Consider the following 55,778-nt stretch of genomic DNA (forward strand, 5'->3'; position numbering starts at 1 on the left):
GCAAGCAATTGAGTTGGACGAGATTTGACCAGTGATATGCGTTTGTATAAATGTGGTGATATCCTTCCTCGGAAAAGACTAATGTAGACTTCTCAAGGGAGTTGTAGTTTTTTCTGTTTTCAGGGAGGAAACCGTGAACATGGTATACGGGTAGTTCTTCAGGGTCGTATGCCTCACTTTCGGTGTAAATGCTACGATGAGAAATGCCCGATGTTGTTAGCTGTCTCTCCAGTAGATCGTCGAAGTTATAATTTACTACGGATTTAACTTTGGCTCCTGTGCGTCTAGGCATGCACATTGTGGCGATTTCTTGGATGAGCGGTGAGCTGATGTTAAAGCTTTTATTTCTGAGTTCATAAAGGCTTTCGGTGATTGCATTTACAAAGTTGTCAGTTGCAGGGGTTTTTCCAGTAAGCCCCTTTCTAATATATCTCGCACCCATAAGTGGGGAGGATTCAGAGACTTTGTTTAGGCGATCAACCATTTCTGGGATTTCAGATATGTTTATTGTTTTGTCAGTGTCAAATTCTTGAGTTAGATAGGATATGAAGAGTGAGTTGAGCAGATTTCCCCAACCTGGCATTCCTGCACTGCTTGAAACTCCGGCGCCTAAAAATAATGAAAGCTGCCCTCTGTCGAAACTGTCTTTCAGATTCTGTACAATAGTGTCTCGTTTTTTGCGCCAGTCTTGCTCTATGGGATTTACTGCGGCCTCTAATCTCAGGGTGAATAAGTTATTGCTTATTTCGTTAGCTTTTGCTGGGTGCTTTGTTACTAATTTATTTAATTCATCTGGCCCCCAAAAAACTATGCGGCAAGTGCTTTTGGAGTTGGGGATCCCAACTCGCTGGATAGAAGCCTTTACTTGATCCGGGATGCTGGTTGCAGATATTATTATTAGTGTCTTGGGGCGAGCGTCGAAGGGTATTGATTCGACTTGTGTTATAAATTTTGATAAGAATGATGATGATTTGTAAAGTAGTCCTTTAGCGTCGTATTTTACTTCAAAGCAGACTTTTCCCCGGTAGTCATCAAAACCATTGGGCGCAATGGCATCGAAAAATGTCAGGGTGTTTCCTATCTCAAGCTCTTTGTTTTGAGTTGATAAGTGATATTTTAATAAGTTTAGTACAAAAGTTTCAAACGAATAGCCTCTTCTTGTGCCTTGTTCGTCAATATTCTTTAGTATACTTTCAATACGCATGTTTCATCCTTGGCGTGAACCTCAAGCGCGTATCTTAGCACGGTGGTGGCTGATGGCTATCTCGTGATAGCTGCTGTAGCCAAGCCGTGAACTATTTGATCTGTTGGCTCTGAGGGGCACGCTGTTCATATTGCAGCCTAGGAAAGACGCTGATTATCCTTGGGCTTTCTACGGAGGTGAAAATGATGTATCTACTCACCCCCCCCCCAGCGAGCTCAAGGTTTTGAGGCGTGCATTGCATCTCACATGTGAACAGACAGCCGTATGTGACAAGCTTCCACCGATTGTCGATGGGTTTTCGCCTCAGATTTGACATCTGAGGGTTGGCTAGGATCTTGCGGAAAATTTTGATAGCGACTTGTAAAAGCTATAGAGGCATAATGCCGCCTTTAATCAAGGCTTTGCTCGCCGTCGCATGATATTCTGGTCTTAACCTTTAAAGTCACACTAGAAGGCAGTATAAGTAAAGATAAAGGTGGTGTTTAATTTATGAAGCCATTAAGGCGGTCAATTCAAAGTAGTCTTCACAATTTTGAGCCACCGGAAAGCGATCAGGAATTTGAAGATATTTGTCGAGATCTTTTCGAGTTAATCTTAAAAAGTCGTGCTGTGGGAATACATAATAAGATAAGTCCTGGGTATATAACCTACAAGGGTGCTAGTGGTGATAAGCAGTTTGGCTTTGATGTAAGGTGCAAAACGAGCCTAGCTGTGGCCCAGTGCAAGTTAGTCAAAGACTTATATCCAGGCGATTTGGATGATGAGCTAATCAAGTTAAAAAAGTACAAGGGAGTCGTTTCACATTATTTTTTCTTGATATCAAACGATAGAGTAAAGGCTTCACTTCAAGATTGGGTAGATGACAGGAATAAAGAAACAGAAGAACAGGTAGGTAAGGATAAGCGCTTTCCAGTTGAGCCCGGCGTGCGTCTCCCATGGTTTCACATTATGGGGTGGACTGAGATCAAGAACTATCTATTAGAAAGCACATTGCTATCGCTAAAGTGGGGTGCGCTTCAAGGGGCTGTCAATAAATTTTATTATTTACCAGGCTTTGATGCTGAAAAGCTCGAGAGTGCAATTGATAATATTCGGCATGGAAGGGTTGGTCAGCCATGTTCTATGTCAATTTCAGGCGGAAGAAGTTTAACGGATCGACTAGAAGTGGCTGATATCTCAAGGATTGGGCTAGAGTCTAAAATTCATATTTCCACACTTGATGGTATCTGTGAGTTTGTTGGGTTGTACGATGAGAATCTTCGCATTGCGAAGACGCATCGAGTCGCATTGCAGAAACTCGACTCTGAGGATCTCATAGTTTTCGAGGAGGGATTGAGTGAGCTTAATACTCTTGCCTATCACTCTGCGAGAATATGCGCCCTGCAATATCTGAAGCAGGCATATCATGCGGCTCGCGCCCTAAAAGATATGTTGATGTTAGATGAAGATCATTTTAGTGCGGAGGTTATGGTGGAAGATCACGATATTGGAGTTTCAGAAATATCGACAGGATACTTGCTTTTTAACTTCGATGCCCCTGATGAAATTCATCCGCCTTGGTACATTAACCCACAGTCCGCTCAAGAGTCAGCATCAAGACTGGTTAATGAAATACAGAAGTTTCGCTCACTCACTGTAGGGTGAATGTGGGCGCTTGCAAGCCTCCGTCCTGGTGTTTCCGTAGCATCCGAGCTACTTACCATCCTTGGTGAGCTCGACGACCAAGAGCGAAGTGGCGCGTCCTTTAGCGATAAGCCACTCGAACTCACTGAGGTTCGTAATTCCGTCTCAGTGAGGCATCCTCACTCCTGTATCGACATCATTTTTTAGCAGACTATTCCGCAGCCTTGGAGGGAGCGTTTCCATCGGGCAAGCATCGGGTCGACTAGGTTGCTTGATGGGCCAAACGCCTCGGACTGGGACAAATTCCTGTCTAAGTGGGAAGCTGAGATGCGGCATTTGGAAGCCCACACGGCATGGACTCGTCAGGGCAATCGGTAAAAGTCATATAAGAAACCAGCCGGCTCTAATGTTTTGCCAAAGGTACATCGGAAGACATTAACCAGGTACTCACAGGAGATGAGGGAATGAAGCTATTTCTGGACTGCGAGTGCACCCCGCTCGACAGAGACACGAAGCTAATCTCGCTGGCATTGGTGTCCGAAGCCGACCACGAATACTACGTCGAGCTCATAGACACGTACCTGACGAAGGAATGAAGCGACTTTGTGATTCATAATGTCCTGCCTGAGCTTAACCTACCTGCACCTGGGCAAACCCTGATCGAAGCTCAAGCATCACTGCTCGCTTTCTTGAGCAATCTTGAAGGCCCTTTCGAGATTTGCTCGGACGCTCCGGATTGGGACTGGGATCTCTTCTGCCAGTTGGCCTACGTAAATCACCGCTGGCCAGCCAACGTTAAACGACTTACTGCTGATTCACATCGAGGTGCGGAGGATGGCTGATGATCTGAGTAGGAATGTCGCAGTTCATGTACCTCCGGCGCAGCTGGTATAAAGCGCAATTGCAATACCCAGGCAGGTCAAGAAAACACCTCAACCAGAGATTTCATCTTGTCAAATAACTCATCAAAAGTGACGATAACTACACTCGAGTTAGCTCGAAACAACTCAAATGAGGCGCGCTGACTAGCATCAAGGCCTTCAGCTGCCAAATTTCCTACTATCACAAAGCATTGAGGGTCAAAAACTTCAATCTGGTGCACCCCGGCATGTCTTACCGCGTAATAATTTCTAGATAGCTCATTGCGATACCCTAAAACTTGAATCGTAGACCCCACCACATCCTCGGAAACAGCAAAGACGTTCGACCGATATTCTCTGCCGAGTAGCCTAGTTGCAGGAGTTTTTATCTCAACTAAAACAACATTCTTAGTGCTCTCCTTTCCATATATGAAATCTATGATTTTACCCCCGGAGTTGTCTAAGCCCTTGCCTCCTACATAGGCTTTATCAGCGATCTGGACTAGGCATTCTGGGACTATCTGAGCTAATAGCTGAGGATTTTTCTTAAAAAGTTTATGCCAAAACTCCTCGTCACTGACCGTTGAGCTTGCCTCCCAAATAGCTAGGGCCTGATGAAAAACTGAGGTGCCGCCAGTAGGTTTCAAGGTTGTATTTACAGAGTCTTTTGGAAAGCCAGTATCCTGACTAAGCTCATGATCCGAACGAAATTTTTTTAAAACTTCAGCAGAATAAAGCTGCGGATCAAAATCTACAATCCTATGATGCTGCGGACACAGGACAATTATATTGTCTTGAGAGTAGATGATATCGGCTTTAGCTTTTTCATCATATCTGGCACTCCCCGGTGCCAACGATCTTATATGGCAAAATTCTAAAGAAGGTATGCCAAGGTTATTCGTGAGAGGGGTCGCACAGCCGGGGAATGAACATCGATATCCAGCCCTCAATAGTAATTTCTTTTTGATATTAGCTGCTGAATCCTGTCGCCATTCCATTTAGCACGTCCTTAGAAGCAAGTATGAAAAATTCAAAAAAGAAATCCTAATTAAATATCAAGAGTTAAAGCTAAAAATCTCACTGAGCATACATCTATAAAGGGGAACAGTGCCATCCCCTCATTGGCATGCTGCCGAGTTGTACCAATATATTCAGGAGATGACTTCCGATGAGGCCAGCATGTGGCAAGGGATGGGAATCAAAAATGAGGTGGGACTGATTACTAGAGCCAATAGCGTGTGAGGCTGAAGCGGATATAAACCGGAAGCAGGTGATTACGCGGCCCAGTATGCAAGGCAGGCGGAGCGCGGCATGAAGTCCGAAGGGCCGAGACGCAGGCTTTGCCAAGGCTCGGTTTACGACAGCCATTCCCCGCAGGCGCACTCACGAGAAATGCCCTTGTGAGGCGCGGTGGCAAGCGACTGGGTTGAGCGGGGGAAATCCGATGCGTATTACAGGCGATGACGATACAGCGCATTGCGATCTTCAAATGCCCACCCGACTCTCAACAGTGTCTTTCAGCGCATGCAGTAAGAGCTTGGTACGTCCATTGATGTTGTCAAACCCACCAACCTGGAACTCGTGGTGGCCTACACATTACTGAGTATAGGCACTTAGCTAGATCATCATAGGAGGACAGACGCTAGGGCCAGCGTACTAGCTGAAGCTCCTTGATTCGTATCGCCATCGCAATATCCGAAACCCCAAATTGAACCGAAAGTGGAATCAAATTACGGTTGTTGAACCGGGCACACCTTGCCAACGAAATCTCTCGATCAAGCGAATCCCTTTCTGCGTTCAAAAGCGACCATGGATCTGAAGGGTTGAGGTGGTAACAGGTGGTATCAGTGAAGGGGAAGGGGCCCTTCATCTGAAATTGAGCAGCAAAAGCATCTAGTAGAAGTCGGGCTGGTATCAAAAAACACGCCGCAAAGTAATCAGCCTCCCTTTCCTTGGGAGGGCGACTTTGTCCTCGTGCCGATCCGTCCAAAGGCTTATCACGATGCATCACCTCATCTTCATGAAGCACAAAGTGACCGACCTCATGAGCGCCGGTGAACCGGATCACATTTAGTGGGAATTCGGTGGAAACTGCTATGCGTCGAATCGAGCGATTCATTAAACCAGCAGCCTTGAAGCGCTCTCCCTCTCGCCCGAACAGTGGAGAGCCCAGGTCTGGAAGGAGCTGGTAATCAAGTCCTAAAATATGGGCCGCGACCTCAGGTGCCAGCATCTGAAATGGCGTCAGGTGTCGGTTTGGCCATAAGCGTTCTTGATTGTCCCAAATTTCTTTATGAAGACGATGGGCTGTTTGCTGGATGCTTTCACGATTCATAGCTTTTTACACCATATGATGTGCTGCTCTTGCAGACTAATCACCATATGTAGTGTTGTCAACGACCTGTAATGCCAAGGTGATGTCGGGCTAAAGACATGAGTGGGCTGCCGGTGCTCGTGCGCTGGATACTCCAGCCCAGAACCCATCTCGGTGCTTGTTCTGTTGCGATCCAGACTACCGGCTACCCTAGCTCAAGGTTTGCGTACGCAGCCACGCTTCCACTTTTTGCCATCGGCCAACCTTGGAAAGCTGTGACCTTGCTGTATCTAGAATCTCAAGCAGTCGCTGTCTTTCCGCACGAGATGGGAACCAATCATCAATCTCGACGCTGCAGAGGTTGGACTCGCTCAGTGCCCATCTCACAACCATGTCCGCAGCAGCTCTGCAGTGATCCGCCATGTACAGCCGCCGTTCTTCAACAGACCATCCACGCTTTGCTAGCTCATCGGTCACGTCGATGATGCCAAGGTCACCAAAGTAGGCTGCGGTGTCAGGATAATGGATGCCTGCCAATGACACTTTGGTCTCGCCGGATTCCCGATCAAAATAGGAAAGGAAATGCCACCCACCCGTGGTGCTTCCTGGATGGGGGAAATTGATGGCGGCTTTGCCTGTTATGTAGTGCTTGCGCGCGACACGTTTGAGGTCAAGGTCGAAGAGCGGCTGGGCCATGTAATTAATATCCGAAAATGAGATTGGGTACTTCAGAGGCGTGACAATAGCTCTTCTAAAGCGCTCTCAAAACGTGCTCAAGCGTCTGATGTTGGGCCGCTGACGCTGCTAGTGGTGCAGTCACCTGCGGTACTGGCACGGGCTGTCGAAGAAAGGTCTCCACATCTCTACTTCGGTCAAATCTGTGTTCTTGGAGTTTCGCGTGGGGGATCTGCTGCTGGCCTGATTTCACCTGTCGGACGCAGTCGAAATCGCAGCCCTGTGGACGATCTGTGCATTCTTTGAAGGTCTAGGAGGCCAAAATTGTAACAAGTCAGAAGATTGGTGCAAAAAAAGGCTTCCGCACCAGTTGCTAAAATACTATCTTAATCACTTTGTGCCATTACGGTGTTTCGTTGAATTTCGTTGTCTTGAGGATTTCATGGACGAAAATTTTGAATATGATGCGATATTGATCGACACATCGATCTTTGATGCCAATGGTCTCAGGCTGGAAAAAGGGTTGCTGAGCAAACTTAGCCAGTTCAAAAGAAGTCCAATTGAGATTATATTTCCCGACGTGATACGGGGGGAAGTGAAGGCTCACTTGGCGAAAAAAATCAAAGAATCTAGAAGCGCATTAGAAAAAGCGATCAATGATGCTGGCGATCATCTGTTCTTGAAGGAGGACAGGCTGGCGAAAGCAAAAGAACTGATCGCAGAAAGCCTTGATGTTGATGCGCTGGCGGAGATGCGAATTGCAGATTTTATTGAAGCGGTTGGTGGTACAGATTTTGAGTGTGGGAAAAATTTAGAAATCTCAGCGCTACTTGAGAAGTATTTCAAAAATCTTGCACCATTTGCCGAGAGTGGAAAGAAAAAAAATGAATTCCCAGACGCTATAACGCTGCTTGCTGTTGATAATTGGGCTGCTGCCAATAATAAGCGCGTACTGGCGATTTCACAGGATGGGGATTGGAAAGCCTACTGTGAGGCCTCTAAGTATATGGAGTGCAGTGAGAGCCTTTCTGATGTGCTCACAGCCTACAACAAAGCGAATCCCGTGTACGGACTGATTGGCAAGCTAGAGAATGCCATCGAAGCCAATGCCGCTCAAGATTTTATCAAGGAAGTGGAGAGTAGGCTCGACTCTGTCCTAGATGATTTCACTCCCAATCAAGACGCTGACTCTGCTTTCTATTGGGAGCCTGAAGGATGCTCTGGCCGTTTCAATCGATTTGAACTATCTACTCCGCAGCTCCGCCTTATTGAGCACGGAAATGGTTTTATAGTTTTGGAGTTGGATGCTGAAATTACAGTAGATGTAGAAGGGGAGTTCTCCCTCTCTGTTCATGATTCCATAGATGGTGACAATGTGCCCATTGACTCATGTACAGTAGAGGTTGAGGAAACCTTTAATTCGAAAATATTGGTGACTTTGGCTGCTGAGTTCGGAGATGGGTCTGAAAACCTGGAGATCAGTGATTTGGAAGTGGAAGATGTCGAGGTTGTGAGCGTCCCCAAAACGATCCACTTTGGTACGTTGGAACCGTTTCAGGACGAATACGACTGATTATCCGCTGAGTAGAATTGGAGACCCCCATGCCAGTCCGGCGTTAGGGGTTCTCCAGCGCATTCAAGCTGTAGAAAAAGCAAATGGGGAAGTTGAATGCCAACACTCGGAGTATCTAGGGAGTGAGGATGGACATCAGCACTGCTAGGACGCTGACTCTTTAGGAACGGCCTGGTTCACGACTGTCGACACATTGCGGCGCGTCCAGCATCTGATCCTGTGACTCACGAGGCTCTAAGCATCCGCTCAAGCGTTTGATGTTCCCTCGTCGGCAGCAGCGCTATTGGATCAGGCCACGCCGGACTCCCGATCAAAATAGGAAAGGAAATGCCATCCACCGGTGGTGCTTCTGGGATTTGGAAAGTTGATGGGGGCTTTGCCTGTTATCTGGTTTTCTCGGGAGACGCGTTTGAGGTCAAAGTCGAAGAGTGGCTTGTTCATGGGCAAGCTTGCCTCCACGGTTAGCTTTGTTAAGCCTGGCGTTGGGCGCTGTTCACTAACCGTAAAGGGGCGATAGGTACGTTCAACATGAACTGATTCTTCACCATCTCCGTGCTCAAGCCGGCAGCAGCGAGCACGCGATTCCACGTCGCGTAGTCCAGTAAGTCGATTGCGCGCTGAACGAGGAGGGGGGACTCCATCGGAATCAACTCGTCAAACTCTTCGCTTTTTGTAAACCCTTTACGCGCTAGGTAGGTAAAGCCACTCTTCGCTTGATCGGCAGTTAGCAGATCCAATGCACGAGCCCGATAGATTAATGCCTTGAAGCTCACCTTCCAGCGAAGCTTTAGCTCCTTGAGCGCTGGCCAGTTCAGGTACTTCCCTCTCATGGTCGGAAACTCCGCAGCGAAGCTTGCTCGTGGCATCAGGAGTGCGCTGGCGAACTGGTTGGCTTGTTCCTCAGTCTCACGACACCCTGTCTCGATTCCTTGGTGCATGACTAGATGGCCTAGCTCATGGGCCAAGTCAAACCGTTGCCTTCCAGGGTTGGCCTTGGATGTATTGCGAACGATTAAAGGACGCTTGTTAAAAAGAGAAAAAGCATCAATTCGGTCATCAGCGTCTGCGAGGTTGACCACCAGAACGCCAATCTTCTCTGCGAGCTTTGTCACACTTGATAGCGGGCCTAAGCCTAATCCTTGTTCCCTGCGAAATCGCTCTGCTACCAATTCAATCTTCCCTGCACCGGAGACAGGTTCATCAAGGGCAGCGAAGTCCATGACAGGAAATGCGACCTCTTTGTCCAGCTCATCAACCAGCAACTCGAACATTTCAACTTGAGCGGCGATGGTTTTTTTGAGAGTAAGGGTCGAAGTTCGAACGCTCCGGAAATGGCATTGCTCTAGCTCGACGCCACTTTTTCGGGGGGCAAAGAAAAAGCTTTCCCTAACACTAAGGACTTCGCAAAGCCGCTCCAGTTGATTAGGGGAGGGTATCGCGTTGACCTCAAGTTTGTGCGCGTACTGCCTGGTAACGCCAAGTAGCTCACCAATCTCAGCAAGGGATCGCCCCGCCGCACACCTAGCGAGGCGGAGCTTGTCGGGCGAAAATTCATCACCCAGAGGCAGGAAGCCTGTCGTGTTATTCATCTTTCGAGTCAGTATCTTTCATTTCAGTCTGTGCGACGTCTTTGTCGCGACGGGTTGGCAGCGAGTCAACAATCTCTACGACCGGCGACAGCGTGGTCGTGCGAACCGAGACCAAAGGCTCGTAGTTGTGAACCCATTTGCAGATCACGTTCCGGTTCGTGTCGAAACCCAGGATCGAAACTGTCAGGGTCGGCCCATCTGGGTTGCGGTCACTGTCTACGTATACCCGCCAGGTGAGGTTTCCATCGTTGGCTGGCCCGAGAAGGCTGTCGTGATATCGCTCAACTTGGTTTTTTTGTAAGCGGTGCCCTTTCTTACGAAGATCAGGGTCATCAGTCACGAACTGCATCAAAACTCCATCGACGCTGACAGTGTAATCCAAAGTTTTGTTGACTAGACGAAACCAAGGGAGGTCACCCTCACGTTGGAGGCGTATGAAGCGACCATGGATGCGTCCATAAGGAAACACCCCTCGCGTCCAATTGGTGTCATCGTCTGTTGAAGTAGCCTCTAGTGCCTTATACGCAGCGTCCAAGAGGTTGTTGAAAACGACATCGAGATGGGCTCGGCTGAGCTTTGGCTCAAGCTCGCTTGGATGCTGGAATTCTGGCATTTGACTCTCCGAAAAGCGTGCAAATTCTAAGTAGTGTCAACCGGCATTTTTGTGCATTTTTTATCGATTGTCAACCAGCTGGGTGTAGGCGTTACTGTGATCGCTCTGCCCGTGATTGGGCGCGTTTATCAGTACAGTCAGGACTTGATTGAGGGCGACTCGGTCACTCTGGATAGTCCCGATGGACGAGCTGATGGCACTGAGCTATGTTCGCTTGCAAGATTAAGCGCGAGACCGCGCGATGGCTCAGGAAAGGAATCGGCGCGATGATTTACCAATGCAATGGATGCAATAGGACTACCTTCGAGACAGCGTGCCCATGGTGCATGGGCTCCCAGGTGTCGCCATCATCAGAGATCACGTTGCGCCACCTTACGCCACTGGATCCTTCCTTTTATCCCGATTTTCAATACAGATCCAAAGGCTTGATTCAAGACTTTTTCGGGAAGAAGAAAGAGCAAGCCCAGCTCAACGATCTTCTGAACAACGTATTGAGAAAATACTCCGAGCTAAAGCAGCCGTACTTCACGAACTTCATTCACACCACCCGTGAACGCGCAGGTAGCAGCGATGACGCAGGCGTACCCGGCCCACGGTTGGATGGTGTGTACAGCGAGAGGGAATTGTTCAGGGAAGTCTTGATTCGCAAAGGCTTTGACGAGCTTGAAGGGCTTCCATCTCTTCTGGACAAGCTGTTACAGACCACCGCCTTCAACTCTGCCTACCTGGGCTTCTCCAGAGAGTTGACGCGACACATTCGAACTGAACTTGCCGACACCTTACGTTCTTGGATTGAAGAGGCAGGAACGACCTTCAGGTCTGACTTGGCCTTGTTCTATTACTACCTGTGGGAAAATGACGTAGCTTTCCCCAATGTTCAATTCAATCCCCAGGCGGCTTCGACATCTGGTGTGCCACTCCTCCCGCTACCGGTTTTTCGGAATGGCCTGAGCCTGTGCGAAGAGATTTATTTCGATATTCTCGTCGAGCGGCTGGGATCTCAGCTAGAGCATTTTAATCCGAATCAGTTCATCACTATGTACCTGGTGGATGCCATGGATGGGTTTCAGTTTGAAGCCTTCTTGGTTGAGATCTTCCAGACCATTGGCTATGACGTCAAAGAGACCAAGAAGACGGCTGATCAAGGCGCCGACCTTTTCGTTACCCGATTCGGTAAAAACATGGTCATCCAGGCTAAGAACTACTCTGGCTCTGTAGGAAACGCGGCTGTGCAGCAAGCCATCTCTGCTAAAGCGTTCTACGGGTGCGACGAGGCTATGGTGGTCACGAACTCCTATTACACAAAGTCTGCAAAAGAATTGGCCGGCACGGCGGGCGTGCGGCTGATCGACCGGGATGGGCTTCAGAGTTATCTGGATGATTACAACCAGAAGCTCATTGAGGCCTTCCAGGCCGAGGAAGAAAGCGCCTAATCTTTTCCATAAGCCTAGAAGGAATTATCCATGGCTCGAAATGTGTTCTTCAGTTTCCACTTCGCTAACGACTTCTGGCGTACTCAGCAGGTACGCAATATCGGCGCTTTGGAAGGGCAAAAGCTCTATACCGCCAATGAATGGGAGGAGGTCAAAAAAAAGGGTGACGCGGCGATTAGGAAATGGATCGACGATAGCCTGGTCGGAAAATCATGTGTAGTTGTCCTCGTGGGCTCAGAAACCGCTACCCGGCCTTGGGTATTGGAGGAGGTCATCAAGGGGTGGAACGCAGGAAAAGGCGTTGTCGCCATTCGGATCAACCGTCTTTTAGATAACCATCAGAATACCTCCGTCGCTGGCTCTAACCCCTTCGATGCCGTCACGCTAAAAAATGGCACGGTGAGGCTATCCGGCTATGCGAAGCTGATGACTCCAGCGGGGAACGATAGCAAAGAGGTTTATGCTTCCATCCAGGCCAATATCGAAAGCTGGATCGAGGACGCCATTACTATTCGTAAAAATTACAAACCTTAAAACCTCACTACTCGTCCGTATGGGTGGTTTAGCTTGCCAATTGCACATATAAGAGCCCGATATGACCAAAGTGGCCATGAATCGTTTTCTCACCGAGTATCCTGACGCTTTGAATGATGGGCTCGGAGCTGTATTTATAGGCGCTGGTGTCTCCATGGCTGCAGGCTACCCTTCGTGGTCGGGCCTACTGAGTGACATCGCCGATGAGCTGGAAATCAATTCAAGAAATGTACACGACCTCGCCGCTCTTGCTCAGTGGAGCATCCAGGAAAGCGGTGGTGCTACTCGTGTTCGCAATGTCATCAGAAAAGAGATTGGCCCAGACAAGCCTATTCCTGAAACTTTGGATATCCTCGCCCGACTGCCTGTCAGGCATATTTGGACGACTAACTATGATCGGCTCGTGGAGCGCGCCTTTGCGGCCATTAGCCGCCCGCTCAACTCTATTTCCGCCCCAAAAGATCTTGCTCTAAGAACCACCCCTGGCGCGGCATTGCTCTACAAAATGCACGGTTCGGTGGATCGTCTCGACGATATTGTGATATCCACAGATGACTACGAGCTTTTCCGATCCCGGCGTGGCCAATACCTCCCGCTATTCCAAGCACATCTGACCAGCATGTCGATGCTGTTCATCGGCATCAGTTTCACTGACCCAAATGTTAGACATGTGCTTTCGTTGATCAGAGAAAGTTTCACTGAGTCGCCCCCAGAACACTTTGCCATCGTCAGAGCGCCGAAAAGATCAGATTTCAAAACTAAGGATGAGTTCTCAGCAAGGCTCGCTCAGCATAATCTTTGGACTAAAGACCTGAAGCGCTATGGTCTGCTTGCAGTAGAGATTGATAACTATGACGAGGTGCCCGCTCTCCTTCGGCAGATCGAAAGGCGGGTAGCCGCGCGCAGGATTTGGGTAAGCGGTAGCTGGCCACTTGAACACGGGGGCACTGAACCGGCGAATATTTATGCCTTGGCCGAAGAAGTTGGCCGCAAGGTAGGTGAGACCAATAGATATCTGGTCACGGGTGCTGGCTTATTGGTCGGCTCTGCTTCTCTGTCTGGCTTTCTTGCTGCTTTGCGCAACGGTGGAGGTTGGGATTTAGATCGCCGACTGATCGCTAGACCGTTTCCTCAGCCACTTAAGGGAGGAGTTCCCAAGGATAAGGAGTGGGCTGCCCTTCGTCAGGAGTTAGCCCGCCAGGCGGGTATTGCGATTTTCATTGGTGGTGCAAAGTTAGTTAATGGCCTCCCCATACCTGCAGAGGGAGTTGAACGAGAGTTCGAGTTTGCAAAGGCCGCTGGCGTTTTCGTTCTGCCTATTGGTGCTACAGGCGGGGCTGCCGAAAAAATATGTAACCAGCTTCAAGGTTCAGCACTTTCCTACAAGGGGAGCTCACCGATGCGACCTACCGATAAGGAGCTAAAAGCTCTGGCAGATACTAATGCTTTAGCTACCGCAGAAGGCCGGACATCCTTGGTGAATCTAGTATTTCAGATCATTGATAGGGTCGCCCGTGTTGGTTGATATCATTATTTCAGGAAAGAAGTATGGCTCGTAATGTCACAACGGAGGAGCTAAGAAATATCTCCGCTAACAGCTCTCAAGCTACTCGCGATCACGTATTCAAATCTTTAGCAGCCACGGCATCGATGAGTACGTTTCTATCGCACTCCAGTAAAGATAAGGAAGTTCTACCTGGCGCGATTCAGGTACTTCAGAATCATGGGGCTTCTGTGTACATCGATGAAATCGACCACGAAATGCCACCTTACACATCCGAGGAAACAGCAGCTTTACTCAAACAACGTATTGCGCAGACGAAAAGATTCGTGCTCCTTACTACTAAAAACAGCAAGGAGAGCCGGTGGGTGCCTTGGGAGTTAGGCATCGCTGATGGAGCGAAGGGGCTCTCAAAAATTGCAATATTTCCAGCCTCGGATTCTGCATACGATGATAGCTGGGTCAGCTGGGAGTACCTGGGCCTGTATCAAAGAGTCGTGTGGGGCTTATTGCAAGGACATCCGCAAGAGCTTTGGATGGTGCTCGATACAAAAGCAAATACGGCTGTCCCGTTGAAAGACTGGCTAGCGGGGTACTGACCGAACCTCGTTGGCATGGTGTGCCCAAGTAGATTGTGCCTGGATGAGTGCTGGCGAGAAACGCGCAGAAGATCAAAATCAAATAGCCGCACGTTGCGCACTAGCGACCTCAGACATTGGAGCCCCTAGAGTCGTGCTAAGCCACAAAGCCTCACAACGCGAGGCTGAGCGGAAAAAGCACAACTACGCACACGTCCATTAGGTGAGCGTCGGACGGAAGAAGCGTGGCGGACGGCGTCGGTGCAGCCGCTCATCGAAGAGAATACATCCCAAGCCGCTGAGTAATGCGAGACCTCCACCTATACCCAATGCGACCAGCCCCAGACCGAAGGTCGCAGGCACCTGCCATCCAAATGTTGAATTCAACCATTGAGGCATCAGCCCAAAAACTCCAAAGGCGATCAACGCGCCGACTAACAAGCCCACCTTCATGGCGTTATCTCTCTCTTTCGCAGTAGAGCCGCGAATTACTTCCGCCCTACAGCCAAGACAGACATGGTTTTCCAGCCCGACGAATGACTTACAAAATGGGCAAATCCAGCCATCCTCCTGCTCTTCATCATCGGCTGGCAATTGCCTTGGTCGGCCTTCAACTTCATCGTTGGCTTCCTGCTCTGCGTCATGCTTCCAACTGAGCAACCGATGTACTGAATACCGCTTGGGGTCTACATCAATCATCCGGGCACAATTTTGACACAGCCAAATACCATTTCTTATTGAGCTTCGCTCGTCCGGTGTCATTGACTCATCAAACCGGGGGCCGCCATAAGCAGCGGCTGTAATGTGAGCGCCGACGCCGATCCGAGTTGCCTTTTCAGGGTTGAAATTGGGGCCAGTTGTTAACTTTCTGCAGTCAGGCGCGGAGCATCTGTTTCCGGCTCGTTCTTGGAGGGTGCGAATCACCTCACGCTTGAACTCATCTCTACCGTTCGAGGACGTCAAATGTCTGTCTCTTAAAAGGGGCATTCCAGCCATGCACAGCTGGATTTACCTCAGGTACATTAGGTGCGAAGCCTTTGGCTCCGAAGTGGCAACAACCTCTGCATGCGGCTAATACCTGGGCGCTGAGTGCCGAAGGCAAGCCTCTTTAGAGGTCATGTGGAAACCACAATAGTGGCGCATAGGCATTACTGCAAGGCAGCCTACGACGCTACCTCTGGCATGAGGCGCACTCGTTCATAAGCCGCTGTAGTATCAGATGCCGCTGGAGTGAATCTTTGCTCCTGACTCGACGTCAGGCTGTTGAGGGTGGAGGTTACATTGTTGCTGGCTTGGAGCTTGGTAACCCTCCGCAGGGGCAAGCTGAGCAGGCAGCCCTTGGGCGGAACGCGTCAGACTGCGAGTAGCTTGGTTCACGACGCAGACCTGCAAGGAGCGTCACCTTTTAGTTTAATCAAGCACTGTGAGGGCCATCGGAGCGAACGTAAGCGCCTGATCGCCGGCCCTGAAGGACATCGCAATCATCACCTCGTTACCTTTTACAAGAGCGATGTCACAGGTGCTCGAGACTGTTTCGCTGATGGCGGAAACTTGACTAATCAACGTAAGCATGTACGAGGCTACCAGCTGTCTCACCTGATCAATAGGATAAGAATCGAGTGCTGCAGTCACCACACTCTGTAGCTCGGCTTGCAACTCTTGCGCCTGCTCCAAGGAAAAACCGCCAGGGAAGCACATCACTCTTCCCTCGGTTAGCCCGCATAAGGATTCGGCGCTGTGATGCTGGTGGAAGTAGACGAACCGAGTAATCGCCTGATCATTTACCACAGTCGGATATGTGAACATCCACGAGGTCTCGGCTAGATCTGCATGAAGGCGAGGGCTTTCGGCATGGAACTCTGAGAACGAGTCGCGGGTATGCAGGATCAAGTCCAAGACATCATCAGGGCTATTGAAACCGTGGTCTCTAACATACGATTTGACGGGGTCTAGCATCGCCACTGAGCCTGCACCAGTGATGACGCCAACTTTAGTCCTAACAATCTTTTCCTCGTTGTCACCGTGAGGGATTTTCACGCCGTCTTGGGTGATTTGGGTGACACGCTTGTCAGCCGCGATGATGACCTCATCACCTAGATGAGCAACCAGGATACAGGTCATGAATTCCCTCTCTGTTCATGTGAGCCAGGCCGGCGAAGCCGAAGGCGTGGATGTTGAGGCTTCTCGGGTCAGACATGGCTTGGTTCACTACAGCCAACCCAGCAAGGCGTTCACCATTGGATATGGGTTTCAGAGCGCATTCAGCAGGTTCTAAAGCGTTTGGTGCTCCCACACAGATAGCAGCGCAATGGGATTTGTGCCAAACCGATCTCCGGAGTTGAATGACCAGCGGCGTTCATCCGGGCTCACACACGCTTCGCAGTAGTCGAGCTCATCACAGTCGTTGAAGATCATAATGCTCTACCTGATAGCTACATTGGTGTCCTCGATGCATTGATGTAGTCTGAACAGCCCAGAGGGAGTCCAATTTGATGATCGAACAGCTCTTCAAAGCGCTACATCACTACAACGAAGCATACCGCGAACTGATCAACGAAAAAGCGATGCGACACACGCCTGATCACGGCGACTTCGAGGTCTTTATTCAATCTGCGCTCAAGCTTACAAAGCCTGAAGACTGGGGCTTCATTTGCTCATCGATGGACATTATCAACGACAGCCTTTTAGGCATTGAGCATTTTTGCAAGTATGGCCTTGATGGCCCCACGAAGTATGACGACTTCGGGGAAAAATACATCCGCTTGTATGGCGTATTGAACGCCACGTACATCCAGCAACAAGCCCTTCTCAACCTACACCGGATTGCAAACGTCATGAACCTTCGTGACATTGAGAGCAAAGTGGCAAACCTTCAGGTACGTGAAGTCAGGAATAAACTTGGCGCGCATAGTGTCGATTATGCTAATCGCGAGGCCGGAAACACTGAAAGCTTTGTTCCAGTTAGATTTACCCTTTCAGGTATGCGCTGTGATTACTACAACAATACAACCCTGCAACATACCGAAGTAGATCTAAAAGTCATTCTTGGTGAACATGTAGAGCTAATGAATGATATGTATGATGCCATATATCGAAAGTCGGTTGGCACAATATATAAAACTAACAAAGACAAAAGAGAAGAGTTGCTAGAGAAAATTGACGATGCCAAGGTACTACGAAATGGCGGCATCGTCATGAGAACACCTGACGGGAAAAGAATATTTATCACAGCATTCGAATCAGATAAGCAGGATTAAATCTCACAAGCCCTTTGAGGTGATAGAGGTAAATCTGTCCAGCACCAGGTTTACCTCTCTATCATATGATGTGTCGTCTGTTGCCTCGAGAAAGCCAATCATGATTGCCAGGGTAGGTGACACACAAAAATTAGCTGCACGAATCACCTCATCTTTTGTAGCTGGCCCAAACCTATAACCACTCCAGGTATTACTTTCTTTGTCGGAGACTATATAGCGTTTTAGCGAAGAGGCTGAATAGTGCATGGCATCGTCAGAAAGATGCTTGTACATAAGGTAATTACTAGAGAGTGAAGACAATTCGGCAATATATTTCCACTTCAAGTGCTTCCCCTTGTCTCCAGATATCCGCTCATCCATCGCTGCTTCAACGTCGGCAGTTAAAGAGTAGCTGCCTTCTTTCAATGCTACAGCCTGACCCCGCTTTGCAGCTACGTTGTCGTGTTTTAGTAATGGGATAAATGTATCAGGATTGTCTACCAAGGCGCCGATACAAAATGAGTTTTCATAAAGACACCTAGCCATGATCCTTGCTTCTACTACCATGCCTCTTTCAAGGTTCATAATAGCTGACTGAAAATTGCTCAGTGACCTCAGGGCAGAGAACATTGTGAGCACCTTCACATCCATGGTATTGCCATGATGCCTTTCAAATCCTGAAATAACTATTTTCTGCAGGAGCTGGTTGATATCCCTGAGCAGAGAAAACCACTCTGGATTTTCTCCAGTAACATGATCAATCGTTTCCTGTATGTCGCGAGTCAAAAATCCATAGATGCTAAATCCGGTATCCCCTGTCGCTTCGGTGCTCAAATCGATCTCCCTGCCTGGTGATTTCATAATCAGCTAGGTTAGCAAAAGCTGAGGAAGGCGTGGCCTGTATTCAAGCATTACTAGGCAGATGCTCCCTTCTTCCTGCGGATCAAGCGCAATGTCGGAACCTAGCCACCCAGTTGAGCCGGGGGTGGGGTCGTATTAACAGTGGTGGTAGGTGATCAGGATGATCGGGATTGGTTGAGTTGTAGGTACGGTAGGTGGAACGATGCCTACAGTGATGTTGACGGCCAGAAGAATGATGTTGAGAAGATCGATGATAAAGGTGAAGACTTTGGACATTATGTTTTCTCATAGTTGTCCTTTATTTAGTGTCGTCATCACCAAGCTGGCCATTCAATTGAGCCTTTTTTTGAAAATAAATTAAACTCCATCCAAATTGACTCAAAAGAATTTTGGTAAAGCCCTCGACGCTACGAATTTGTTATACACATCCTGTGCTATCGTGTAATTTATAATGTGCCAACCGTGTGCAGTGGGATAAATAAAGCTTTTAATCTCAATCGGGGTAAAGGTAAAGTTTTCAGGCAGTCGTAGCTTTTTCTTTGCAGAGGAATCTGCGGAATTACACTGTTCGCAAATTATTACCGGGGCGAATCTTGCGGCTGCAGCTCCTTGAAAGGTATACATCCCTCCATAGGCATCACTGGCATGATCATGATGTGTATGAAGGCCAACAACCCAACCTTCAAACCGTGATGGGCTTTTAGGAAACCTCATAGTCCAGCGAAGCAACTGGAATCTAGTCCGGTTGCAACACGGGCACTGCCAATCCTCGGTTAAAGACTTATATTTCTGCTTGCAGTGACCGCCATCAAATTCCAAATACTCAATTTGTGTTGGAAGCTTTCTGTCTCGATTACGGAGAATAGTAGCTTCGCGATCTTTGTTGCGTACCTTGCTACCATCGCAAGCTATGCAAAACTGGTTTATCAGGAAGTCTAGATGACAGCTGCAAGTAGCGTCGAAAGAACTCATTTCGCCTCCTTTGACCACATAGCCCGATTGCTATGTGGTCAAATTGTAGATCAGCTTGGCATATCGTTCTGGGGGCCTTCATCTCGCGTCTCCACACGTCATCCGGCGACAATACTACCTCACCTAGCGCTGCCATGGATCATGCCGGGACTTCTCTGACAATGTCCCCCTTGATCACGTATTGGTTTTTCACGTACTCACCATCATCACCAGGGGCTTTATCGACAACGATCATGCCGTGCGTAGCGAGGATCGATAAGCCGTCTCTTAGAGAAGTCCACTGCACAGCAGCCCTATTTCTCAAGTTCTCGACATTGATGCTCGAGATCCTCGCTTGATTCGGTCGGACGATCAGTAGCACGGCGTAGATCTTAAGCGCCGCAAGCGCCTTCTCCCCTCGGCGAGAGATCTTCGGAAGGTTCTTAACAACCTCTTTGTTTGGGATTTTGTAGTAGTAGCCGTCCTTTTCTGCCTCGAAATGTGGGCATGCCAGCGTGTACTCGGACTTGAGCTTGCCTCCACCAGGCTTGTGTCGAATCCACCCCCGCGCTTCCACGTCAACCAAGGCCTGGCGAACCATTGGCCGGCTTAATCCTGTGCGCTCCATCAGCTCGCTGACAGAGGAGACGACTGTGTATGTCTTCGCCGTAGGGGTCATTGTCGCCAGCGCGAAGACGACACGAAGCATCGCCTGAGACCGACCTGCATGAGCCCCTCCTCGAAGGAGCGCAATTTCATCAGACCACCATGCCGGCACTTTCGACCAGGGCCTCATTCCTTGTCCTTCTTTTTCACTGATTCCAGCACTGATAGAGCTTTCCAAGCTACGCCGAATGCTGCGAATGCCAGCAAGGCGATAACTCCCGAAGGCCCGCTACTTACAATCTCTTTAGCTAATTCCAACATGGTTGCTAACCCTGCTTACTCTACGTTGACTCCTTTGTACTTCAAGGCGCAGGGTCGCTTCTAGAGAGGCCTATAGTTTCGAGTTACAGAAAATACGTTGTATATCATGTGGTTAAAAGATTATTTAGAGCTTTTCAGGGGGCAATGAGAGGTATACGAATTACCCCTAATTTACTCCTCATTACCCCCTTGAGCGACCCGTGAATGCCAAAACTGGTATTACTATGTCACTCCAAATCACTCTCGATCATCGCGCCGTCCTTGCTCAAAACTTTTAGCAATGGCGTTGAGTTCCTCCTGCAGAGTGATCGGCGTGGACGTCTCATACAGAGCCAAAAACGCTTCCTGAGCATCCATGACTCGTTTGATTTTGCGCTGCTGTTCGGTCTCGCGTCTTTTTTTCAGAAAATCAAACATCTTCAGTACCTCGTCATGTGAGAGGTAATCATAGGCCGTAGAAAATGGGCCTTTTTGGGCGGGTTTCCCAAAATAAAAGAAGATCTTGGGCATCTATACATCGATGCGATGATTCGGCCATCAAGTACGCCTTGGATCTGTGACATCGCTTTCGTCGGCATAGAGTTGATCGCGAATCCATGCGATCAATGCCTCTCGTCCACCAGGGTAACCATCATGCGCCTCCCAAGATGGCATCGCGCAGCACTTGGCAAACCTCCCTTGCTGTGAGTGCAGGCATAGGCTCGTCAGGACAATCGGTTAAAATCATAAGAGAAACCAGTCGGCTTTGATCGTTTTACCAAAGGTACACCGCAGGCATGAACCAGGTACTCACAGGGGAGGAGGGGATGAAGCTATTTTTGGACTGTGAGTTCACACAGCTGAACCGAGATACGAAGCTGATTTCCCTGGCACTCGTGTCCGAAGCCGGCCATGAATACTACGTCGAACTCACAGACACCTACCTAGTCGGAGACTGCAGCGACTTCGTGATCCAGAACGTCCTGCCTCAGCTCAACCTGGCTGCGCACGGGCAAACCTTGGTCGAAGCCCAAACCTCATTGCTCGCTTTCCTGAGCCACCTAGAAGTCCCGTTAGAGATTTGCTCGGACGCTCCTGAATGGGATTGGGATTTTTTCTGCCAACTGGCTTACGTAAATCACCGTTGGCCAGCTAACGTTGCCAATCGGCCAACCAACCTGATCGTGCTATTTAGGCACCTCGAAGCGGATGATATCGACAACGTGACGCTCCCGGAACTTCCCCATCACGCGCTGCTGGATGCTCGCCTCTTAGCCGACCTTTATCGTCGGCTGACTGCCGTTTCCCATCGAGGCACTGAACGTGGCTGATGATCTTCGTACGCGTGAGTCTGTCAGGCGCAAAGCGCTCTGGACACTTTCGCACCTGGTGCCGGGCGATCCACAAGCAGCCGCTATTTTAAATGTGCTTGATGACATTGAAGACCAAGAGCGCGTCGACTTACACCATAGTAATCCACACCTCGATATTGATGCTGTCCGCAAAGCAGTCCTTATTGAGCGCCACAGTTCCGGTATCAACATTGTTGACGAGGCCAGGATTCCACAGCCGTGGCGTGAGCGTTTTCTACAAGCGAGCATCGGCTCGACGCGCCTGATCGATGCCCCATACGCCCGTGATTGGGAAAAATTCCTGGCTCAATGGCAGGTTGAAATGCAGCACTTGGCTGCCCACAAGATTGCAAGACGAGCGCGTCAGCGTTAAGCATCGGGCGCACCTTCGATTGTCCACCTTTGATGGCGCTGACTATACTGCTGTCACTAACTACCTGAGGTCTTACATGTCCCGTCTCGCTGAATTCCGCGCGCTTGAACAGCAGCTTGCTGCCCAATTGGCAGAGCTTGAAACACTGAAAAACGATGATGGCCTGAAGCGTGAGATCGAGTTCGAGAAGAAGCTCCGCGATCTTCTGGGCGAGTATGGCTACAGCCTGCGCAACATCGTCGCGATTCTCGATCCGCAATCTTCTAGCCGCCGCGCTCCCGCAGTCGCTGAGATCAAGGGTGTCCGCAAGGCTCGCGCCGTCAAGGTTTACAAGAACCCTCACTCAGGTGAAGTGATTGAGACCAAGGGTGGCAATCACAAAGTGCTGAAGGAATGGAAAGCCGAACATGGCTCCGATACGGTCGAGAGCTGGCTGGCCCAGTAAAATCTGTTGGGTACAAATGGAGGGCTCTGCGGGGCCCTTCTTTATGGGGATAGGAAATGCTTCGTTCAGCAGCGCTTGAGTTGGCAACGAGCTTTAGGTTGGCAGTCGAGATGGTCGTACAGACCGACGATGTCCCCATGCACATTCAAGGTTTCCCACGCGGATGCTGCGGAATCATTTCTGAGCTCATGGGCGACTATTTGAACACCGTAGGACTTGGCGAATTCTTCTATGTTTGCGGGATGAAGGACGGCGCTTCACATGCTTGGCTTGAAGTCGATGGACTGATCGTCGACATCACCGGAGATCAATTCCCTGACCGATCTAGTATCTATGCCGACACACCAGACGCTTGGTACGGCGAGTGGGAGGAGGACATTAAGCACTTGGCAGTTCATGAACCCTCCGCATTCTTCTATGGTGAAGAGCGCCGATTCCTAGAACGCGTGCTAGAACACATCAACAGAAATGAGGCAGCTGGCGCTGGCTTACCAAAGTAAGCTGACGCTCGCATGTCTGCCTGGGCTATACGTGGCCAGTTATCGCGGAGATATGGATGTTTAGTATCTTGAAGGATCGCAGGGAACTCTGGCTGTTTTGCGGTGCTTGGATTGCGTTCGGCCTACTGCTAATCGTGAAGATAAAACTCGATGTGCCGGCTGGCATGAATGAATGGCCCCGACTGATTACGGCGCTTCAGTCTGATGCCTTCGAAGATATCGCGGGCGATTTGCTGACGGGGGTAATATCAGCGTATTTCTTTTACCTAATTATTGAGTTAATACCGAGACGAAGAGCCGAGAAAAAAACTCAGGCAATACTCAGCACGTTGGTGTCATCTTTAGTTGAAACCTTCCTTCACGACCGAGTGATGGCTCACGCAGAGCCACTCGGTAAATTTCATGCGTTAGATGTCGAAGAAGTCGCACAGTCCAAGACTCTGCTAAATGGCAAGCCCGATTTGAGACAGTTCCTATCTTTAGCCTTCATCGCCAAGTGGGGATATCCAAAATTTTCAAACTCATTGCAGTTGGCCGTTTCACTCGGTGTTGATCATGCTCGAGTTTGGATGGATTTAACTGATTGCGTGGCTAGGATTAAAGACCACGGTGAGCGCGCTGATCGAACACAGCTACTCGGAAAAATGGTAGATCTGATCAATCTGGTGGGTAAGCCAGAGATTGATGAGAATGTTGAGGATGAAGCGCTTATTTGGCAGTACATGATGCGAGATGATATGAAAAAGTTTCTTGTCCTCGCGGAAGATTGGCAGGGTATATGTCACTGAGCTTGCCGAGTCACGGCTCAGGTTAAGGGCGTTGCGTCATCGTCCGGCAGCTGGCATTCGGCATCAACGGGCGTGCTTCACCGGAGCCAGGGATTACGAGAGCCTTTTCCCGTTAGGGCACGCACAACTATCGCAGTAGCGGAGCGCACAGCCGACTAGATTGAGTGGAGAAATCAGATGGGCACGACGGACGATGAAGACACTGTCTATTGCGACATTCAAATGCCTTTGGCGCAGGGCAGAGAGCTTCTGCAGTTGGTGAGCACACTCAGGGAGTCGAAAGCCTACCCGACCCTAGATGGAGTCTTTGAACGCATGCAGGATAGCTCAGCACCTCAATCGATATCATTGAGAACCCACCGAACTGGGGGCCATGGCGTCAGTGAATAGACCTCCATTGAGCATCATTTTTAAATTTCTGAACCCGTGCGAATGGGCTGTGGCTGCAAGCAGGTTGCCTGCTCACTACCGTTATTTTTGAACCAGGTCTTTGTATAACTCTCGCGCCGCAAGGATCTGATCCCTGAGCTCCTCGGGGTCAATGCGCATGCCACCGCGAGGCGTTACCTGAAGCGTCTTTAGGCGGTTCGCAGCTTTAATGAATTCCCGTTCTTCTGCCTGAACCCACGCGGGGCGCTTGTCTTTCCAAAAGAGCCAACCCATTTGCCCGGCCTCATCTTTGATCGGATGCTCAGCAGTATGTGGGAGCGATAGCCAATGTCCAAGCAAGAAGGGGAGTCGGATTGCTCGGCAAGCGGAGCGCGCAGACCATGATGGTCGAAGAGCGTAAGGATGGAAGCCCGAAGGGCCGAGACACTGCGTAGCGGGGCTCGGTTTACGACAGCCGCCCCCGGAGGGGGGCGCCCGGCTATTGGACAAGATCGTATGTCCTGCGCAATGCCATCTCGTCATCAGAAGACACCCTCACATGAGTAAAGATCATCGACAGAAAGCGTTTCCTTTCGCCGTTGCCGAGCTCAGACCAAATTCTTGACTGCCCTTGTGCATCAGGAACAGCCTGCCGGTCGAGGAGATACTCCTCCAGGCTATGAAGGCGTTGCTGGCCATCAATCAAAATTTCACTGTTTTCGGCCAATGCCCTGTTACCGATTACTGGCTCGTACCAGTCATTCGTCAGGTAGCTCCCCAGATCCCCGCCTGACCATACTGCAGAGATGAAACGAGACTTCTGACCGAGGTTCCACTCCAGTCCGCGCGCCCAGTTTGGAACGGGCATGCCCATAACGAATCGCGCTGCCCATGGAAAATGCTCACGAGCGGACGAGGGGTCTACGAGATACTTTTCCCAGTGGCCCACTAAGACCTCGAGGGGACAATGACTGACGGTCGTGGGCAGAAGACGCTGCGGCATATAGATGCGCCTGTTTGATATTCCGCCGTCGGCGTAGCGTTTAAAAAAGGAAGTCATGGTTTTCCTGGGTAGCTCAGGTTGGTCGAGTATTCGGTTAAGTACGGGCGCAACGCCATGCATCCATCGTTGCAATGATCAGAAGATCTCGATCCGTGGAGATATCGATCTGGCCGCTATCGGCCAATGCATGTGCACAGACCTCGGCATAGGCTGCCGCCTTGTCGAATTCGGCTGTGCAGGTTGACGATTCGATGTAGCTGATCAGCCGCTCCCATGTGCGCCGCTGGCGGTTGCCGAGAATCGTGCAGGGGAACGAAAAGGCACCGCTCAGGCGCTGTGCGAAGTCATGTGTAGAGAGGGTCAAAGCCGTGGCTCAAAAAGGGTACTTACCCATCACAAACGGTTGGTTTCGAAAAACCTTGAGCCTTGTGCGATTTTTTTGAAGAGATACAAGTTTGCCCAAATGCGGCAGCTGGGACTGATGTGTTATTGGACTGTCACTTCAGGCAAGCGGAGCGCGCAGGCACGAAGATGGAAGCCCGGAGGGGCAAGATAGCCATTGAAAATGGCTGGCTTGATTCACGACAGCTGGCCCGTAGGGCGTGCCAAATGGCGGTCTGCATGAATAAGTTCTCTGACTGAATTTTGCATGCCGTCAGCATTACTCAAACACCTTGCTCCAGTCCCGTTTGATCAACTCGCTACAGGCATCTGGTGCGCGCCCGAATACACGCCCAGAGACCTCTGTCATCCTCGCCAATCATCACTTATTGGTGTAATTCTCCAATTTGTTGAAAGTGTCTCTGGAGAGCCAGGCCGGCAACCTCTCCAGTGACTCCGTTAATCCCGCTACGCAAAATTGAGAGTCTTGTTCCGGTCGCTCATTTCTTGGCAGCCTTCCGGTTTTTTTCCTTATGAGTGGCAATGTTGGTAACGTTACTTAATGCCGAGAGGTCTTTATCCAACTCATCAATCTGCGAGATAAGCATCAGCTCCCTGGCTAAGCTCTCGTGGTAGAGATCTTTAAATAGCTTTTCTGCACCCTTGTTGGGCTTGGCACTGTTTTCTTTTTTCTGCTCGGCTGCAGCAGCTTTGATCTTCGGAATAAGTTCATCGAAACAATCCCGTTTCTTTTTGATTGAGCCTTTCTTGCGCCCCGCCTCCAAGGCAACAGAATCATTGCTGATTTTTGTGCCCGGTGAAACCCTATCAGGCACATTGTCGATCAACCGCTGAAGAGCTGCTTCGTAATGCTTAATGATGTCGGAAATCATGCCGCAACCTTTGAGATTTTATTTTTGAAGAACAGGAGCATGTTGAGTTTTGTTTGCTCAGTGTTGTGGGCAAATGTGCCCTCAGCGGTGCTCTCGATGATTTTTGCTTGAATAAGAATGGTTTGGTCGAGCTTTTTTTCTTTAATGCAGGCGCTATTACAATCTACGCAGGTAACGTAGTTATGGTGCGCTCGCTCTTTGCACTCCCCGATCTTAAAGCACCCCCCCAGGATCGTCTCTTTATAAGAAAGGAGTCCTTTTTTAACCTTGGTTAGGGTTTCTTGGAAGTTTGTAACGATGTTAGTGGTATATTCTTTTTTGACGTTGCGTTCATACCAGGTGCCAGCAGCACCGTATAATCTAGATTTTTCCATTATAACGTCTTTAAGGAAAAGGCTAGCTTCGGCATTAACCGTCTGGGCTTGGAAGAATTCGGCCAAGTCAGGATTTTGCTCGGAGAAAAGGAACTTGGCAGTAGTGAAGCCTTTTGTGTAATAGATGGACATCTGCAGGAGGGTGTGATGAAGCATCCGCTTCAACGAAGGCAGCGATACCAAGCCGCTCTGTGCTGCATATACGGCCATTGATCGCCTGAACTGATGGGTCGTCAGGTTCCAGTTCTGTCCTACTTGGAAATCTGGGTTGGCAGCCCAATTTCTGAGTGGGTCGAGCATTACGAGTTCCTCGTAATCACTATCTGTAATTATTACCTTGGGGAAGGTCTCCTCCATACGGTTGGGGTTTAGAGCTCCTTGATATAGCTCAGTGTCTTTTTGTTTTTTTTCATATTCATTGGCTACCGGGAGATATGATACTGAAAGGAACAGCCGGTTTTCGGTGTTAATACAAGCTGGCATGTATGTTTTTATAAGTCGAGTTATGCTTAGAGCGCATTGATAAGGGAGTAGAATTGACTTGGACGTAATCCATTTGGCAGGACGCGGCTCTTTTGTTAGCTTGATTGTCAGCCCCGACACGGTATAAGTATTAGGCCCGATTTTTTTTATGCACCCCTCTTTTAATAAGTAGGCTTCGCGCTCTCGCATTGCGGTGAATACATGAATCAGCATCTTGGCGGCATAGTTACACCTGCTGATGAAATTGCTTACATTTGAAAGCTGCCTCATTTCATACTTGTCACGAATTTCAGATAGGCCACATTCTTCCATTGCTACCTTAAATTGAACGTTAGGTTTGTTCGGGTCTCCAGACTTTCGTTTGAACCGACCGTAGAACCGGTTTAATCCTACGCGGCGGTTCAGTTCAGCGAGGTTCGACTCGTTGGCTTGATACTCTTGAAGCAAAGAGGTGTAGTGGGAGATCTTCTCGAACAAAATACGCCCAGGAATAACGGGATATTGCTCGGACTCGTCCTCTGAATCGCGAATTGCACGGTCGAGTATTTTGGTTACAGTTGTAGATACGGAGAATATATCCTCGGAAATCACCTTGTTGATGATCATCTGAAGAGTTCTAAGAGTAGTGTAGGATTTTACTTTGGAAAGAAATGACTCGAAGTGGATAGGATGTTCTAGCAGTTCAGATAGCGTGATGCCTTTTTTCGTGGCGTGATTGCAGAGCATGCGAAGATCAGTTAAGAATGAGCGTACCGTATCGATACTAGGATAGGAGCCGGTTCTGGAGGAGGGTCGATTGATCCAAACTGCTACAATCTTTTGCGCATGCTCCAGATTTTTAATCTCAAGTTCGGTAGTTTGCCTGAACTTGCGGTAGCTGATGTAAGCCTTTCGGTTCTGGTGGCTTCTTAGTGTCGGCGTCTGCCATTCGATATCCCCGACAATGCTCAGAATATTTCCATGTATGTCCCTGCTAATCACGGTTGCTGGTGTGATCAGGCAAGCGGGGATACCCATGTATGCATCGAGGTCGTGCTGGAGTGGTACGGTGGAAGAGAGTTTCATTGAATGGCTCCGAAATGGACTAATTGATTAAGTAAAGCTGCCCAGTATTCAGAGAGATCTTCATGGTCGAATACTGAGGCCTGGATGGTCGAGACTCTATCGTCCAGCTCTGGAGATATGTTACTAATGCTTGTCAAGATTGATTCAATTCGTGCAGCAGTGGGGCCATTTAATTTGTTGAATTCTTCAGCCGTAGTGGATTGCTGGCGGATCTCGTTCAAAAAATATTTTAGGCTCAAAAGCTTCTTAAGATCATTGTCCGTAGCGTGCACGACGAAGTTATTGCAAAAAAGACATGTTATAAAGTTGTTGCAAGCAGGTTGGCTAATCTCCGAATCAATCTCCGCGACAGGTATGGCATGGCCGGGTTTAACGCAGTGGCCAGAAGGGATGCTTTGTTGACGCTTTCGAGTTGCAGCCTTGATGGCCTTCGATAGCAGATTGTAGAACGCGCTGATTTCTTTGGTGGCTACGTCATCTTCAGCTGATGAGTATGCCTTGGCGATAGTGCCAATTCGGCTTTGTAGAAGTTGACTTGTCACAACAAGCCCGTATTCTTTGAGTAGATAGTTGGACTTGTAATGGCGCAGTTGACGGTAGCCGATTTTCGGAAACTCTTTGTCGATAAATAACCGCATCGCAGACACCAGCTTTGACAGGCAGCCCCTCTGTAAGGGTCTGACCCGATCTTCTGGCATCACTGGGACATGCAGGAAGAGGTATTTAGAAGGATAGTTGCTGGTGATTAGTGCTCTCAGGTCAAGGTACTCTTCAAATTGCTTGATAAATTGCGTAGCTATGGTAAAGCTCTGGCGCTTATTTCCTGCCCGCCATTTCACAGTCCTGAATCCTTGTTGGGCTGGCACAACGTCGTATTTGCCAGTGTGCCACTCAAGGTCAGCGATTTGCTTTTCATTAATTGCGGTGTTTGCCTCGAATAAGAGAAGAAAGCAGTCGTGTGCCCATTTGGCGAGTCGGTGTCTGTGTTGGGTCAAAACGGTAGGGTTTCTATTCTCTATCTCGAGCGATTCTAGACCTTTTCTGTATCGCTTTTTACGAACCTTTGGTTGGTTTGGAATCAACGTGCCAGTGTTATAGTCCCAGACTTCATTTGTCCCCCACAGGGGGGCGAAATTTCTGGGTTGGCAGAAATTTTCGTGAGGCACTATCCAATGCATTTTGCCAAACAATTTAATTTGAAATGGGTATCTCCGGAGGTTTGTCAGTGAATTTGTTATTCCGCTAAAGATTTCAGAAGAAATCGCCAGGGCATGCGATAACTCATCCTCCTTGGGAACTTTTGTCTCATTCTTGGGAGGGGCTTTAGTGTTGACGTAAACTCTGGGAAGCGCCTGCTTGAAATGTCTCTCTGTGTCGGGAAAAAGTGACTTTATGATGCTGAATGCATAGACCTGCTTCCCGGCTGCCGTTGTGTCTGCGCACTTTCCAGATGCCCACTGGTTGTAGACAATATTGGAATATGATGAGTAGCATTCGTAATAAAATTGATCACTCTTTAAGAGGTTTTGATAACCATTACTGTATGCCCATTCGAAATGTTGGTTCAGTTGGCGAGATCTGGCCATTAATGTCATAGGCCTGATTTCTCCAGTTTTGACTTCGTCAATTATGGCTCTGGCCCATCCATCAAGCGCTTTAGCTTTATCAAGGCAAAAGTCGTTCGAGTCACAGCTATAAAGTGAACTTCCGCTGATCCGATGTCTCTGTGTAAAGCAGTGTGATCCCACATGGAAAATCTCTTCGTCAACTGCTAAGAAGGCAACGTTTTGAATCCCTGATGTGTCGATGATTCTGTGAATTTCGATCATGGACGTATTAATAATGTCAATGAGCACGATGTTTGGGTTATTGCGTAGTATTGAGCGGACTTTATGAGAAAACATAGCTTTCCGCCAAGGACTGAAGATGGAGTTCGAAGTCGCTCTGCGCCTGTAGTGCGATATTTTTCATTTCGCGGTAGCGGAAGTAGCGTTGCGTTGTAGTAATGTCGCTATGCCCCATTCTTCCTTGTACGTGAGTTAATACAGCATAAATCCGGTCGGCATCACCGTTGGGAATTCCTTTCATTTTTTGGTCAATTTCATTCATACAGAAGCACGCTCTTAGATTATGGAATCTAAATTTGAATGGTGTCTCTGTTTGGTTTATTAAAGACTGTAATTTTTTTGAGGCAAATTGACGGACTGAATATCCTTCCTGGATTGGGCTGCCTTGACCCCTCTCAATATCCTTTTTAGAGATGTAGTATGGGTTGCCATGTTGAGTTAGAAATACATACTGCTCGCCATCATTTTTAATTGAAGCCTTGGCTGCTCGTCTCTTATGTCTCTCCGAGTTTATGTAAGCGTAAAGAAGGGCGTTTAACCAAGCTGGAATATATATGGTCATGGATTTTTCTAGTTTGTTATCAACCAGTGTCCCACGACCAATCTTTACGGCGGTTTCGTTGGTTTTTACGTTTTCGGGATTCATAATGTTGGAGCGGCGTATGGTGTAAGTTGTGCTAAGTCTTGAGCCTGTAAATATAGAAAGAAGGAAGGTCAAAAACATTTCGGTATTACCGCTCACCACCAATGCTTGGATCAGTGCAGTTTGCTGCTCTTGGCTATACGGATAGAGCTTTCCTTCATCAACGACATACTCACCGGTTGACTCTTCGGTAGTTTTTTTGATTCTTAGATCAGTAGTAACTACTGGCTTGTTTCGATAGAATCCCCTCTTGTCCTGATAGGGGATTTTACGGACAACTTCTTGCCACAAGGCTTCGGTGGGGTGGTAGTCATACCGACCTTGCATCCAGCGATAAAAGTTAACGACTGCAGAAATTCGTCCGTTTGCAGTGCTGGCTGCAATTTCATTCAGGTTGACCTTAAGGCTTAACTCTGCCTTGTAATGGTATGTCGGGCGCGCACCTATTCGTTTGGGCGTCGCAAGATAATCTACGCCGTCTTGTGCAAGCGTATTCATATAGTCGACAAGACCCTTGGCATAGCCTTTCAATGTTTGATCTGATGGCGCGTCAAAATCAGTCGCCCTTGCCAGTATGTAAAGCGATCCGTGTTTCCAGATGGAGCCGTCGGGGTTAAGGATTACCGGGACGTTCCTGGCTTCTGCAGCTCCACCACTACCCTTGAACGGTGTGATGAAATACTTACCCACCAAGGTAGCTTTGAGCTCCCAGCCATCCTCATCCTCATCCTCAGCGATGTTCGACTTTCTGAACAACGACACGAGCGGCAAAGTCACATACCGGTATTTTCTAACTGGCACTTTTCTCGGGGTTTTATTGACGATTGACGACATGCTCAATAACGCGATCATGAAATAGGTGGGGTGATTTAAGTTTTCATTGTCAGGCTCTGTCAAGCGGCATTTAGAGTATGCGGAAAGTACACTCTTAGTTGTGCGATTATTTATACTTAATCATTTATTGAGAAATTGACAAGTTGGTTGGTTGTACGCGCCTGACTACTGCCTTTGTCGAGTTATCTGCCAGGCCTTGAGCCATGCGGGCCCCGTGAGCGAGGGCGGTATTCATACAAAAAATTTTTTGTGCGGATAGATATTATTAAACATTTGGATAAACCCATTTCTGGATTTTTTTTCCGTGCTTGAAATTAATCGTACCTCTGACGAACGGTTGATGGCCTACCTCATGTTGAACGTTACTGCCCTGGTGCTTGGGGGGGATTTGTAAGCCCTGATGGCAGGTTCAGGTTTCTGGTCACTTCACGCCTGAAGCTGGTAGCCACCTACGCGCAGCTCAACTGGTGTCTATGGCTAGCTACAATGGCGGCGGAGCGTTTATTACGGGACTGGCTGGTTTAGGTTCGCTTGTGCTCGCATCAGTTGCGACTCTCAAAGCGGGGATGACGGCTTCAGCAGCATGGTAGGCGGCGGGAGCCTAGTGCAGCTTTTCGCTCGTCAGCACGCTCCATGCTACCGATCATGAGCAATGCAGCATGGTTGAGTATCGTTGATCTCTTACCTCTTACCTCTTACCTCGCATCTGCCTGAAGCAGTAGCTTTATTCCAAGCGGCATTGTGAAGCCCACCGGTCTAAGGGAGTCTGCTACCAGACTATTAGCTGAGGCTATCGGTAGGCTGAGACTGGTTGGCTACCCTCCTTAAGTAATTAGAAGCACCTGTGGGGTTGCGGACTGGGTGGAACAGGCGGTGTTTAGTAGGCGTTGGCCGCACCGAAGCCGCTGCTGACAATCTGGGTGAGTGAGGACTTGAAACTGGAAGTGAGGGCAGCACTCTGCTGATGGCATTGAAAAGGAGGGATGCTACCAGGCTCTGTTCTGCTAGGAAGGGATGCGAAGAAGGGGAGGGAGTAGGAGAGAGTCTAGTGAAATGGCATGTCCATTTTTTTGATTATCTACGGGTCATAGTCAGTTTTTCATAACTCACGGGTGATTCTGCACTTTGACCGTGTGCAACGTGATGTCGACCACATCACCGTCAGCGCCCACTTGTGGCATCTCGATCCAGTCACCGACCCGCAGCATGTCATTGCTGGTCAACTGCACGCTGGCGACGAACGACAGCAGCGTGTCTTTGTAGACCAACAGAATCACCGCCGACATCGCGCCCAGACCCGACAACAGCAACAGCGGCGAACGGTCGATCAACGTGGCGACGATGATAATTGCACCGAGCACGTACAAGACCATTTTCGTCAGTTGCACGTAGCCTTTGATCGAGCGGGTGCGGGCGTGTTCGGTGCGGGCGTAGATGTCCAGCAGGGCGCTGAGCAGGGCGCTGACCGCCAGCAGCAGGAACAGAATGGTGAACGCCAGCGCGACGTTGCCGAGGAAGATCAGGCTGGTCTTGCTCAGTTCCGGCACCAGGTACAGGCCGAACTGGATCACCAGCGACGGCGTCATCTGCGCCAGCCGATGAAAGACCTTGTTGTGCCGCAAGTCGTTGACCCAATGCAACGCCGGTTGCCGGCCGAGCATTTTGGTCACGTGCAGAATGAGGTAGCGCGCCACTCGTCCGAGGACGAGCGCAATCACCAGCAACACCATCAGCGCCAGGCTGGAATGCAGGAGCGGGTGCTGATCGAGGGCACCCCAAAGGTCTTGGACGTTGAGCCAGAGCTGTTTGATATCCATGGGCAAAAACGATTCTTCTGTAGGACGCGACGGGGCGATTAGAGCATTTAAGACGGTCTGTATTACGTTTGGGGACAAATCAGGCAACAAAAAAGCCACTGATTGCAGCCGTTTGTATAAAGAAACTCGGCCTCGGCGCTCGAAACCGTTACCCTATGCAGCTGTTTTTTTGTATTTCTTCGAGGTAGCACCCGTGTTTTCCCAATTCGCCCTGCACGAACGCCTGCTCAAAGCCGTGGCCGAGCTTAAATTTGTCGAGCCAACGCCTGTGCAAGCAGCGGCTATTCCGCTGGCGCTCCAAGGGCGTGACCTGCGGGTGACAGCGCAAACCGGTAGCGGCAAAACCGCGGCCTTCGTTTTGCCGATCCTCAACCGCTTGATCGGCCCGGCGAAAGTCCGCGTCAGCATCAAGACCCTGATCCTGCTGCCGACCCGCGAGCTGGCCCAGCAGACCATCAAGGAAGTCGAGCGCTTCGCTCAGTACACGTTCATCAAGTCCGGCCTGATCACCGGCGGTGAAGACTTCAAGGTCCAGGCCGCCATGCTGCGCAAGGTGCCGGACATCCTGATTGGTACGCCGGGCCGGATGATCGAGCAACTGAACGCCGGCAACCTCGACCTGAAAGAAGTCGAAGTGCTGGTCCTCGACGAAGCCGACCGCATGCTCGACATGGGCTTTGCCGAAGACGTCCAGCGTCTGGTGGCAGAGTGCACCAACCGTCAGCAGACCATGCTGTTCTCCGCCACCACCGGTGGTTCGGGCCTGCGCGAGATGGTCGCCAAGGTGCTGAACGACCCTGAGCACTTGCAGCTCAACAACGTCAGCGACCTGAACGCGACCACCCGTCAGCAGATCATCACCGCTGACCACAACCAGCATAAAGAACAGATCGTGAACTGGCTGCTGGCCAACGAGACCTATCAGAAGGCCATCGTGTTCACCAACACCCGGGCCATGGCCGACCGTATCTACGGCCGTCTGGTGGCGCAGGAATACAAAGCGTTCGTGCTGCACGGTGACAAGGACCAGAAAGACCGCAAACTGGCCATTGACCGCCTGAAGCAGGGCGGCGTGAAGATCCTGGTCGCCACCGACGTCGCGGCTCGCGGCCTCGATGTGGACGGCCTGGACCTGGTGATCAACTTCGACATGCCGCGCAGCGGCGACGAATACGTTCACCGCATCGGCCGTACTGGCCGTGCCGGCAACGATGGCCTGGCTATCTCGCTGATCTGCCACGGCGACTGGAACCTGATGTCGAGCGTCGAGCGCTACCTCAAGCAGAGCTTCGAGCGTCGCACCATCAAGGAAGTCAAAGGCACCTACGGCGGACCGAAAAAGGTCAAGGCCTCGGGCAAAGCCGTTGGCGTGAAGAAGAAAAAGGTCGACGCCAAGGGCGACAAGAAGAAAACCGGCGCCAAGGCCCCGACCAAGCGCAAGATCGCCAACCGCCCGAAGACCGACGCCCTGTCGCTGGTCAGCAAGGACGGCATGGCGCCTCTGAAGCGCCGCAAGCCGGAAGCGCCAGCTGCTGAATAAGGCGCTGTAGCGATCCCATAAAAAAACCGGACTGATGTCCGGTTTTTTTATGCCCTGGATATGCGCCAACCCCTGTAGGAGCTGGCTTGCCAGCGAAGCGGTCTCCTCGACACACCGCGCGCACCAACCCCTGTAGGAGCTGGCTTGCCAGCGAAGCGGTCTCCCTGACACGCCGCGCACACCAACCCCTGTAGGAGCTGGCTTGCCAGCGAAGCGGTCTCCCTGACACAACGCGCGCACCAACCCCTGTAGGAGCTGGCTTGCCAGCGAAGCGGTCTCCCTGACACACCGCGCGCACCAACCCCTGTAGGAGCTGGCTTGCCAGCGAAGCGGTCTCCTTGACACACCGCGTGCGCCAATCGCCAGCAAGCCGGCTCCTACGGGGGCGGTTACCTAATGATGGAAATCGACCCAAACGCCAACGCCGCCAATAACATCACCCCCACCGTCCCGACCGTCCACTTCAACGTCATGCGCTGGTTGTCGCCATAATCCAGATCCAGCAACCCACACAGCAGATACGTGGACGCCACCAGCGGACTGAGCAAATGCACCGGCTGGCCGATCAGCCCGGCGATCGCCATTTCCTTGCCGCTGATGCCATAGTGGCTGGCGGTTTCAGCGAGGATCGGCAGCACGCCGAAGTAGAACGCGTCGTTGGTCAGCACGTAGGTGAACGGCATGCTGATGAACGCGGTGATGATCGACATCGAACTGCCGGCCCATTCCGGAATCACGTGGATCAGGCTCTCGGAGATGGCTTTGGTCATGCCGGTGCCGCCCATGATGCCAACGAAAACCCCCGCCGCGAAGATCAGCAAGGTCTCCGCCATGACGTTATCGGCGTGGCGCGCGATCACTGCTTTCTGCTCTTTCAGGTTCGGGAAGTTCACCACCAGGCCAATACCGAAGGCGAGCATGAACAGCACCGCAGGCGGCATCACCGCCAGCATCATCAGCGCGATCAGGGCAACGGTCAGCGCGGCGTTGAACAAAAAACGCCAGTCGTTCAGGCGAAACTCGGTGAAGTGTTCCAGGCCTTCATTGCCGTCAAGTTGAACCACCCCCAAGCGGCGGCGCTCCAGGCGACCCAGGTACAGCGCGACAAAAAGCACCCACGCCAACCCGATGGCCATCAGCGGCAACATCGCCACGAAGAGCTCGGTGATGTCCACTTTCATGGCGCTGGCCGCCCGGGAAAACGGCCCGGCCCACGGCAGAATGTTCATTACGCCAATGGCCAGTAGCAACACGGTGGCCATGACTTGCAGGCGCACGCCGGTGCGGCGATACAACGGCAACAGCGCCGCGCAGGTGATGATGTAAGTGGTGGCGCCGTCGCCGTCCAGGCCGACGCAAATCCCGAGAATCGCCGTGCCCAGCACGATTTTCTGCGGGTCGCCTTTCACCGCTTTGAGGATCAGCTTGACCAGCGGATTGAACAACCCGGCATCGGTCATCATGCAGAAGTACAGGATCGCAAAAGTCAGCATCACCCCGGTCGGGGCCAGCATCTTCAGGCCATCAAACATCATCGGCCCGAGCGTCGTGGTGTAACCGGCCAGGCAGGCAAAGGCGACCGGAACCAGCAATAGCGCAACCAGCGGTGACAGGCGTTTGCTCATGACCAGGTACATGAAGCACGTGATCATTGAATAGCTGAGTAGGGTCAGCATGGTTTCCCTCGTTTTTATAGGTTTTGTCCGGGTGTGACGGCGGGCGAATGTCGCACTCTGTCATCTGTTTCGTTCTGTTAGGCAGAACATCATTCCTTTTGATGGAACAACTTTCCAATCAATTTTTTGCGCTGTCAAGTTTTGTCCGTTCGTTGACAAGCCACCGAAACCCGGCAGATACTAAAAACAGAACAATATTCTGTCAGATAGAACGCATGTCGAGATGCCCGAAAACACGGGCTCTCGTGGCGTCTCAGGAGGGCTGGTGATGGGTCATTTGAACCAAATCGATATTCTGGTCAGTGAAGTCGGGCCACGTGACGGCCTGCAAAGCGTCGCGGCAACCATGCCGACTGAGCTGAAACTGAAATGGATCGCTGCCCTGGCGAATGCCGGGCTGCGCGAGATCGAAGTAGGCTCTTTCGTTTCACCGAAACTGCTGCCGCAAATGGCCGATGCAGCTCAAGTGGTGGTTTATGCGCGGACTTTGCCGAACCTTTTCGTGACCGCGCTGGTGCCCAATCTCAAAGGTGCCGAAGCGGCATTCAAGGCTGGCGTGCAGAAAATCACCCTGCCGATTTCGGTGAGCGAACCCCATTCCCTGGTCAACATTCGCAAGACGCATGTCGAGGTCTATCAGGAGGTTCGTGCCGTCGTTGCGTTGCGCAACGAGCAGTACCCACACATCGAAATCGAGGCCGGGTTATCGACGGTATTCGGCTGCACGATCCAGGGTGAAGTGCCGGATGACGACACCCTGCGCATGGCCACGATCATGGCCGAACTGGGCGTCGACGAAGTGGGCCTGGCGGACACCGTCGGCTACGCCAATCCGACCCAGGTCCGGCGCTTGTTCACGCGGTTGCGTCAGGAGCTGCCGGGCGTTGCCGGCAGTGCACATTTCCACAATACCCGCGGCCAGGGCCTGGCCAATGTGCTGGCGGCGCTGGACGCAGGCGTAACCACCCTCGACGCGTCCCAAGGCGGAATTGGCGGTTGTCCTTACGCACCGGGAGCGTCGGGCAACATCGTCACCGAAGACCTGGTTTACCTGCTCGAGTCCATGGGCCTGCGCACCGGCATCGACATCGACCGGCTGGTGGCGGCGCGCGAGTGGTTGCGCCAGGGCCTGCCGGGTGAACCGCTGTACGGCTTCATCCCCGATGCGGGTGTGGGCAAGAATTTTCACTATGCAAAGAAGGCGGTATGAACATGAACCTCAGCCAACAACAAAAGCCTTTGCCGCTGGCCGGGATTCGGGTCATCGAGTTCGTCCACATGGTCATGGGGCCGACGTGCGGTCTGGTACTGGCTGACCTGGGGGCTGAGGTCATCAAGGTCGAGCCTGCCCCGCAAGGCGATAATACGCGGCGCTTGATGGGCTCCGGCGCGGGTTACTGGACCACCTACAACCGCAACAAGAAAAGCTTCGCCGTCGACCTGAAAAATCCGCAAGGCATTGCTGCGGTCAAGAAACTGATCGCTACCGCCGACGTGGTCACCGAGAACTTTCGTCCGGGGACGATGGAAAAACTCGGTCTGGGTTACAACGACGTCAAGGCGATCAAACCGGACATTATTTACAGCTCCATGAAAGGTTTCCTGCCCGGCCCTTACGAACATTGCACGGCGCTCGACGAAGTGGTGCAGATGATGACGGGCCTGGCCTACATGACCGGGCCGGTTGGCCAGCCGTTGCGCGCCGGGGCATCGGTCAACGACGTCATGGGCGGAATGTTCAGCGCGATTTCGATACTCGCGGCACTGCTGCAACGCACCCAGAGTGCACAGGGTCAATTCGTGCAGACCGGCCTGTTCGAAAACTCGGCGTTCCTCGTGGCCCAGCACATGATGCAAAGCGTGGTCACCGGCACACCGGCGGCGCCAATGCCCAGCCGAGTCTCGGCGTGGGCGATCTACGATGTGTTCAGCTGCGCCGATGAAGAGCAGATATTCCTCGGCGTGGTCAGCGACAGTCAGTGGAAAAGCTTCTGTGAGGTATTCGGCTTCGATGCGTTTGGCAACGATCCGCAACTGGCCGGCAACAATCAGCGAGTGGCGGCACGCAAGTTGATCCTGCCGACAGTGCGCGAGTGCCTGGCGGGCATGAGCAAAGTGCAGGTGATGGCGCTGTGCGAAAAGGCGGGTCTGCCGTTTTCACCGATCCAGCGACCTCAGGACATGTTCGAGGACAGACACCTGAACGAGTCCGGAGGCATGGCCAACGTGACATTGCCTGACGGCCAGTCGGTGAAGGTGCCGATGCTGCCATTCGAAATGGATGGTCAGCGCTTTGGTACTCGACTGAATGTGCCGGTGTTGGGCAGTCACTCCGATGAACTGTTGGCCGAACTGGGTTACACCACGGCCGATATCGATGCGCTGCACGGCGCCGGGGTCATCAAGTCTTCGGCATGAGCGTGCGCTCAGGGTGGTCGCCCGTTCGCTCAACGGTTAAGGTAGCCGCTGCGCAGCCCTGTGCTGGCGCCGTCCTGAAGCTTTGTCACGAGCGAACATGAGCAAACAATCACCCTCAGAAGATGAATCTTCCCAGCCTGCTGCCGAAGGTGGCGTGGCGGCCGTGGATCGCGCGTTTGCGATCCTCGCGGCGTTTGATGTCGGCAACAACAGCCTGCCGCTGGCGGAAATTGCCCGGCGTACGGGGCTGTATAAAAGCACCATCCTGCGCTTGATGAGCTCGCTGGAGCGCGCCGGTTTCATCCGTCGCCTCGGCGATGGCCAGTACGCCGTCGGCCCTGAGCCGTTGCGCCTGGCACAGGTCTATCAGACCTCATTCCGCCTGCGGGATGTTATCCACCCGCTGCTGGAGTCCCTGTCGGAAGCGAGTGGCGAAACGTCTTCGTTTTATGTGCGGGAAAACGACAGCCGCGTGGTGTTGTTTCGCGTCGAGCCTAAGCGGGCGGTGAGGGTGGCGCTGCATGAAGGTGCACGATTCCCGGTCAATGCCGGTGCTTCCGGAAAAGTCCTGCGGGCGTTCAGCGCAGTGTCCGACCCGAGTCTGGGCGCGATTCGCGAGCAATTCTGGGCGACGTCCTTCGGGGAGCGGGACCCAGAGACGGCTTCTGTTTCCGTGCCGGTATTCAACGCCGCTTTCGAATTGACCGGCGCGTTGACCCTCTCCGGTCCGGCCGAGCGATTCAGCCACGAAAAAGTGCTGGCGGCGTGCGGGTTGTTGCTCGATGCCGCGGCCAAGGCGACTGTTGCGTTGGGCGGGGATAATCGGGAACTGCTCAAGGCAATTGAGCGGATTGCTGTAGTAGAAGACTGACCTTCTTCAAATCAAAAGATCGCAGCCTCGTTTCACTCGACAGCTCCTACAGGTTTACGCCAGTGTTTGTAGGAGCTGTCGAGTGAAACGAGGCTGCGATCTTTTTGCCGTTAACCCTCGGTTTTTTTCTCCGCCGAATCCAGCTCCTTCAACCGCTGATCAATCAACTGGCACTTGTCCGGTAAATCCGCGCTGGCCGTGCCCAGATCCATCTTCTGCAACTCATCGTTGATCTCCTTGGCCTTGGCCGGATTCTGCTGGGTGAGCTTGGTGACTTCCTTGGCCAGTTGTTCGCGCTTGGCGGTGGCTTCCTCGGGTGTACAGGCCCAGACGGGAAGGGCGCAGGCGAGGGTGGCGGCGAGGGTGAGCTTCAGCAGGGGTTTCATGGGGGTAGGCCTCATTTCCGGTTAAGGCGGGTTATCCGGTTGAGGGGTGGAACAGGAAAAAAGTTCAGCGCCGGGGGATCGGTGTTGACTGTTAGTCAGCCTTCGCGAGCCTGCTCGCGAAGGTCGCGACTCGGTCTCTGCCGTCTATCCCCCATGGCAGCAGCTGGACGGGGCCTTTTCTTCATAACGGTCATGGTGCCGCACCCATTCCATGATTTCCTCTTCATTACGCCCCTTGGGCATAAGGTCAAGGTAGTTATAGGCACCGACCAACATGTCGAGGCCTCGGGCATAGGTGGAGTAGGTGTGGAAAATCTCACCGGCTTCGTTGCGATAAAACACGCTGAGGCCAGGGAGTTCTTCTTCGGAGCCGTCGGTTTTTTCGTAATTGTAGGTAGCCGTACCGGCGGTAACATCCTCTGCTCGCGCCGAGACGCCAAAGTCGTAGTTGAAGTCGCAGCCTTCTGACGACACCCAGTCGAATTTCCAGCCCATGCGCCGTTTGAAAGCCTGGAATTCGGCAAACGGTGCGTGCGAAACCGCAACTACCGCCACGTCGTGGTGGGCCAGATGCTGGTTGGCGCCGTCGATGTGGTCTGACAGGAACGAGCAACCGGGGCACCCTTCGTCCCAGCCGTCGGCGAACATGAAGTGATAGATGGCCAACTGGCTGCGACCGCCGAACAGGTCGGCCAGCTTCAGTTCGCCGTTGGGGCCCTGGAAGTGGTAGTCCTTTTCGATTTTCACCCAGGGCAAGGCGCGACGTTCGGCGCTGAGTTTGTCGCGTTCCCGGGTGAAGGCTTTTTCGTGGGCCAGGTGTTGTTTACGGGCGGCGAGCCATTCTTCTCGGGACACGACGGGATGATTCTGAATGTTCATCGGGTTTCTCCTGCAAAGTGCTGGGAGGTGACTTACACAGCCTAGTCGTTTGGCCTACGCCAAATTCGACATGCCGCCGGTCGGTGCTGTTCAAAACCTCGGCTGAACGGCTGCTCGCGGCACCGGTCACAACCTATGAAGGCCATCTCTTTCACGGGCTTTGGAGGTTGAACCAGGATGACGACTTATAACTGGGATTTGATAGAGCGCTTGCTACACGAAGTGCAGAACGGTGCCAGCAGCTTCACGCCGCGGCCTTATGCCGAGCAATACGTGGCGCAGAAGACTTCGGAAGGCGAGCAGACCGAAAATCTGGACCATCTGAAAGCGGTGGCCGGTGAGTATGAAAAGTTACTGCTGGCACGCGGGTATATCGAGCCTCGTCCCGAGGAGCAGGGTGGCACTGGCTCTAATTACATTTTGACGCCTCGTGGCTCCAGTTTGTTGAGCCTGATTGATAGCAGCATTCCGGGTAATGACCATCCGCGGCAGGTATTGGATGAGCAGGAAGATGCGCTGGATGAGGTGACATTTGACCAGCTGGCGTCGAAGGCGCAGATCGCCTGATGCCGTAAAAAGCTTCGCGGGCAAGCCTCGCTCCTACAGATCACCGCGGATTGTAGGAGCGAGGCTTGCCCGCGAATTTTTGTGTCCGATACTTATCCTTGCTTCGCCGCTTTCAAACACTTCAAATCGTTGAAGTCCTTGCGCACCCCTTCGATTTTTTTCAGCAGTCGCTGACGCTGTTCCGGTGTGCTTTCTGCCATCAAATCCACAAACAATCCTCGCGCCTGGGCTTCGGTGTTGGCGTAGGCCTGACGGTAAGCAGGTGTCCATAAACTCTCGCGATTGACCAGAAGCGTCTCGATTCGTTGTGGGAATTCGGGACTATGGCGATGGGCAACCGCTGCACTGAACTGCTTTTGCCAATGGGCGCGATTGGCAATCCATTGGGTGTTCTGGTCACCCAAGGCGTTCGACCACGCAGCAATTCGAAGTCGCTGGGCTGCGCTGAGCGGGCCAAGCCAGTCAGTCAGACGCTTTTCCATACGCTCGCCACGCTCCTTGATCTGCTGATCCAACGACGGTTTGACGTAGTCCTCCTGGCGTTTGCGCTGGTCCTTGGCGAAGGCGTCGTTCATCTCCGCGACTTGCTTGTCATCCAGTCCCTGTAACAGCTCGATGGCCGACGGGGTGATTTCTCGCGCAGTCTGGGCGATGGCGGCCTTGGCTTCCTGAGTGCGGGTTTGCAACGCGGCATCGGTGACCTGGTTGGTCTCGACCATGACCTGCAAGCGGTCCAGCCAGTCGAGGTAGCCCGGCAATTGCGTGGTGCAATGCCAGCTCAGGTGCTCCTTGAGGCGCTCGTTGAACCAGCCTTTCTGCTCGCCGTTCATGTCCAGGTAATCGCTGAGCGTCCACGGAATGATCACATCGAGGTTGCGATAGGCCAGGCCCACGCGGCTGCACGCGCCGAGCGCAAGACTGAGGGTGATGATGACGGCGAGACATTTCAACCAGCGCGACATGGGCGAGTCCTTGCGAAAGCGTAGGTTCTCATGTGAACGCAGGATGAACCCGGCAGTTCAGCCGATCAATAAAAGGCGCGTTCGGCCTTGAGGGTCACCAGCCCGTCGCACTGGCTGTTGTGCCCGGAGTAGGCTGAGCAGTCGCTGCCGCTGAGGCTGGAACCACTGTAGATCAGGTCCAGGTCGACGCCCATGAATGGTCGGGAAAATTTCACCGACCAATCGGTGAAACTGCCTACATAGCCGCCGTCGACGGACACCGGTGTGTTGAGTTGGTGGGTGGTGTATTTCATGCTGATCCCGATGCCGAACGGCTGATTGCCACCGAGATCGGCGAACACGGTGCTGTTCTGTTTGTCGGGGTCATTGCTGAAGGCGGCGCCGAAACGGCTGCCCAAAAAGGTCAGGCCACCGAAAAGCTCCTGGCTGTCGAGAGTCTCTACCTTCGGGTAGCTGTAACGGATCATGCCGACTTCGTACCCAAGGGTATTATCGAAAGGCTGTTTAAAGCCCATGTAGGAGTCGACTTCAAGGTTGGCGCCCGGCGTTAAACCCATGCTCGGTGCCCACTGGCCCACGTAGAAGCCGCTTTCATGGCTGAGGTCGAGGCCACCGTGGAACGAGCCGGTGCTGGAAGGCTTGACCAGCCCTTGGGCCATGCTGCGGCTGGGGGTAGTGCCGAGTTTGAGATCGAAGTCGCCCAATTCACGCTGGAAGATTTGCGCATTGGCGATCGAGAACGACAGCAGAGTGCCGAGCAATACAAGAGAGGGTTTGAGCATGCGTCACTCCATTGACAGCGAGGCGCAGGTTGCAAAACCTGCCAAACGCTTGATCTAGACGTGTGCAAGCATACCGGCGAATGCTCGGCATCGAGGGCCGTTCGTCGATTTTTGAATTATTGATGTGTTTGGCGGGGTGTTTCGGGAGGGTTCCAGCCCAAGCGCTTCGAAGCTCAAAGCGCTTATGGACCAGTTAACGCAGGGGTGTTACTTCTTGCCTAGCGTGATCTGCTTGGACGGGCCGAATGTCTGGCCGCTGACGCCTTTGGCAATTTGCTGGATCTCGCCACCGGACTTGAGGAACGCAGCAATCTGGTTGTTGATCGATTCGCTGGTTTCAACGGCTGGAGCTGGCTTTGCTTTGCTGTTGGATGCTTTTACACGCATGGCGGCCATTAACCTGTAGAAAATTAACTTGGCCAGGCATCGTACATGAAATACTTGACAATTGCTTGGTAAATATCCCCCTGAAATAACCGCTGCCTTCACTTGATTACTCACCGATCATTGTTCGAATTATCCGGCTAAGCTGCTGTTTTAAATAAGAACATCGGTCAGGAAAAAGCATCCTGGCGTGGTGGGGGCGGGGCAGGGTAGCGGGATCGGTCTGACGAGTGGCCGCCAGCCCGTGGATAAAACCCAGGAAAATTAAGGCCTTCAGCGGATTTTCCTGCGCCACCGGGCCGGCCACCGAACACTGTCGGCAAAACCGGGTAGAATGCCGCCCACGCAATGAGGGTATTGGAAATGGCTTTAGTCGGGCGCTACAACAGTTTGCAAGTGGTTAAACACACTAACTTCGGTTTATATCTGGACGGTGGCGCGGATGGCGAAATCCTTCTGCCTAATCGTTATATTCCCAAAGATATTCCCAGCGAAGATGAAGATTGGCTCAACGTTTTTGTTTATCTGGACAGCGATGACAAACTCATCGCAACTACCGAAAAGCCGAAAGTTCAGGTCGGTGAATTCGCCAGTTTGAAAGTCGTTGAAGTCAACAGCATCGGCGTGTTCCTGGATTGGGGTCTGCCGAAGGATCTGTTGCTGCCGTACTCCGAAGAAAAACGCCAGATGACCGCTGGCGAATACGTGGTGGTGCACGTCTACCTCGACAAGCACACCCGCCGCATCACCGCGACCGCACGCCTGGACCGCTACCTGGACAAGACCCCGGCCAGCTACACCCCTGGCCAGGAAGTTGATTTGCTGGTTGCCGAAGCCACCGATATGGGCTTCAAGGCAATCATCAACAATAAGCACTGGGGCTTGATCCACAAGAATGAAATCTTCAAGTTCATGCGCGCCGGTAAAGAAGAGAAGGGCTTTATCAAAGAAGTCCGTACCGACGGCAAGATCAGCCTGAGCCTGCAACCGGTCGGCGAAGAAGCCGCCACCAGCCTGAACTCGAAGATCCTCGCCAAGTTGCGCGACAACAACGGCAGCCTGCCGGTCAGCGACAAGAGCGACCCAACGGTGATCAGCAGCATGTTTGGCGTCAGCAAGGGCAACTTCAAGAAGGCTATCGGTGCGTTGTACAAAAATGGCCAGATCGTCATTCATGCCGATCGCATCGAACTGAGCTAACGCCGACCCCTGTAGGAGCTGCGGCAGGCTGCGATCTTTTGATCTTGATCTTCTGAACATCAAAAGATCGCAGCCTGCGGCAGCTCCTGCAGACGATCCGTGTCCACGGGCGGATGACGCTGGTGGCAATTTAAAGGTCTCCCTCGGGCTCTTTTTTCTGTCCATTTGGTTAATAATCGACAGCCTGATTTTTTCGCCCCGGCCCCCGTGCCGGGGCTTTGCTTTTACTGTCGAGTCACTGCCATGGATTGTGTTGTCGAGGTGTTCCGGTGAGCGTCACCCGGCGTAGCGCCGACGGGTTCGCCCTGCAAGTGATGATCGGGTTGTGCCTGATCTGGGGCGTGCAGCAGGTGATGATCAAATGGGCTGCGCCGGACATCGCGCCGGTCATGCAGGCCGCCGGGCGCTCGGGCATTTCCGCGTTGCTTGTAGCAATGCTCATCTGCTGGAAGGGTGGTTGGGATCAGGTCGGCACTACCTGGCGCGGTGGCCTGCTGGCCGGTGCGTTGTTTGGCCTGGAATTCTTCTTCATTTCCGAAGGCTTGCAACTGACCACGGCGGCGCACATGTCGGTGTTCCTCTATACCGCGCCGATCTTCACTGCATTGGGTGTTCATTGGCTGTTGCCGAGCGAACGATTGAGGCCCGTGCAGTGGCTGGGTATTTTCCTTGCCTTCGTCGGGATCGCCTTCGCGTTTGCCGGAGGGGTTTCCTGGGATAACCTCGATCACCGCATGTTGATAGGCGACGCGTTGGGCGTCCTGGCCGGGGCTTCCTGGGGCGCGACCACCGTAGTGGTGCGCGCTTCACGTCTGTCGGAAGCGCCGGTGACCCTGACCCTGTTCTATCAATTAATCGTCGGGTTCGTCGGCTTGCTGCTGATCGCGATCCTCAGTGGCCAGGTCACACACGTCAGCCTGACCACTGTCGCGGTGGCCAGCGTGCTGTTTCAGGGCTTGGTGGTGTCGTTCTTCAGCTATTTGACGTGGTTCTGGTTGCTACGGCGCTATCTGGCGGCGAACCTGGCGGTGTTCTCGTTCATGACGCCGCTGTTCGGCGTCACGTTTGGCGTGGTGCTGTTGGGCGAAGAGTTGAGCGTCAACTTCGTGATCGGGGCGGTGCTGGTGCTGCTGGGCATCACGTTTGTCAGCGCCGAGCAGTGGGTGCGCCGTCGCTTGCGCAAAGCCCTCGGCCAGCACTGAGCGGGCGTCTTGAACTAATGGTCAGGTATTTTGATCAATTCAGTAACAGATCATTGCGACTTTGGGCGAGCAATGCGTAGGACTTCCGACTATTATCAGTGCGAAGCGGCTACAGAATTCCGGTCGCTCGGCACTACCCTGAAGGGGGCACCATGAAAGAGAAAATCCAAAACTGGCTGCACGACCTGGGTGTCGCACTCGGTTTGATCGAACCGCCTCTGCAACCTGTGCCTATTCGCACTGACGACGAACAACGCCGACGCCAGCAGCAGCGCCGCCGGTAAGGGCGAAGCGGCCGATGGAGCAGCTGTAGCAGCTGCCGAGCTCGCGAGGCTGCGTTCGGCGGCGCAGCCGTCGCAAAACCTGAGTGCGAGGTAGTCCTGAAAGACCGTGTCTCCTGAATTCACGACTGCTGCGCAGCCGAACGCAGCCTCGCAGGCTCGACAGCTGCTACAGGGAATTGCAGCGGTACAGGCAAACTCAATGCCGTCCGATCTCCAGTAAAAACCGGCTCAAGTCATTCGCTGTTTTCGCTGTCTTGAGCATCCGGTCTTCTTCGGCCGTAAACGCGGTCAAACCCAGTTCATCTTCCAGATGGAAGATCAGCTCTTCGATATCTTCTTTATCCAATCCCAACTGCGCCAGGCTGGCGTCGTCGTCGAAGTCATCCCGACCTTCCAGCAGGCGGCTGATGAAACGATGCACGGCGTCACGCAAAGCGGCTTCTTTCATGGTTGTTCTTCGAGGGCGTTATTGTTGTTGTCCCTGGGTCTGAGTACAGCAGGCTTCAGCCGTGCAGGCGCTGCCACTCGTCAATCATTGTGCGCAAATGCTCCCCGGAGAAACTTCCGAAATGCCCGCCATGCACCGTGCGAATCGGCAGCGCGCGCAAGCGTTGCAGGCTGCGGGCGTAATCGTCGAGGTTGGAGTGGTAAGCGTCTTCGATCAGCGGCCCGTCGTAGATGATGTCGCCGCTGAACAGCGTCTCGGTGGCGGCCTCGTACAAGCTGATGCCGCCCGGTGAATGCCCCGGTGTATGCAGCACTTGCAGCACCCGGTCACCCAGGTCCAGCACGTCACCTTCTTCAATCAAACCAGTCGCTGGCGCGGCCTTGACCCGATACTCGGCGTAGCACAACGGGCAATCGGGGTGCGCCTCGAACATCTCGTCGCCGACGAACGCCGTGCTCAAGGTGTTTTCACCGTCCGGCGCGGCCAGGATCTGCGCTTCGGCCGGGTGCACCAGGCGTTCCGGGAATTCGTGATGCCCGGCAATGTGGTCGAAATGGCAATGACTCGCCACCGCCACCAGCGGCCGCTCGGTGATCCACGGCAATTGTTCGCGCAAGCTCACCAGCCCGGAACCGCTGTCCAGCAGCAGGTCCTTGTCGCGACCCTGTATGTGCCAGAGGTTGCAGCGATAAAAGGGCCGGATGTACGGCTCGTGAATCAGGCGAATGCCGTCGCTGAGCTGTTTGACCTCGAACCACTGATCGCGGCTGACGATCTTCATAAGCAGTTTCCTTCAGGCGAAAAAAAACGGGTGTGGCAACCGACGCCACACCCGTCGAAGAAAGCATCAAGTCGTTATGTTCAGCTTAGGCGGCGCTGGCCACGGTTGCTGGACGAGGGGACAGCAAGCTGACCACCACGAAGCTCACGAGGCCTACGGCGAGGCTGTAGTAGATCGGGGTGTTGGCGTCCATACCGTCCTTGATCATGAACAGCAGCGCGGTGGCAAAGCCCATGCCCATGCTGGCGATAGCGCCGGCGGTGGTGGCGCGTTTCCAGAAGATTGCACCGATCAGCGGGATCAGCATGCCGCCCACCAACAGGTTGTAGGCCAGGGTCAAGGCACTGATCACGTCGTTGACCACCAGCGCGATACCCAGCACGGCGATGCCGGTCAGCAGGGTGAACAGGCGGTTGATGCCCAGGCTCGACTGTTTACCGCCGCGCAGTTTCGGCAGCAGGTCTTCGGTCAGGGTGGTGGCGGCGGCGAGCAGGCCGGCGCTGGCGGTGGACATCATGGCAGCCAGTGCGGCAGCGATTACCAGGCCACGAATACCGTCTGGCAGGGACAATTTGACGATGGCGGCGAACGCGTTGTTGACGTTGTCCAGGTCCGGGATCAGCACATGAGCGGCCATGCCGATCAGGGCGCAGGCCAGTCCGTAAACGATGCAATAGATACCGGCAGCAGTACCGGCGACCTGAGCCACTTTGGCGCTCTTGACGGTGAACACACGCTGCCAGATGTCTTGACCGATCAGGATCCCGAAGAAGTAGATCATGAAGTAGGTGATGATGGTGTCCCAGCCAATCGTGGTGAAGCTGAAGGCGGTTGCCGGCAGTTTCAACACCAACTCATCCCAACCACCGACGCGGTACAGGCAGATTGGCAACAGGATGAACATCAGGCCCACGGTCTTGATGACGAACTGGACGATGTCGGTCAGGGTCAGGGACCACATGCCGCCGATCGCCGAATAAATCACCACCACACCACCGCCGACCAATACCGACAGCCAGAACGGCAGGTCGAACAGCACTTGCAGTACGGTGCCAATGGCCAGGATCGAGACCACGCCGATCATCAGCGCATACGCCAGCATGATCACCGCGCTCGCCGAGCGGGCCATCGGGTTGTAGCGTTTCTCCAGCACTTGGGTAACGGTGTAGATCTTCAGTTTCAGCAGCGGTTTGGCGAGGAACAGGTTCAGCGCCACGATCCCGCAGCCCAGTGCGGCACACAGCCAGAAACCGGAGATGCCATGGACGTAGCCCAGGCGCACGGTGCCGACGGTGGACGCACCACCCAGAACGGTGGCGGCCATGGTGCCCATGTACAGGCTTGGGCCGAGGTTACGACCGGCAACCAAAAAGTCTTCGTTGGTCTTGGCTTTGCGCATGCCGTAGTAGCCGAGTATCAGCATCGCGGCGGCGTAGATGAGTACGACGAATAAATCCAATGCCATGATGGCGTGTCTCCGATTGTCTTTTTTATGGTGAGGCTGAAATCAATCCCTGTGGTGTCTCAATCCCTGTAGGAGCGAGCGGTGCGGCGATCCGACTTGCCCGCGAAGGGGACGCCTCGGTCTGTCAGGCAGACCGCGTCATCGTTCTTCGCGGGCGAGCCTCGCTCCTACAGGTCATGTGTTGATCACAGGTAATGCGTTTAATCAGGCGACTTGTCGCACCGACGGTTTAGCGAGCGAATCCGTGCCCTTGCTGCGTGCATCGTTTGGACCGAACACGGTTGCCGATTCCGGGAACAGGCTCAGCAGCGCCAGGTACACCAGCGACGCCAGGCCAAGGGTGACCGGCAGGCTGATGTCGATGCCGCCGGCCAGATCGCCCAGCACCCCGACAAACTGCCCCGGCAGGTTCACAAAGCACAGACCCACCAGTGCGCTCGGGATCCAGGCACCCAGGCCACGCCAGTTCCAGCCGTGGGTGAACCAGTAACGACCGCCTTTCTCGCCACGGGTGAAGACTTGCAGGTCATCCGGGCAGTAGAAGCCGCGACGCACGACCAGGCCGATGATCATGATCACCATCCACGGAGTGGTGCAGGTGATGATCAGCACGGCGAAGGTCGACACGCTCTGCACCAGGTTCGCGGCGAAGCGTCCGATGAAGATGAACGCAATCGACATCACGCCGATCAGCAGCGTTGCCTTGACCCGCGACAGCACGCGAGGGAACACGCTGGACATGTCCAGCCCGGTGCCATACAGCGACGTGGTGCCGGTGGACATGCCGCCGATCACCGCGATCAGGCACACCGGCAGGAAGAACCAGCTCGGCGAGACAGCCAGCAGACCGCCGACGTAGTTGTTGGCGGCGATGTAGTCTGGCGCCTTGATCGCTACGATGGTGGCGGTCGCAAGACCGAACAGGAACGGGATAAAGGTGGCGATCTGCGAGATCACCACAGCCGCCATGATCCGGCCTTTTGGCGTTTCGCGAGGGATGTAGCGCGACCAGTCGCCGAGGAACGCACCAAAGGAAATCGGGTTGCTCATGGCTACCAGAGCAGCACCGATAAAGGCTGCCCAGAAACCCGGTTGCCCCATGCTCACGGTGCCGGCGTAGTTCACATCGAAAGGACCGGCGAAGGCGAAGATGCCCAGCAGGAACAGCAGGCTGGCGCTCCACACCGCGATCTTGTTGACCCACAGCAGGAAACGGAAGCCATAGATGCACACCGTCAGCACCAGAATCGCGAACAGACCGTAGGCCAGGCCCAGGGTCAGGTCGGTTTCCGGCAGACCGATCAAGCGTTTGGCCCCACCGATCAGCGCATCACCCGAACTCCACACCGAGAGCGAGAAGAAGGCGATGGCGGTCAATAGCGACAGGAACGAACCGACGATCCGCCCGTGCACGCCGAAGTGCGCACCGGAAGACACGGCGTTGTTGGTGCCGTTGATCGGACCGAACAGGCCCATCGGCGCGAGGATCAGCGAGCCCAGCAACACGCCCAGCACAATCGCCCAGACGCCCGCCTGAAAAGACAGGCCGAACAGCACCGGGAAACTGCCGAGCACGGCGGTGGCGAAGGTGTTGGAACCACCGAAGATCATCCGGAACAAATCCGTCGGGCCTGCGGTGCGTTCGCTGTCCGGGATCTGTTCGACCCCGTAGGTTTCAATTTGCGTAAGGCTTTGGTCTTTGTTGTTGTTATTCATGATCAGCTCCGATCATAAAGGCGCGCTCATCGTGCGTGAGCGTCACCTGTTTGGCTAAGGGGTTGGCAGCCCTTCCGGCAAGGCGGACAAGTGTTCGTGGCAGGCCAGCCAAAGGCCTTGTTGTTCTTGGCCAGACGCTTGTTTCTTGAAAACAATCGTCTCGCGCTCCTGGCTGAAGTGTTGCTCCCCTTGCATGCGCAGCTCGGTGGCCACGTCATGGATGAAAATCGCCACGTCACCTTGCAGGCTGACGAAGGCGTTGCTTGAGGTGCACGAAAGCACCTCGAAGCCGTCCTCGGAACGCCAGGTGTCCCACAACGCCTGGTAGGCATCGCGCGACAGCAGGGGCTGTTCGAGGGTGTAGAAGACGAAGCTGGCATCGGCGCTGAACGCGCCGAAGTAGGCTTCGCGATCGTTACGGGCGAAGGCGGATACCAGATCGGCCGCCGCTTTCAAAACCTGATCACGTTCGGTCATGACCCATCCTCAGCGGTGGACCACGCCAGGCAGTACGCAGAGCATTTCGTACAGCAGGTTGGCGGCCAGCAGCGAGGTGTTGCCGGTGGTGTCATAAGCGGGCGAGACTTCTACCAGATCGCAACCGACCAGGTCGAGGCCTTGGCAGCCGCGAACGATTTCAATCGCCTGAATGGTCGTCAGACCACCGATTTCCGGGGTGCCAGTACCTGGGGCCCAGGCTGGGTCGATGCCGTCGATGTCGAAACTCAGGTACACCGGACCGCCGCCGACTTTCTCGCGAACTTCAGCCATCAACGGGGCCAGGGACTTGTGCCAGCACTCTTCGGCCTGAACCACACGGAAGCCCTGGTTACGGCTCCAGTTGAAGTCGTCAGCGGTGTAGCCCTGGGCGCGCAGACCGATTTGCACGACGCGGTTCGGGTCCAGCAGGCCTTCTTCGACAGCACGACGGAAGGTGGTGCCGTGGGCGATTTTCTCGCCGAACATGTGATCGTTCACGTCAGCGTGAGCGTCGATGTGCACCAGGCCGACCTTGCCGTGCTTCTTGTGGATGGCACGCAGGATCGGCAGGGTGATGGTGTGGTCGCCGCCCAGGGTCAGCGGGATCACATCGTGTTCGAGGATGTTGTCGTAGGATTCTTCGATGATCCGTACGGCATCCAGCAGGTTGAAGGTATTGATCGCCACGTCACCGATGTCGGCGACCGACAGCGAGTCGAACGGTGCAGCGCCGGTCGCCATGTTGTACGGGCGGATCATCACCGATTCAGCGCGGATTTCACGAGGCCCGAAACGGGTGCCAGGGCGCAGGGAGGTGCCGATGTCCAGCGGGACGCCGACAAAAGCAGCATCGAGGCCGGCAGCGGTTGGCACATGGGGGAGTCGCATCATGGTGGCGATGCCGCCGAAGCGCGGCATTTCATTGCCGCCCAGTGGTTGGTGAAGAATCTTGTCCACGGGTAGGGCCTCATCGTCGTTGTTTTATTTATGTCGGTGACGCCGTTCACGGAAGAGACGGGCACCGCTGTGGGCCGATTCTGCGAAATGTAGTGGCCGGGAAGAATCGCTACGGGCAAATACTTAGTTCAGATTTTTCTATACTAATGGCGACGACGGCGATAGACTCCCACAGTCCCTGTAGCAGCTGCCGAGCCTGCGAGGCTGCGTTCGGCGGCGCAGCCGTCGTAAATCCTGCGCATACGGTTTGTCTGACACACCGCATTGAATGGATTTACGACGGCTGCGCCGCCGAACGCAGCCTCGCAGGCTCGGCAGCTGCTACAGGGATCTTGTCGTTGATACGTTTTTGCTGGAGTGCCCCATGGCCAACGCTTTACCCGACCTGAAACTATTGCGCATCTTCGTCAGCGTGGTTCGCCATCAGGGGTTTGCCAATGCGCAGCAAGAGCTCAACCTCTCGACTTCGGCCATCAGCACCTACATGAGCCAGCTCGAAGCGGCGCTCGGCCTGGTGCTGTGCCATCGCGGTCGCGGCGGGTTCAGCCTGACCAGCAAGGGCGAGCTGTTCCATCAGGAAACCCTGCGCCTGCTCGGCGAGCTCGAAGGCTTCGAGCAATATGCGGCGGCATTGAAGGGCGAATTGCGCGGGACGCTGAACCTCGGCGTGATCGACTCCACCGTCAGCGACAAGGCCTTGCCCTTTGCCGAAGCCATCGGCGCCTACAGTCAGGAACACCCGGCGGTGCATTTGCACCTGTCGGTGATGAGCCCGTACGAACTGCAACTCGGCGTGCAGGACAACCGCCTCGACCTGGCCATCGGCGCGTTCTCCACGCGCATGAGCGGGCTGGTCTACATGCCGCTGTACCGTGAACAACACTGGTTGTATTGCAGCAGCCGGCACCCGCTGTTCACCGAGCGGCGCATCCCCGAGCAAGTCATCACTCAGCAACGCATGGTCGGTCGAGGCTACTGGAGCCAGGCCGAACTGGCCCGGCACGGCTTCAAACACAGCGCGGCGACCGTGGAAAGTATGGAGGCCCAACTGATTCTGGTGCTGTCCGGCGCCTACATCGGTTACCTGCCGGAGCACTACGCTCAGGCCTGGGCTGACAAGGGCGACTTGCGGGTTTTGCTGCCAGCGACGTTTGGTTATCAGGCACCGTTCTCGATGATCGTGCGCCGTGGCCGCAGCCGCGAGCCGCTGATCCAGACCTTCCGCGATTTGCTTAAAGCACAACTCAATCAGGCTTGATCGATGTCCAGAATCCAGTGTTCCCGTTGCCTGCGCCCGCAAACGCATTGCCTGTGCCCGCTGATCCCGAGCCTCGACAGCCGCACCCGGGTGTTGCTGTTGCAGCATCCCAGCGAAGTGAACCATGCGCTGAACACCGCGCGGTTGGCGGCGTTGGGCTTGAACAATGCCGAGTTGATTGTGGGTGAGGAGTTTGAGGATTTGCCGGCGTTGTTGAATCAGCCGGGGTATCAGGCGCGGCTGCTGTTTCCGGGTGAGGAGGCGCAGCCTTTGCAGGCTTACCGCGATACCGACGAACCGCTGTTGCTGGTGGTCCCGGATGGGACGTGGCGCAAGGCGCGCAAGATGCTGCACCTCAATCCGCTGCTGGCCGCGTTGCCCCGAGTGACATTAATTGATGGCGGCGTGTCGCGGTATCGCTTGCGCAAGGCGCCGGGGCCGGGGGCGTTGTCGACGGTGGAGGCGATTGTGCAGGCGTTGCAGATTCTTGAGGCACCGACTTCTTTCGAGCCTTTATTGAAGCCGTTCGAGGCGTTGATCGAGGGGCAGATTGCGGCGATGGGGGAGGAGGTTTTTCAGCGTAATCATGGGCCGAAATAGTGGTCGCCTGTGAGGGCCTCTTCGCGGGCAAGCCCGCTCCCACAGTGTTTCGCGGTGTGCATATTATCTGTCTACGACACGGACCCTGTGGGAGCGGGCTTGCCCGCGATGGCGGCGGATCAATCACCGCAGATTCAGGAGAAGACTACCGCTCCCGCATCGCCTCAGTCCGCGCCTTCAACACTGGTTTGAGCAGATAATCCAACACACTTTTTTCCCCAGTAATGATATCCACCGTCGCCACCATCCCCGGAATGATCAGCAACGGTTTCACATCCCCGCCCAAGTGGTTCTTATCGGTCCGCACCTGAATCAGATAAAAGCTGTTGCCCTTGTCATCGGTAATCGTGTCCGCACCGATCAGCTCAAGCTTGGCACTCAAGCCCCCATAAATCGTGTAGTCGTAAGCGCTGAACTTGACCATCGCCTTCTGCCCCGGGTGCAGGAACGCCACGTCCTGCGGCCGGACCTTGGCTTCGATCAGCAGGTTGTCTTCCAGCGGCACGATTTCCACCATGTCGCTGCCCGGCTGGACTACGCCGCCGATGGTGTTGACCTTCAGCACCTTGATAATCCCGTGCACCGGCGAGACCACGGTGGTGCGGGTCACGCGGTCGTCGATGGCGATGCTCGACGCCGTGATTTTCGACAGGTCGGTGCGTTTCTCGTTGAGTTCTTTCGCCGCGTCCGAGCGGAAGGATTGTTCCGACTCATCAATCTTGCTTTTGATCTCGTTGATCGCCGATTCGGCACGGGGAATCGCCAGGGTCGTGGCGTTCAGCGAGCCGCGAATCTCCACCGCGCTGCGTTTGAGCCGGAGGATTTCCACCGGCGAAACCGCCCCGGTGCCCACCAGCGGCGCCGACATGTTCATCTCTTGTTGCAACAGTGCCAGGCTGGAACTGTATTGGCCCTGTTTGGAGCGGAATTCCGCCAGTTCCTGGGTTTTTTGCCGAAGTTGTTCGCTCAGGGTGCGCTGCTCACTGGCCAGTCGACGCTGGCGCTGTTCGTACAGCGAGCGTTCGTCTTCGGCCACTTGCGGTGCCTTGGCAATTACTTCCGGCGACAACTTGAACGGCCGGCCTTCCGCCTCGGCCGACAGCCGTTCCACCTGCGCGGTCAGCGCATAACGATCGGCCTCGCTTTCGCCCTTGTTCGACAGGAACCGCGTGTCGTCCAGGCGCAGCAACGTATCGCCCTTGTTCACCATTTGCCCTTCGCGAACGAAGATCTCGGTGACGATGCCGCCCTCGAGGTTCTGGATCACCTGGACCTTGCTCGACGGAATCGCCTTGCCTTCGCCC

Annotated in this window: 56 protein-coding genes and 3 pseudogenes (2 of these 59 cut by a window edge); 24 read left to right on the forward strand and 35 right to left on the reverse strand. The window is 53.2% G+C overall.

Features of this window, described 5'->3' with window-relative positions; translation table 11 throughout:
* Nucleotides 1–1,204, reverse strand: the 5' portion of a protein-coding gene (locus AEQ67_RS11625) for an SIR2 family protein (protein WP_059404005.1). 326 nt of this gene lie to the left of the window's left edge; the window shows 1,204 of its 1,530 coding nt (coding positions 1–1,204); the start codon lies at nt 1,202–1,204; its stop codon lies beyond the left edge, outside the window.
* A 489-nt stretch (nt 1,205–1,693) separates the two neighbouring features.
* Between AEQ67_RS11625 and AEQ67_RS11630 the strand changes: the two genes are divergently transcribed.
* Nucleotides 1,694–2,848 (forward strand): hypothetical protein, encoded by a 1,155-nt coding sequence (locus AEQ67_RS11630; protein WP_059404006.1) that lies wholly within the window; start codon nt 1,694–1,696, stop codon nt 2,846–2,848.
* Nucleotides 2,849–3,746: 898 nt separating this feature from the next.
* Here the strand turns inward: AEQ67_RS11630 and AEQ67_RS33715 are convergent.
* From AEQ67_RS33715 to AEQ67_RS11650, 3 genes are all read right to left on the reverse strand, one after another.
* Nucleotides 3,747–4,685 carry a Shedu anti-phage system protein SduA domain-containing protein gene (locus AEQ67_RS33715; RefSeq protein ID WP_082377818.1) on the reverse strand — a complete coding sequence of 313 codons (939 nt, stop codon included), beginning with the start codon at nt 4,683–4,685 and terminating at the stop codon, nt 3,747–3,749.
* A gap of 644 nt (nt 4,686–5,329) precedes the next feature.
* Nucleotides 5,330–6,022: an ImmA/IrrE family metallo-endopeptidase gene (locus tag AEQ67_RS11645; protein ID WP_059404008.1), complete on the reverse strand. Its 693-nt coding sequence runs from the start codon at nt 6,020–6,022 to the stop codon at nt 5,330–5,332.
* Nucleotides 6,023–6,211: 189 nt separating this feature from the next.
* Nucleotides 6,212–6,697, reverse strand: a complete 486-nt coding sequence (locus AEQ67_RS11650) for a hypothetical protein (RefSeq protein WP_059404009.1) — start codon at nt 6,695–6,697, stop codon at nt 6,212–6,214.
* Nucleotides 6,698–7,118: 421 nt separating this feature from the next.
* On the opposite strand from AEQ67_RS11650, the gene AEQ67_RS11655 reads away from it, so the two are divergent.
* Nucleotides 7,119–8,249 (forward strand): PIN domain-containing protein, encoded by a 1,131-nt coding sequence (locus AEQ67_RS11655; RefSeq protein ID WP_059404010.1) that lies wholly within the window; start codon nt 7,119–7,121, stop codon nt 8,247–8,249.
* Nucleotides 8,250–8,537: 288 nt separating this feature from the next.
* Here AEQ67_RS11655 and AEQ67_RS35955 read toward each other — a convergent pair whose 3' ends face one another.
* The 3 genes from AEQ67_RS35955 to AEQ67_RS11665 are packed head-to-tail and all read right to left on the reverse strand — an operon-like array spanning nt 8,538 to nt 10,451.
* Nucleotides 8,538–8,690, reverse strand: coding sequence for a hypothetical protein (locus tag AEQ67_RS35955; RefSeq protein WP_177333642.1), 153 nt, complete (start codon nt 8,688–8,690; stop codon nt 8,538–8,540).
* Between the two features lie 29 nt (nt 8,691–8,719).
* The gene (locus AEQ67_RS11660; protein ID WP_059404011.1) at nt 8,720–9,838 is read right to left on the reverse strand and encodes an XRE family transcriptional regulator; all 1,119 of its coding nucleotides are present in this window, start codon (nt 9,836–9,838) and stop codon (nt 8,720–8,722) included.
* Complete coding sequence (locus AEQ67_RS11665) at nt 9,831–10,451, reverse strand: hypothetical protein (protein WP_047739260.1); 621 nt, start codon at nt 10,449–10,451, stop codon at nt 9,831–9,833. The genes AEQ67_RS11660 and AEQ67_RS11665 overlap by 8 nt, the downstream gene beginning before the upstream one ends.
* 266 nt (nt 10,452–10,717) lie before the next feature.
* Here AEQ67_RS11665 and AEQ67_RS11670 point away from each other — a divergent pair, with 266 nt between their 5' ends.
* The 4 genes from AEQ67_RS11670 to AEQ67_RS11685 all read left to right on the forward strand — a co-directional run bounded on the left by AEQ67_RS11670 (nt 10,718) and on the right by AEQ67_RS11685 (nt 14,518).
* Nucleotides 10,718–11,884, forward strand: coding sequence for a restriction endonuclease (locus AEQ67_RS11670; RefSeq protein ID WP_059404051.1), 1,167 nt, complete (start codon nt 10,718–10,720; stop codon nt 11,882–11,884).
* Between the two features lie 30 nt (nt 11,885–11,914).
* Nucleotides 11,915–12,418 (forward strand): TIR domain-containing protein, encoded by a 504-nt coding sequence (locus AEQ67_RS11675; protein WP_047739259.1) that lies wholly within the window; start codon nt 11,915–11,917, stop codon nt 12,416–12,418.
* A gap of 61 nt (nt 12,419–12,479) precedes the next feature.
* Nucleotides 12,480–13,943: an SIR2 family protein gene (locus tag AEQ67_RS11680; protein ID WP_047739258.1), complete on the forward strand. Its 1,464-nt coding sequence runs from the start codon at nt 12,480–12,482 to the stop codon at nt 13,941–13,943.
* 23 nt (nt 13,944–13,966) lie between these two features.
* A complete protein-coding gene (locus tag AEQ67_RS11685; protein ID WP_059404012.1) occupies nt 13,967–14,518 on the forward strand; it encodes a toll/interleukin-1 receptor domain-containing protein in 552 nt (183 codons plus the stop codon).
* A 198-nt stretch (nt 14,519–14,716) separates the two neighbouring features.
* Here AEQ67_RS11685 and AEQ67_RS36145 read toward each other — a convergent pair whose 3' ends face one another.
* Both AEQ67_RS36145 and AEQ67_RS11695 read right to left on the reverse strand, forming a co-directional pair.
* A complete protein-coding gene (locus AEQ67_RS36145) occupies nt 14,717–15,196 on the reverse strand; it encodes a hypothetical protein (protein WP_059404013.1) in 480 nt (159 codons plus the stop codon).
* 711 nt (nt 15,197–15,907) lie between these two features.
* The gene (locus AEQ67_RS11695) at nt 15,908–16,618 is read right to left on the reverse strand and encodes a hypothetical protein (RefSeq protein ID WP_047739256.1); all 711 of its coding nucleotides are present in this window, start codon (nt 16,616–16,618) and stop codon (nt 15,908–15,910) included.
* On the opposite strand from AEQ67_RS11695, the gene AEQ67_RS35850 reads away from it, so the two are divergent.
* Complete coding sequence (locus AEQ67_RS35850) at nt 16,617–16,772, forward strand: hypothetical protein (RefSeq protein WP_160310732.1); 156 nt, start codon at nt 16,617–16,619, stop codon at nt 16,770–16,772. The two genes, AEQ67_RS11695 and AEQ67_RS35850, sit on opposite strands and share 2 nt — an antisense overlap.
* Here the strand turns inward: AEQ67_RS35850 and AEQ67_RS36680 are convergent.
* Nucleotides 16,769–16,918, reverse strand: a pseudogene (locus tag AEQ67_RS36680) (DUF7693 family protein); the annotation flags it as partial. The gene AEQ67_RS35850 and the pseudogene AEQ67_RS36680 sit on opposite strands and share 4 nt — an antisense overlap.
* Nucleotides 16,919–16,989: 71 nt before the next feature.
* Between AEQ67_RS36680 and AEQ67_RS11700 the strand changes: the two are divergent.
* On the forward strand, nt 16,990–17,754 hold the full coding sequence (locus AEQ67_RS11700; protein WP_059404014.1) for a hypothetical protein: 765 nt from the start codon (nt 16,990–16,992) through the stop codon (nt 17,752–17,754).
* 3 nt (nt 17,755–17,757) lie between these two features.
* Here AEQ67_RS11700 and AEQ67_RS11705 read toward each other — a convergent pair whose 3' ends face one another.
* The 5 genes from AEQ67_RS11705 to AEQ67_RS11715 all read right to left on the reverse strand — a co-directional run bounded on the left by AEQ67_RS11705 (nt 17,758) and on the right by AEQ67_RS11715 (nt 20,982).
* Nucleotides 17,758–18,567, reverse strand: a complete 810-nt coding sequence (locus AEQ67_RS11705; RefSeq protein ID WP_059404015.1) for a DUF5677 domain-containing protein — start codon at nt 18,565–18,567, stop codon at nt 17,758–17,760.
* Nucleotides 18,568–18,972: 405 nt separating this feature from the next.
* On the reverse strand, nt 18,973–19,566 hold the full coding sequence (locus AEQ67_RS36150; RefSeq protein ID WP_236710307.1) for a hypothetical protein: 594 nt from the start codon (nt 19,564–19,566) through the stop codon (nt 18,973–18,975).
* Between the two features lie 139 nt (nt 19,567–19,705).
* The gene (locus AEQ67_RS11710) at nt 19,706–20,254 is read right to left on the reverse strand and encodes a GntR family transcriptional regulator (protein WP_047739251.1); all 549 of its coding nucleotides are present in this window, start codon (nt 20,252–20,254) and stop codon (nt 19,706–19,708) included.
* Nucleotides 20,255–20,337: 83 nt separating this feature from the next.
* The gene (locus AEQ67_RS36485; protein ID WP_258347475.1) at nt 20,338–20,472 is read right to left on the reverse strand and encodes a hypothetical protein; all 135 of its coding nucleotides are present in this window, start codon (nt 20,470–20,472) and stop codon (nt 20,338–20,340) included.
* Nucleotides 20,473–20,709: 237 nt separating this feature from the next.
* On the reverse strand, nt 20,710–20,982 hold the full coding sequence (locus AEQ67_RS11715; protein ID WP_059404017.1) for a hypothetical protein: 273 nt from the start codon (nt 20,980–20,982) through the stop codon (nt 20,710–20,712).
* Nucleotides 20,983–21,248: 266 nt separating this feature from the next.
* Between AEQ67_RS11715 and AEQ67_RS11720 the strand changes: the two genes are divergently transcribed.
* The 6 genes and pseudogenes from AEQ67_RS11720 (at nt 21,249) to AEQ67_RS36155 (ending at nt 24,295) form a co-directional block, all read left to right on the forward strand.
* Nucleotides 21,249–21,782 carry a 3'-5' exoribonuclease gene (locus tag AEQ67_RS11720; protein WP_144419473.1) on the forward strand — a complete coding sequence of 178 codons (534 nt, stop codon included), beginning with the start codon at nt 21,249–21,251 and terminating at the stop codon, nt 21,780–21,782.
* Nucleotides 21,775–22,176, forward strand: coding sequence for a hypothetical protein (locus AEQ67_RS11725; protein ID WP_059404018.1), 402 nt, complete (start codon nt 21,775–21,777; stop codon nt 22,174–22,176). The genes AEQ67_RS11720 and AEQ67_RS11725 overlap by 8 nt, the downstream gene beginning before the upstream one ends.
* A gap of 76 nt (nt 22,177–22,252) precedes the next feature.
* A complete protein-coding gene (locus AEQ67_RS11730; RefSeq protein ID WP_059404019.1) occupies nt 22,253–22,621 on the forward strand; it encodes a histone-like nucleoid-structuring protein, MvaT/MvaU family in 369 nt (122 codons plus the stop codon).
* A 56-nt stretch (nt 22,622–22,677) separates the two neighbouring features.
* The gene (locus tag AEQ67_RS11735) at nt 22,678–23,121 is read left to right on the forward strand and encodes a hypothetical protein (RefSeq protein ID WP_059404020.1); all 444 of its coding nucleotides are present in this window, start codon (nt 22,678–22,680) and stop codon (nt 23,119–23,121) included.
* Between the two features lie 56 nt (nt 23,122–23,177).
* Nucleotides 23,178–23,909 (forward strand): hypothetical protein, encoded by a 732-nt coding sequence (locus AEQ67_RS11740; protein ID WP_059404021.1) that lies wholly within the window; start codon nt 23,178–23,180, stop codon nt 23,907–23,909.
* A gap of 177 nt (nt 23,910–24,086) precedes the next feature.
* Nucleotides 24,087–24,295 (forward strand): annotated as a pseudogene (locus tag AEQ67_RS36155) (hypothetical protein).
* 482 nt (nt 24,296–24,777) lie between these two features.
* On the opposite strand, the gene AEQ67_RS11755 reads toward AEQ67_RS36155, so the two are convergent.
* The 7 genes and pseudogenes from AEQ67_RS11755 to AEQ67_RS11785 form a co-directional block, all read right to left on the reverse strand.
* A complete protein-coding gene (locus AEQ67_RS11755) occupies nt 24,778–25,338 on the reverse strand; it encodes a hypothetical protein (protein ID WP_059404023.1) in 561 nt (186 codons plus the stop codon).
* Between the two features lie 37 nt (nt 25,339–25,375).
* On the reverse strand, nt 25,376–25,645 hold the full coding sequence (locus tag AEQ67_RS11760) for a hypothetical protein (protein WP_059404024.1): 270 nt from the start codon (nt 25,643–25,645) through the stop codon (nt 25,376–25,378).
* Nucleotides 25,646–26,162: 517 nt separating this feature from the next.
* Nucleotides 26,163–26,555 (reverse strand): hypothetical protein, encoded by a 393-nt coding sequence (locus AEQ67_RS11765; RefSeq protein ID WP_063854432.1) that lies wholly within the window; start codon nt 26,553–26,555, stop codon nt 26,163–26,165.
* A complete protein-coding gene (locus AEQ67_RS11770) occupies nt 26,552–28,477 on the reverse strand; it encodes a hypothetical protein (protein ID WP_059404025.1) in 1,926 nt (641 codons plus the stop codon). The genes AEQ67_RS11765 and AEQ67_RS11770 overlap by 4 nt, the downstream gene beginning before the upstream one ends.
* Complete coding sequence (locus AEQ67_RS11775) at nt 28,474–30,306, reverse strand: integrase (RefSeq protein WP_236710309.1); 1,833 nt, start codon at nt 30,304–30,306, stop codon at nt 28,474–28,476. Before AEQ67_RS11775 ends, AEQ67_RS11770 begins: the two co-directional genes overlap by 4 nt.
* 61 nt (nt 30,307–30,367) lie before the next feature.
* A complete protein-coding gene (locus tag AEQ67_RS11780; RefSeq protein ID WP_236710310.1) occupies nt 30,368–31,801 on the reverse strand; it encodes a site-specific integrase in 1,434 nt (477 codons plus the stop codon).
* Nucleotides 31,802–32,916: 1,115 nt separating this feature from the next.
* Nucleotides 32,917–33,618 (reverse strand): annotated as a pseudogene (locus tag AEQ67_RS11785) (mechanosensitive ion channel domain-containing protein); the annotation flags it as partial.
* Nucleotides 33,619–33,811: 193 nt separating this feature from the next.
* On the opposite strand from AEQ67_RS11785, the gene AEQ67_RS11790 reads away from it, so the two are divergent.
* Nucleotides 33,812–35,158, forward strand: coding sequence for a DEAD/DEAH box helicase (locus AEQ67_RS11790; protein WP_059404027.1), 1,347 nt, complete (start codon nt 33,812–33,814; stop codon nt 35,156–35,158).
* 389 nt (nt 35,159–35,547) lie between these two features.
* Here the strand turns inward: AEQ67_RS11790 and AEQ67_RS11795 are convergent, their stop codons facing one another.
* Nucleotides 35,548–36,834: a CitMHS family transporter gene (locus tag AEQ67_RS11795; protein WP_059404028.1), complete on the reverse strand. Its 1,287-nt coding sequence runs from the start codon at nt 36,832–36,834 to the stop codon at nt 35,548–35,550.
* Between the two features lie 268 nt (nt 36,835–37,102).
* On the opposite strand from AEQ67_RS11795, the gene AEQ67_RS11800 reads away from it, so the two are divergent.
* The 3 genes from AEQ67_RS11800 to AEQ67_RS11810 all read left to right on the forward strand — a co-directional run bounded on the left by AEQ67_RS11800 (nt 37,103) and on the right by AEQ67_RS11810 (nt 40,123).
* Nucleotides 37,103–38,044, forward strand: coding sequence for a hydroxymethylglutaryl-CoA lyase (locus AEQ67_RS11800; protein ID WP_059404029.1), 942 nt, complete (start codon nt 37,103–37,105; stop codon nt 38,042–38,044).
* The gene (locus tag AEQ67_RS11805; RefSeq protein WP_082377821.1) at nt 38,041–39,252 is read left to right on the forward strand and encodes a CaiB/BaiF CoA transferase family protein; all 1,212 of its coding nucleotides are present in this window, start codon (nt 38,041–38,043) and stop codon (nt 39,250–39,252) included. Before AEQ67_RS11800 ends, AEQ67_RS11805 begins: the two co-directional genes overlap by 4 nt.
* A 97-nt stretch (nt 39,253–39,349) precedes the next feature.
* Nucleotides 39,350–40,123, forward strand: coding sequence for an IclR family transcriptional regulator (locus tag AEQ67_RS11810; RefSeq protein WP_059404030.1), 774 nt, complete (start codon nt 39,350–39,352; stop codon nt 40,121–40,123).
* A 110-nt stretch (nt 40,124–40,233) separates the two neighbouring features.
* Here AEQ67_RS11810 and AEQ67_RS11815 read toward each other — a convergent pair whose 3' ends face one another.
* Both AEQ67_RS11815 and AEQ67_RS11820 read right to left on the reverse strand, forming a co-directional pair.
* Nucleotides 40,234–40,509 (reverse strand): hypothetical protein, encoded by a 276-nt coding sequence (locus AEQ67_RS11815; protein ID WP_059404031.1) that lies wholly within the window; start codon nt 40,507–40,509, stop codon nt 40,234–40,236.
* Between the two features lie 144 nt (nt 40,510–40,653).
* Nucleotides 40,654–41,388 (reverse strand): DUF899 domain-containing protein, encoded by a 735-nt coding sequence (locus AEQ67_RS11820; protein WP_059404032.1) that lies wholly within the window; start codon nt 41,386–41,388, stop codon nt 40,654–40,656.
* Nucleotides 41,389–41,565: 177 nt separating this feature from the next.
* On the opposite strand from AEQ67_RS11820, the gene AEQ67_RS11825 reads away from it, so the two are divergent.
* Nucleotides 41,566–41,955, forward strand: a complete 390-nt coding sequence (locus AEQ67_RS11825) for a hypothetical protein (RefSeq protein ID WP_059404033.1) — start codon at nt 41,566–41,568, stop codon at nt 41,953–41,955.
* Nucleotides 41,956–42,047: 92 nt separating this feature from the next.
* On the opposite strand, the gene AEQ67_RS11830 is transcribed toward AEQ67_RS11825, so the two are convergent.
* The 3 genes from AEQ67_RS11830 to AEQ67_RS11840 all read right to left on the reverse strand — a co-directional run bounded on the left by AEQ67_RS11830 (nt 42,048) and on the right by AEQ67_RS11840 (nt 44,095).
* A complete protein-coding gene (locus AEQ67_RS11830) occupies nt 42,048–42,917 on the reverse strand; it encodes a DUF6279 family lipoprotein (protein ID WP_059404034.1) in 870 nt (289 codons plus the stop codon).
* 65 nt (nt 42,918–42,982) lie between these two features.
* Nucleotides 42,983–43,699 carry a TorF family putative porin gene (locus AEQ67_RS11835; protein ID WP_059404035.1) on the reverse strand — a complete coding sequence of 239 codons (717 nt, stop codon included), beginning with the start codon at nt 43,697–43,699 and terminating at the stop codon, nt 42,983–42,985.
* Nucleotides 43,700–43,906: 207 nt separating this feature from the next.
* Complete coding sequence (locus AEQ67_RS11840) at nt 43,907–44,095, reverse strand: hypothetical protein (RefSeq protein ID WP_017337097.1); 189 nt, start codon at nt 44,093–44,095, stop codon at nt 43,907–43,909.
* A gap of 351 nt (nt 44,096–44,446) precedes the next feature.
* Here AEQ67_RS11840 and AEQ67_RS11845 point away from each other — a divergent pair, with 351 nt between their 5' ends.
* The 3 genes from AEQ67_RS11845 to AEQ67_RS36490 all read left to right on the forward strand — a co-directional run bounded on the left by AEQ67_RS11845 (nt 44,447) and on the right by AEQ67_RS36490 (nt 46,769).
* A complete protein-coding gene (locus AEQ67_RS11845) occupies nt 44,447–45,283 on the forward strand; it encodes a CvfB family protein (RefSeq protein ID WP_059404036.1) in 837 nt (278 codons plus the stop codon).
* Nucleotides 45,284–45,552: 269 nt separating this feature from the next.
* Complete coding sequence (locus AEQ67_RS11850) at nt 45,553–46,485, forward strand: DMT family transporter (RefSeq protein WP_059404037.1); 933 nt, start codon at nt 45,553–45,555, stop codon at nt 46,483–46,485.
* A gap of 152 nt (nt 46,486–46,637) precedes the next feature.
* Nucleotides 46,638–46,769 (forward strand): PA1414 family protein, encoded by a 132-nt coding sequence (locus AEQ67_RS36490; RefSeq protein WP_256580670.1) that lies wholly within the window; start codon nt 46,638–46,640, stop codon nt 46,767–46,769.
* 196 nt (nt 46,770–46,965) lie between these two features.
* On the opposite strand, the gene AEQ67_RS11855 is transcribed toward AEQ67_RS36490, so the two are convergent.
* From AEQ67_RS11855 to speB, 6 genes are all read right to left on the reverse strand, one after another.
* Complete coding sequence (locus tag AEQ67_RS11855) at nt 46,966–47,217, reverse strand: phosphopantetheine-containing protein (RefSeq protein WP_059404038.1); 252 nt, start codon at nt 47,215–47,217, stop codon at nt 46,966–46,968.
* Between the two features lie 55 nt (nt 47,218–47,272).
* A complete protein-coding gene (locus tag AEQ67_RS11860; RefSeq protein ID WP_059404039.1) occupies nt 47,273–47,998 on the reverse strand; it encodes an MBL fold metallo-hydrolase in 726 nt (241 codons plus the stop codon).
* A gap of 85 nt (nt 47,999–48,083) precedes the next feature.
* Nucleotides 48,084–49,463: a sodium:solute symporter gene (locus tag AEQ67_RS11865; RefSeq protein ID WP_059404040.1), complete on the reverse strand. Its 1,380-nt coding sequence runs from the start codon at nt 49,461–49,463 to the stop codon at nt 48,084–48,086.
* Between the two features lie 204 nt (nt 49,464–49,667).
* On the reverse strand, nt 49,668–51,179 hold the full coding sequence (locus AEQ67_RS11870) for a purine-cytosine permease family protein (protein ID WP_059404041.1): 1,512 nt from the start codon (nt 51,177–51,179) through the stop codon (nt 49,668–49,670).
* 54 nt (nt 51,180–51,233) lie between these two features.
* The gene (locus AEQ67_RS11875; protein WP_059404042.1) at nt 51,234–51,656 is read right to left on the reverse strand and encodes a YybH family protein; all 423 of its coding nucleotides are present in this window, start codon (nt 51,654–51,656) and stop codon (nt 51,234–51,236) included.
* Nucleotides 51,657–51,665: 9 nt separating this feature from the next.
* Nucleotides 51,666–52,616: an agmatinase gene (gene speB, locus AEQ67_RS11880; RefSeq protein ID WP_059404043.1), complete on the reverse strand. Its 951-nt coding sequence runs from the start codon at nt 52,614–52,616 to the stop codon at nt 51,666–51,668.
* A 364-nt stretch (nt 52,617–52,980) separates the two neighbouring features.
* On the opposite strand from speB, the gene AEQ67_RS11885 reads away from it, so the two are divergent.
* On the forward strand, nt 52,981–53,874 hold the full coding sequence (locus tag AEQ67_RS11885; RefSeq protein WP_007945995.1) for a LysR family transcriptional regulator: 894 nt from the start codon (nt 52,981–52,983) through the stop codon (nt 53,872–53,874).
* A 3-nt stretch (nt 53,875–53,877) separates the two neighbouring features.
* Nucleotides 53,878–54,474, forward strand: coding sequence for a tRNA-uridine aminocarboxypropyltransferase (locus AEQ67_RS11890; protein ID WP_059404044.1), 597 nt, complete (start codon nt 53,878–53,880; stop codon nt 54,472–54,474).
* 145 nt (nt 54,475–54,619) lie between these two features.
* Here the strand turns inward: AEQ67_RS11890 and AEQ67_RS11895 are convergent, their stop codons facing one another.
* Nucleotides 54,620–55,778 carry the 3' portion of an HlyD family type I secretion periplasmic adaptor subunit gene (locus tag AEQ67_RS11895; protein ID WP_059404045.1) on the reverse strand. 209 nt of this gene lie beyond the right edge of the window, so 1,159 of the gene's 1,368 nt are visible here — the last part of the coding sequence; its start codon lies off the right edge, out of view; the stop codon is at nt 54,620–54,622.

The sequence above is a fragment of the Pseudomonas sp. RIT-PI-q genome (assembly GCF_001297125.1).
Lineage (GTDB): Bacteria > Pseudomonadota > Gammaproteobacteria > Pseudomonadales > Pseudomonadaceae > Aquipseudomonas.

Bases quoted from the DNA above. Each gene is read 5' to 3' on its own strand.
- AEQ67_RS35955 (WP_177333642.1), bottom strand. From the start codon at position 8,690: ATGAACAAGCCACTCTTCGACTTTGACCTCAAACGCGTCTCCCGAGAA.
- AEQ67_RS11765 (WP_063854432.1), bottom strand. From the start codon at position 26,555: ATGATTTCCGACATCATTAAGCATTACGAAGCAGCTCTTCAGCGGTTG.
- AEQ67_RS11870 (WP_059404041.1), bottom strand. From the start codon at position 51,179: ATGAATAACAACAACAAAGACCAAAGCCTTACGCAAATTGAAACCTAC.
- AEQ67_RS11875 (WP_059404042.1), bottom strand. From the start codon at position 51,656: ATGACCGAACGTGATCAGGTTTTGAAAGCGGCGGCCGATCTGGTATCC.
- AEQ67_RS11860 (WP_059404039.1), bottom strand. From the start codon at position 47,998: ATGAAGATCGTCAGCCGCGATCAGTGGTTCGAGGTCAAACAGCTCAGC.
- AEQ67_RS11650 (WP_059404009.1), bottom strand. From the start codon at position 6,697: ATGGCCCAGCCGCTCTTCGACCTTGACCTCAAACGTGTCGCGCGCAAG.
- AEQ67_RS11675 (WP_047739259.1), top strand. From the start codon at position 11,915: ATGGCTCGAAATGTGTTCTTCAGTTTCCACTTCGCTAACGACTTCTGG.
- AEQ67_RS11800 (WP_059404029.1), top strand. From the start codon at position 37,103: ATGGGTCATTTGAACCAAATCGATATTCTGGTCAGTGAAGTCGGGCCA.
- AEQ67_RS11780 (WP_236710310.1), bottom strand. From the start codon at position 31,801: ATGTCGTCAATCGTCAATAAAACCCCGAGAAAAGTGCCAGTTAGAAAA.
- AEQ67_RS11680 (WP_047739258.1), top strand. From the start codon at position 12,480: ATGACCAAAGTGGCCATGAATCGTTTTCTCACCGAGTATCCTGACGCT.
- AEQ67_RS11890 (WP_059404044.1), top strand. From the start codon at position 53,878: ATGTCCAGAATCCAGTGTTCCCGTTGCCTGCGCCCGCAAACGCATTGC.
- AEQ67_RS11685 (WP_059404012.1), top strand. From the start codon at position 13,967: ATGGCTCGTAATGTCACAACGGAGGAGCTAAGAAATATCTCCGCTAAC.
- AEQ67_RS11735 (WP_059404020.1), top strand. From the start codon at position 22,678: ATGCTTCGTTCAGCAGCGCTTGAGTTGGCAACGAGCTTTAGGTTGGCA.
- AEQ67_RS36150 (WP_236710307.1), bottom strand. From the start codon at position 19,566: ATGAGTTCTTTCGACGCTACTTGCAGCTGTCATCTAGACTTCCTGATA.
- AEQ67_RS11665 (WP_047739260.1), bottom strand. From the start codon at position 10,451: ATGCCAGAATTCCAGCATCCAAGCGAGCTTGAGCCAAAGCTCAGCCGA.
- AEQ67_RS11820 (WP_059404032.1), bottom strand. From the start codon at position 41,388: ATGAACATTCAGAATCATCCCGTCGTGTCCCGAGAAGAATGGCTCGCC.
- AEQ67_RS11660 (WP_059404011.1), bottom strand. From the start codon at position 9,838: ATGAATAACACGACAGGCTTCCTGCCTCTGGGTGATGAATTTTCGCCC.
- AEQ67_RS11755 (WP_059404023.1), bottom strand. From the start codon at position 25,338: ATGACTTCCTTTTTTAAACGCTACGCCGACGGCGGAATATCAAACAGG.
- AEQ67_RS11695 (WP_047739256.1), bottom strand. From the start codon at position 16,618: ATGACCTGTATCCTGGTTGCTCATCTAGGTGATGAGGTCATCATCGCG.
- AEQ67_RS11630 (WP_059404006.1), top strand. From the start codon at position 1,694: ATGAAGCCATTAAGGCGGTCAATTCAAAGTAGTCTTCACAATTTTGAG.
- AEQ67_RS11815 (WP_059404031.1), bottom strand. From the start codon at position 40,509: ATGAAACCCCTGCTGAAGCTCACCCTCGCCGCCACCCTCGCCTGCGCC.
- AEQ67_RS11845 (WP_059404036.1), top strand. From the start codon at position 44,447: ATGGCTTTAGTCGGGCGCTACAACAGTTTGCAAGTGGTTAAACACACT.
- AEQ67_RS11825 (WP_059404033.1), top strand. From the start codon at position 41,566: ATGACGACTTATAACTGGGATTTGATAGAGCGCTTGCTACACGAAGTG.
- AEQ67_RS11885 (WP_007945995.1), top strand. From the start codon at position 52,981: ATGGCCAACGCTTTACCCGACCTGAAACTATTGCGCATCTTCGTCAGC.
- AEQ67_RS11730 (WP_059404019.1), top strand. From the start codon at position 22,253: ATGTCCCGTCTCGCTGAATTCCGCGCGCTTGAACAGCAGCTTGCTGCC.
- AEQ67_RS11740 (WP_059404021.1), top strand. From the start codon at position 23,178: ATGTTTAGTATCTTGAAGGATCGCAGGGAACTCTGGCTGTTTTGCGGT.
- AEQ67_RS11720 (WP_144419473.1), top strand. From the start codon at position 21,249: ATGAACCAGGTACTCACAGGGGAGGAGGGGATGAAGCTATTTTTGGAC.
- AEQ67_RS11835 (WP_059404035.1), bottom strand. From the start codon at position 43,699: ATGCTCAAACCCTCTCTTGTATTGCTCGGCACTCTGCTGTCGTTCTCG.
- AEQ67_RS11830 (WP_059404034.1), bottom strand. From the start codon at position 42,917: ATGTCGCGCTGGTTGAAATGTCTCGCCGTCATCATCACCCTCAGTCTT.
- AEQ67_RS33715 (WP_082377818.1), bottom strand. From the start codon at position 4,685: ATGGAATGGCGACAGGATTCAGCAGCTAATATCAAAAAGAAATTACTA.
- AEQ67_RS11855 (WP_059404038.1), bottom strand. From the start codon at position 47,217: ATGAAAGAAGCCGCTTTGCGTGACGCCGTGCATCGTTTCATCAGCCGC.
- AEQ67_RS11700 (WP_059404014.1), top strand. From the start codon at position 16,990: ATGATCGAACAGCTCTTCAAAGCGCTACATCACTACAACGAAGCATAC.
- AEQ67_RS11865 (WP_059404040.1), bottom strand. From the start codon at position 49,463: ATGGCATTGGATTTATTCGTCGTACTCATCTACGCCGCCGCGATGCTG.
- AEQ67_RS11795 (WP_059404028.1), bottom strand. From the start codon at position 36,834: ATGCTGACCCTACTCAGCTATTCAATGATCACGTGCTTCATGTACCTG.
- AEQ67_RS11770 (WP_059404025.1), bottom strand. From the start codon at position 28,477: ATGAAACTCTCTTCCACCGTACCACTCCAGCACGACCTCGATGCATAC.
- AEQ67_RS36490 (WP_256580670.1), top strand. From the start codon at position 46,638: ATGAAAGAGAAAATCCAAAACTGGCTGCACGACCTGGGTGTCGCACTC.
- AEQ67_RS11710 (WP_047739251.1), bottom strand. From the start codon at position 20,254: ATGCTTCGTGTCGTCTTCGCGCTGGCGACAATGACCCCTACGGCGAAG.
- AEQ67_RS11810 (WP_059404030.1), top strand. From the start codon at position 39,350: ATGAGCAAACAATCACCCTCAGAAGATGAATCTTCCCAGCCTGCTGCC.
- AEQ67_RS36485 (WP_258347475.1), bottom strand. From the start codon at position 20,472: ATGTTGGAATTAGCTAAAGAGATTGTAAGTAGCGGGCCTTCGGGAGTT.
- AEQ67_RS11775 (WP_236710309.1), bottom strand. From the start codon at position 30,306: ATGATCGAAATTCACAGAATCATCGACACATCAGGGATTCAAAACGTT.
- AEQ67_RS11840 (WP_017337097.1), bottom strand. From the start codon at position 44,095: ATGGCCGCCATGCGTGTAAAAGCATCCAACAGCAAAGCAAAGCCAGCT.
- AEQ67_RS11715 (WP_059404017.1), bottom strand. From the start codon at position 20,982: ATGCCCAAGATCTTCTTTTATTTTGGGAAACCCGCCCAAAAAGGCCCA.
- AEQ67_RS36145 (WP_059404013.1), bottom strand. From the start codon at position 15,196: ATGATTGATGTAGACCCCAAGCGGTATTCAGTACATCGGTTGCTCAGT.
- AEQ67_RS11655 (WP_059404010.1), top strand. From the start codon at position 7,119: ATGGACGAAAATTTTGAATATGATGCGATATTGATCGACACATCGATC.
- AEQ67_RS35850 (WP_160310732.1), top strand. From the start codon at position 16,617: ATGAATTCCCTCTCTGTTCATGTGAGCCAGGCCGGCGAAGCCGAAGGC.
- AEQ67_RS11670 (WP_059404051.1), top strand. From the start codon at position 10,718: ATGATTTACCAATGCAATGGATGCAATAGGACTACCTTCGAGACAGCG.
- AEQ67_RS11645 (WP_059404008.1), bottom strand. From the start codon at position 6,022: ATGAATCGTGAAAGCATCCAGCAAACAGCCCATCGTCTTCATAAAGAA.
- AEQ67_RS11805 (WP_082377821.1), top strand. From the start codon at position 38,041: ATGAACATGAACCTCAGCCAACAACAAAAGCCTTTGCCGCTGGCCGGG.